The 57,671-nt window shown below is 39.1% G+C and carries 61 protein-coding genes, 1 pseudogene and 2 riboswitches (2 of these 64 cut by a window edge); of the genes and pseudogenes, 13 read left to right on the top strand and 49 right to left on the bottom strand.

What is annotated here, in order from left to right; all coding sequences use genetic code 11:
* A protein-coding gene (locus tag MUB24_RS00620; protein WP_244699837.1) for a YpbB family protein crosses the window boundary here: on the bottom strand, positions 1-788 show its 5' portion. Its footprint begins 268 nt before the window's first position; the window shows 788 of its 1,056 coding nt (coding positions 1-788); the start codon lies at positions 786-788; its stop codon lies off the left edge, out of view.
* 279 nt (positions 789-1,067) lie between these two features.
* Here MUB24_RS00620 and MUB24_RS00615 point away from each other — a divergent pair, with 279 nt between their 5' ends.
* Complete coding sequence (locus MUB24_RS00615) at positions 1,068-1,319, top strand: ferredoxin (RefSeq protein WP_244699834.1); 252 nt, start codon at positions 1,068-1,070, stop codon at positions 1,317-1,319.
* Positions 1,320-1,356: 37 nt separating this feature from the next.
* Here MUB24_RS00615 and MUB24_RS00610 read toward each other — a convergent pair whose 3' ends face one another.
* The 33 genes from MUB24_RS00610 to MUB24_RS00450 form a co-directional block, all read right to left on the bottom strand.
* Complete coding sequence (locus MUB24_RS00610) at positions 1,357-1,938, bottom strand: ECF transporter S component (protein WP_280516813.1); 582 nt, start codon at positions 1,936-1,938, stop codon at positions 1,357-1,359.
* 209 nt (positions 1,939-2,147) lie between these two features.
* A riboswitch (FMN riboswitch) is annotated at positions 2,148-2,282 on the bottom strand.
* A gap of 58 nt (positions 2,283-2,340) precedes the next feature.
* On the bottom strand, positions 2,341-3,528 hold the full coding sequence (locus MUB24_RS00605; protein WP_244699828.1) for a hypothetical protein: 1,188 nt from the start codon (positions 3,526-3,528) through the stop codon (positions 2,341-2,343).
* Positions 3,528-4,076, bottom strand: a complete 549-nt coding sequence (locus MUB24_RS00600) for an RNA polymerase sigma factor SigX (RefSeq protein ID WP_313898415.1) — start codon at positions 4,074-4,076, stop codon at positions 3,528-3,530. The genes MUB24_RS00605 and MUB24_RS00600 overlap by 1 nt, the downstream gene beginning before the upstream one ends.
* A 165-nt stretch (positions 4,077-4,241) precedes the next feature.
* The gene (locus MUB24_RS00595) at positions 4,242-6,014 is read right to left on the bottom strand and encodes an ATP-binding protein (protein ID WP_244699822.1); all 1,773 of its coding nucleotides are present in this window, start codon (positions 6,012-6,014) and stop codon (positions 4,242-4,244) included.
* Complete coding sequence (locus MUB24_RS00590) at positions 6,011-6,724, bottom strand: response regulator transcription factor (protein WP_244699819.1); 714 nt, start codon at positions 6,722-6,724, stop codon at positions 6,011-6,013. The genes MUB24_RS00595 and MUB24_RS00590 overlap by 4 nt, the downstream gene beginning before the upstream one ends.
* 142 nt (positions 6,725-6,866) lie before the next feature.
* Positions 6,867-8,057 carry a c-type cytochrome biogenesis protein CcsB gene (gene ccsB, locus MUB24_RS00585; protein ID WP_244699815.1) on the bottom strand — a complete coding sequence of 397 codons (1,191 nt, stop codon included), beginning with the start codon at positions 8,055-8,057 and terminating at the stop codon, positions 6,867-6,869.
* Positions 8,050-9,705, bottom strand: coding sequence for a cytochrome c biogenesis protein ResB (gene resB / locus MUB24_RS00580; protein WP_244699812.1), 1,656 nt, complete (start codon positions 9,703-9,705; stop codon positions 8,050-8,052). The genes ccsB and resB overlap by 8 nt, the downstream gene beginning before the upstream one ends.
* Before the next feature lie 18 nt (positions 9,706-9,723).
* Positions 9,724-10,254, bottom strand: a complete 531-nt coding sequence (gene resA / locus MUB24_RS00575; RefSeq protein ID WP_244699809.1) for a thiol-disulfide oxidoreductase ResA — start codon at positions 10,252-10,254, stop codon at positions 9,724-9,726.
* Positions 10,255-10,360: 106 nt separating this feature from the next.
* Positions 10,361-11,092, bottom strand: coding sequence for a pseudouridine synthase (locus tag MUB24_RS00570; RefSeq protein WP_244699806.1), 732 nt, complete (start codon positions 11,090-11,092; stop codon positions 10,361-10,363).
* Between the two features lie 106 nt (positions 11,093-11,198).
* The gene (locus MUB24_RS00565) at positions 11,199-11,732 is read right to left on the bottom strand and encodes a spore maturation protein (RefSeq protein ID WP_244699802.1); all 534 of its coding nucleotides are present in this window, start codon (positions 11,730-11,732) and stop codon (positions 11,199-11,201) included.
* A gap of 3 nt (positions 11,733-11,735) precedes the next feature.
* Positions 11,736-12,329, bottom strand: coding sequence for a nucleoside recognition domain-containing protein (locus tag MUB24_RS00560; RefSeq protein ID WP_244699799.1), 594 nt, complete (start codon positions 12,327-12,329; stop codon positions 11,736-11,738).
* A complete protein-coding gene (locus MUB24_RS00555) occupies positions 12,322-13,449 on the bottom strand; it encodes a D-alanyl-D-alanine carboxypeptidase family protein (protein ID WP_280516812.1) in 1,128 nt (375 codons plus the stop codon). The genes MUB24_RS00560 and MUB24_RS00555 overlap by 8 nt, the downstream gene beginning before the upstream one ends.
* Before the next feature lie 183 nt (positions 13,450-13,632).
* Entirely contained in the window at positions 13,633-14,220 is a 588-nt protein-coding gene (scpB, locus tag MUB24_RS00550) for an SMC-Scp complex subunit ScpB (protein ID WP_244699796.1), read from the bottom strand.
* Entirely contained in the window at positions 14,207-14,965 is a 759-nt protein-coding gene (locus MUB24_RS00545; protein ID WP_244699793.1) for a segregation/condensation protein A, read from the bottom strand. The genes scpB and MUB24_RS00545 overlap by 14 nt, the downstream gene beginning before the upstream one ends.
* Before the next feature lie 184 nt (positions 14,966-15,149).
* Positions 15,150-16,499 carry an ABC transporter substrate-binding protein gene (locus MUB24_RS00540; protein ID WP_244699790.1) on the bottom strand — a complete coding sequence of 450 codons (1,350 nt, stop codon included), beginning with the start codon at positions 16,497-16,499 and terminating at the stop codon, positions 15,150-15,152.
* Between the two features lie 130 nt (positions 16,500-16,629).
* Positions 16,630-19,014, bottom strand: coding sequence for a glycosyl hydrolase family 95 catalytic domain-containing protein (locus MUB24_RS00535; RefSeq protein WP_280516811.1), 2,385 nt, complete (start codon positions 19,012-19,014; stop codon positions 16,630-16,632).
* On the bottom strand, positions 19,004-20,137 hold the full coding sequence (locus MUB24_RS00530) for a DUF6807 domain-containing protein (RefSeq protein WP_244699786.1): 1,134 nt from the start codon (positions 20,135-20,137) through the stop codon (positions 19,004-19,006). The genes MUB24_RS00535 and MUB24_RS00530 overlap by 11 nt, the downstream gene beginning before the upstream one ends.
* The gene (locus MUB24_RS00525) at positions 20,121-21,002 is read right to left on the bottom strand and encodes a sugar phosphate isomerase/epimerase family protein (RefSeq protein ID WP_244699784.1); all 882 of its coding nucleotides are present in this window, start codon (positions 21,000-21,002) and stop codon (positions 20,121-20,123) included. Before MUB24_RS00525 ends, MUB24_RS00530 begins: the two co-directional genes overlap by 17 nt.
* Before the next feature lie 135 nt (positions 21,003-21,137).
* A complete protein-coding gene (locus tag MUB24_RS00520) occupies positions 21,138-21,989 on the bottom strand; it encodes a helix-turn-helix domain-containing protein (RefSeq protein ID WP_244699782.1) in 852 nt (283 codons plus the stop codon).
* 104 nt (positions 21,990-22,093) lie between these two features.
* On the bottom strand, positions 22,094-22,462 hold the full coding sequence (locus tag MUB24_RS00515; RefSeq protein WP_244699780.1) for a GNAT family N-acetyltransferase: 369 nt from the start codon (positions 22,460-22,462) through the stop codon (positions 22,094-22,096).
* A 355-nt stretch (positions 22,463-22,817) separates the two neighbouring features.
* The gene (gene lysA / locus MUB24_RS00510; RefSeq protein WP_244699778.1) at positions 22,818-24,137 is read right to left on the bottom strand and encodes a diaminopimelate decarboxylase; all 1,320 of its coding nucleotides are present in this window, start codon (positions 24,135-24,137) and stop codon (positions 22,818-22,820) included.
* A 118-nt stretch (positions 24,138-24,255) separates the two neighbouring features.
* Positions 24,256-25,719 (bottom strand): spore germination protein, encoded by a 1,464-nt coding sequence (locus tag MUB24_RS00505; protein WP_280516824.1) that lies wholly within the window; start codon positions 25,717-25,719, stop codon positions 24,256-24,258.
* A 133-nt stretch (positions 25,720-25,852) separates the two neighbouring features.
* Positions 25,853-26,611 (bottom strand): RNA polymerase sporulation sigma factor SigF, encoded by a 759-nt coding sequence (gene sigF, locus MUB24_RS00500; protein ID WP_244699772.1) that lies wholly within the window; start codon positions 26,609-26,611, stop codon positions 25,853-25,855.
* A 12-nt stretch (positions 26,612-26,623) separates the two neighbouring features.
* Entirely contained in the window at positions 26,624-27,064 is a 441-nt protein-coding gene (gene spoIIAB / locus MUB24_RS00495; protein ID WP_244699768.1) for an anti-sigma F factor, read from the bottom strand.
* Between the two features lie 2 nt (positions 27,065-27,066).
* Entirely contained in the window at positions 27,067-27,417 is a 351-nt protein-coding gene (gene spoIIAA / locus MUB24_RS00490; protein WP_244699765.1) for an anti-sigma F factor antagonist, read from the bottom strand.
* Positions 27,418-27,653: 236 nt separating this feature from the next.
* The gene (locus tag MUB24_RS00485; RefSeq protein WP_244699762.1) at positions 27,654-28,817 is read right to left on the bottom strand and encodes a D-alanyl-D-alanine carboxypeptidase family protein; all 1,164 of its coding nucleotides are present in this window, start codon (positions 28,815-28,817) and stop codon (positions 27,654-27,656) included.
* A gap of 177 nt (positions 28,818-28,994) precedes the next feature.
* Complete coding sequence (gene deoB / locus MUB24_RS00480; RefSeq protein WP_244699759.1) at positions 28,995-30,197, bottom strand: phosphopentomutase; 1,203 nt, start codon at positions 30,195-30,197, stop codon at positions 28,995-28,997.
* Positions 30,198-30,307: 110 nt separating this feature from the next.
* Positions 30,308-31,201, bottom strand: a complete 894-nt coding sequence (gene xerD / locus MUB24_RS00475) for a site-specific tyrosine recombinase XerD (RefSeq protein WP_244700504.1) — start codon at positions 31,199-31,201, stop codon at positions 30,308-30,310.
* A 5-nt stretch (positions 31,202-31,206) separates the two neighbouring features.
* Positions 31,207-31,434, bottom strand: coding sequence for a YqzK family protein (locus MUB24_RS00470; protein WP_244699756.1), 228 nt, complete (start codon positions 31,432-31,434; stop codon positions 31,207-31,209).
* Positions 31,435-31,639: 205 nt separating this feature from the next.
* Entirely contained in the window at positions 31,640-32,104 is a 465-nt protein-coding gene (fur, locus tag MUB24_RS00465; RefSeq protein ID WP_244699754.1) for a ferric iron uptake transcriptional regulator, read from the bottom strand.
* 99 nt (positions 32,105-32,203) lie between these two features.
* Complete coding sequence (gene spoIIM, locus MUB24_RS00460) at positions 32,204-32,851, bottom strand: stage II sporulation protein M (RefSeq protein WP_244699752.1); 648 nt, start codon at positions 32,849-32,851, stop codon at positions 32,204-32,206.
* Between the two features lie 197 nt (positions 32,852-33,048).
* Positions 33,049-34,215, bottom strand: a complete 1,167-nt coding sequence (locus MUB24_RS00455) for an endonuclease Q family protein (protein ID WP_244699750.1) — start codon at positions 34,213-34,215, stop codon at positions 33,049-33,051.
* A complete protein-coding gene (locus MUB24_RS00450) occupies positions 34,212-34,766 on the bottom strand; it encodes an NUDIX domain-containing protein (protein ID WP_244699748.1) in 555 nt (184 codons plus the stop codon). The genes MUB24_RS00455 and MUB24_RS00450 overlap by 4 nt, the downstream gene beginning before the upstream one ends.
* 122 nt (positions 34,767-34,888) lie before the next feature.
* Here MUB24_RS00450 and MUB24_RS00445 point away from each other — a divergent pair, with 122 nt between their 5' ends.
* The gene (locus MUB24_RS00445) at positions 34,889-35,809 is read left to right on the top strand and encodes an aldo/keto reductase (RefSeq protein WP_244699746.1); all 921 of its coding nucleotides are present in this window, start codon (positions 34,889-34,891) and stop codon (positions 35,807-35,809) included.
* Positions 35,810-35,882: 73 nt separating this feature from the next.
* A riboswitch (cyclic di-GMP riboswitch) is annotated at positions 35,883-35,975 on the top strand.
* Positions 35,976-36,234: 259 nt separating this feature from the next.
* Positions 36,235-36,512, top strand: a pseudogene (locus tag MUB24_RS00440) (helix-turn-helix domain-containing protein).
* Positions 36,513-36,586: 74 nt separating this feature from the next.
* Here the strand turns inward: MUB24_RS00440 and MUB24_RS23135 are convergent.
* Entirely contained in the window at positions 36,587-36,712 is a 126-nt protein-coding gene (locus MUB24_RS23135) for a hypothetical protein (RefSeq protein ID WP_280516809.1), read from the bottom strand.
* Between the two features lie 322 nt (positions 36,713-37,034).
* Here MUB24_RS23135 and MUB24_RS00435 point away from each other — a divergent pair, with 322 nt between their 5' ends.
* Entirely contained in the window at positions 37,035-37,691 is a 657-nt protein-coding gene (locus MUB24_RS00435; RefSeq protein ID WP_244699743.1) for a 5-bromo-4-chloroindolyl phosphate hydrolysis family protein, read from the top strand.
* On the top strand, positions 37,688-38,857 hold the full coding sequence (locus tag MUB24_RS00430; RefSeq protein ID WP_244699740.1) for a toxic anion resistance protein: 1,170 nt from the start codon (positions 37,688-37,690) through the stop codon (positions 38,855-38,857). Before MUB24_RS00435 ends, MUB24_RS00430 begins: the two co-directional genes overlap by 4 nt.
* A 54-nt stretch (positions 38,858-38,911) precedes the next feature.
* On the opposite strand, the gene MUB24_RS00425 is transcribed toward MUB24_RS00430, so the two are convergent.
* A complete protein-coding gene (locus MUB24_RS00425) occupies positions 38,912-39,238 on the bottom strand; it encodes an iron-sulfur cluster biosynthesis family protein (protein WP_244699737.1) in 327 nt (108 codons plus the stop codon).
* 191 nt (positions 39,239-39,429) lie between these two features.
* Here MUB24_RS00425 and MUB24_RS00420 point away from each other — a divergent pair, with 191 nt between their 5' ends.
* Positions 39,430-39,645, top strand: a complete 216-nt coding sequence (locus MUB24_RS00420) for a CDGSH iron-sulfur domain-containing protein (protein ID WP_280516808.1) — start codon at positions 39,430-39,432, stop codon at positions 39,643-39,645.
* Between the two features lie 219 nt (positions 39,646-39,864).
* Positions 39,865-41,094 (top strand): DNA polymerase IV, encoded by a 1,230-nt coding sequence (locus MUB24_RS00415; RefSeq protein WP_244699734.1) that lies wholly within the window; start codon positions 39,865-39,867, stop codon positions 41,092-41,094.
* Positions 41,095-41,175: 81 nt separating this feature from the next.
* Here the strand turns inward: MUB24_RS00415 and MUB24_RS00410 are convergent, their stop codons facing one another.
* Complete coding sequence (locus MUB24_RS00410) at positions 41,176-41,550, bottom strand: hypothetical protein (protein WP_244699731.1); 375 nt, start codon at positions 41,548-41,550, stop codon at positions 41,176-41,178.
* Positions 41,551-41,609: 59 nt separating this feature from the next.
* On the opposite strand from MUB24_RS00410, the gene MUB24_RS00405 reads away from it, so the two are divergent.
* Positions 41,610-41,954 (top strand): YolD-like family protein, encoded by a 345-nt coding sequence (locus tag MUB24_RS00405; RefSeq protein WP_244699729.1) that lies wholly within the window; start codon positions 41,610-41,612, stop codon positions 41,952-41,954.
* A 91-nt stretch (positions 41,955-42,045) separates the two neighbouring features.
* Here the strand turns inward: MUB24_RS00405 and MUB24_RS00400 are convergent, their stop codons facing one another.
* On the bottom strand, positions 42,046-42,795 hold the full coding sequence (locus MUB24_RS00400; RefSeq protein ID WP_313898412.1) for an SDR family NAD(P)-dependent oxidoreductase: 750 nt from the start codon (positions 42,793-42,795) through the stop codon (positions 42,046-42,048).
* Between the two features lie 318 nt (positions 42,796-43,113).
* On the opposite strand from MUB24_RS00400, the gene proC reads away from it, so the two are divergent.
* Positions 43,114-43,938, top strand: coding sequence for a pyrroline-5-carboxylate reductase (gene proC, locus MUB24_RS00395; RefSeq protein WP_244699726.1), 825 nt, complete (start codon positions 43,114-43,116; stop codon positions 43,936-43,938).
* A 98-nt stretch (positions 43,939-44,036) separates the two neighbouring features.
* Positions 44,037-45,056, top strand: coding sequence for an NADPH dehydrogenase NamA (gene namA / locus MUB24_RS00390; protein WP_244699723.1), 1,020 nt, complete (start codon positions 44,037-44,039; stop codon positions 45,054-45,056).
* A gap of 37 nt (positions 45,057-45,093) precedes the next feature.
* Here the strand turns inward: namA and rnz are convergent, their stop codons facing one another.
* Positions 45,094-46,023: a ribonuclease Z gene (gene rnz / locus MUB24_RS00385; RefSeq protein ID WP_244699720.1), complete on the bottom strand. Its 930-nt coding sequence runs from the start codon at positions 46,021-46,023 to the stop codon at positions 45,094-45,096.
* Positions 46,024-46,180: 157 nt separating this feature from the next.
* Here rnz and zwf point away from each other — a divergent pair, with 157 nt between their 5' ends.
* Positions 46,181-47,671: a glucose-6-phosphate dehydrogenase gene (gene zwf, locus MUB24_RS00380; protein WP_244699717.1), complete on the top strand. Its 1,491-nt coding sequence runs from the start codon at positions 46,181-46,183 to the stop codon at positions 47,669-47,671.
* Positions 47,672-47,769: 98 nt separating this feature from the next.
* The gene (locus MUB24_RS00375) at positions 47,770-48,216 is read left to right on the top strand and encodes a YueI family protein (protein ID WP_244699715.1); all 447 of its coding nucleotides are present in this window, start codon (positions 47,770-47,772) and stop codon (positions 48,214-48,216) included.
* Between the two features lie 15 nt (positions 48,217-48,231).
* Here MUB24_RS00375 and MUB24_RS00370 read toward each other — a convergent pair whose 3' ends face one another.
* The 3 genes from MUB24_RS00370 to MUB24_RS00360 form a co-directional block, all read right to left on the bottom strand.
* Positions 48,232-49,422 carry a DNA polymerase IV gene (locus tag MUB24_RS00370; protein WP_244699712.1) on the bottom strand — a complete coding sequence of 397 codons (1,191 nt, stop codon included), beginning with the start codon at positions 49,420-49,422 and terminating at the stop codon, positions 48,232-48,234.
* A gap of 33 nt (positions 49,423-49,455) precedes the next feature.
* Positions 49,456-49,926, bottom strand: a complete 471-nt coding sequence (locus tag MUB24_RS00365; protein ID WP_244699709.1) for a chemotaxis protein CheW — start codon at positions 49,924-49,926, stop codon at positions 49,456-49,458.
* Positions 49,927-50,032: 106 nt separating this feature from the next.
* The gene (locus MUB24_RS00360) at positions 50,033-51,154 is read right to left on the bottom strand and encodes a M20/M25/M40 family metallo-hydrolase (RefSeq protein WP_244700497.1); all 1,122 of its coding nucleotides are present in this window, start codon (positions 51,152-51,154) and stop codon (positions 50,033-50,035) included.
* A gap of 175 nt (positions 51,155-51,329) precedes the next feature.
* On the opposite strand from MUB24_RS00360, the gene prli42 reads away from it, so the two are divergent.
* Positions 51,330-51,422: a stressosome-associated protein Prli42 gene (prli42, locus tag MUB24_RS23130; RefSeq protein ID WP_280516807.1), complete on the top strand. Its 93-nt coding sequence runs from the start codon at positions 51,330-51,332 to the stop codon at positions 51,420-51,422.
* A 215-nt stretch (positions 51,423-51,637) separates the two neighbouring features.
* On the opposite strand, the gene MUB24_RS00350 is transcribed toward prli42, so the two are convergent.
* The 7 genes from MUB24_RS00350 to lpdA form a co-directional block, all read right to left on the bottom strand.
* Positions 51,638-52,132 carry a L,D-transpeptidase gene (locus MUB24_RS00350; RefSeq protein ID WP_244700492.1) on the bottom strand — a complete coding sequence of 165 codons (495 nt, stop codon included), beginning with the start codon at positions 52,130-52,132 and terminating at the stop codon, positions 51,638-51,640.
* Positions 52,133-52,265: 133 nt separating this feature from the next.
* Positions 52,266-52,703, bottom strand: a complete 438-nt coding sequence (locus tag MUB24_RS00345; protein WP_244699706.1) for a BrxA/BrxB family bacilliredoxin — start codon at positions 52,701-52,703, stop codon at positions 52,266-52,268.
* A 792-nt stretch (positions 52,704-53,495) separates the two neighbouring features.
* The gene (locus tag MUB24_RS00340) at positions 53,496-53,780 is read right to left on the bottom strand and encodes a hypothetical protein (RefSeq protein ID WP_244699704.1); all 285 of its coding nucleotides are present in this window, start codon (positions 53,778-53,780) and stop codon (positions 53,496-53,498) included.
* A 353-nt stretch (positions 53,781-54,133) separates the two neighbouring features.
* On the bottom strand, positions 54,134-55,396 hold the full coding sequence (locus tag MUB24_RS00335) for a dihydrolipoamide acetyltransferase family protein (protein WP_244699701.1): 1,263 nt from the start codon (positions 55,394-55,396) through the stop codon (positions 54,134-54,136).
* Between the two features lie 21 nt (positions 55,397-55,417).
* A complete protein-coding gene (locus tag MUB24_RS00330) occupies positions 55,418-56,401 on the bottom strand; it encodes an alpha-ketoacid dehydrogenase subunit beta (RefSeq protein ID WP_244699698.1) in 984 nt (327 codons plus the stop codon).
* Between the two features lie 4 nt (positions 56,402-56,405).
* Positions 56,406-57,413 (bottom strand): thiamine pyrophosphate-dependent dehydrogenase E1 component subunit alpha, encoded by a 1,008-nt coding sequence (locus MUB24_RS00325; RefSeq protein WP_244699696.1) that lies wholly within the window; start codon positions 57,411-57,413, stop codon positions 56,406-56,408.
* 27 nt (positions 57,414-57,440) lie between these two features.
* A protein-coding gene (gene lpdA / locus MUB24_RS00320; RefSeq protein ID WP_244699692.1) for a dihydrolipoyl dehydrogenase crosses the window boundary here: on the bottom strand, positions 57,441-57,671 show its final stretch. 1,188 nt of this gene lie beyond the right edge of the window; 231 of the gene's 1,419 nt are visible here — the last part of the coding sequence; its start codon lies beyond the right edge, outside the window — the gene reads right to left on this strand; the stop codon is at positions 57,441-57,443.

The raw sequence follows: 57,671 nt of genomic DNA, 5'->3' as shown, positions 1-57,671 counted from the left end.
TCGGCCGTTCTCTGTGCTGTTTTTGTTAATGGGAATTTTTGGTATAAATCAGCGATAATGGAATGCATTACTCGAAATTTTTGCGGATCTTTCATGATCGTTTGCAACCAATAATGAAGACCATTTAAAAAGCGAAAATGATATTCAGTTTGCTCGACATGTAAATATTCGGCTGTTTGTTTATCTGTCCAACCAATCATTTGATAGCCACTTAACCTCCAAATCACTGTAACAGGATCTTCAGGGAATGGAGGTCTTAATAAAGCTTGAAGCTCCTCATATAAACGGAAGGATAAATCTGTTCTGTTTATTTTATTTTCCAATACATAGTTCTTTACCCAGAGATGGATTTCAGGATCCCTATTGACTGGATGATACCGCTTGTCTGCATGATTTAAATGCGATAAGGCTTGGACGAGTAGGGTTAGTCGATTCCACATTTGGATTGTCGCATCTTGATACTTTAAGCCATGTAAGTATTTTAGGACTGGAATTTTCTCAAAATACTCTGTATAAGTCTTGATTCCTTTTTCAGTTATGTGAGCGGTAAAGGTTCTACTATCGTAATCTAAGTCATTCTGCTCGATTAAATATTGAATATAGCGATTAAATCGGGAACGGTTTATGTCTGGCATTGTTTTAAAAAAAGGTGCCAAATGGAACAGGTGAGCGTCCTGAAGAGTCTGTGATGATTTTTTTCCTGCTAACAAATGGTAAATGGAATAAATGGTTCTCTCTCCATTTATTTTCCGCAAACATTTTAATAGGAGTGCATGTAAAAAAGTCATCTGATAACTCCCCTTCTACCCATTCTTACAATATTTTACCATGAATAAGGAAATTCGACTATATCAATGTCATTCTATAATCATTCGACAAAATGGGAGGTCACTTAAGATATTAGAAGAATGTGAAAGATTCCCACTTATTTATTCTACGCTGGTCTAAAACGAGCTATGTTGCATTCCTGCAATATTCTTCTAATCATTGAAAAGGTGATGAACTAGCTATAAAATAATATGGAAGCAATTTTTCATTTTAAATATGTATGGATGGAGGGAGTATTTGTGCCGAAGTATACGATTGTAGATCAAGATACTTGTATTGCCTGTGGGGCATGTGGCTTATCGGCACCTGATATATATGATTATGATGACGAAGGATTGGCCTATGTTATTCTTGATGACAATACGGGAACGGAAGCCGTTCCTGATATATTGGAAGATGATGTAATCGATGCTTTTGAAGGCTGTCCGACGGAATCAATAAAGATAGCTGAACAACCTTTTGATGGAGATCCTTTCAAATATGGGGAATAATGGAAACGGAGATGCGTCATTCGCATCTCCGTTTCCATTAAGCTTTTTTATACGCAGCCTGTTTGTTCAGCCAGTTGCTTAATCGCTTATACACCAGTAAAAATACAGCTGCTACAATCAGACCTTTTATAATATTAAATGGTAAAACGGATAGGACCACTATTTTTCGTAAAGCGACCGTGCTCATTGGTTCCCAGCCACCGAAAGCAATATAGGCTGGCAGGATGGCAATATAATTTAAAATACTCATGAACACAGCCATAAACAAAGTACCAATCGTAAGAGATACCATTAAGCCCCATTTGGCTTTTAATTGCTTATACACGATATACGTTGGTAAAATAAACAAAACTCCTGCAATGAAATTAGACATGTTCCCAATTGGGATACCAGTAGGACTACCTGAAGTCAAATAATCTAAAATATTTTTAAATAACTCTACCAAAATTCCTGCCGTTGGGCCTAAAATTAAAGCAGCAATCAGTGCGGGGATATCACTGAAATCAACTGTTAAGTATGGTGGAAATGGCGGAATCGGAAATTTGATTAGCATGAAAATAAACGCCAAACTACTGAGCATTCCAATGATAACAAACGATCTGACACTTAAATTTTTCAATATCCTCTCTCCTTGGAGATTCATTCCTCGATGAAGAAAGGTTTGCCTTGAAGCGCTCCAAAATAAAAACCCTCAAAGAAAAAACTTTGAGGGAGAATAATCGGATGCTTAAATAGACGTTTAAACTGGAGCAGTACACAAACCTCATAACAACGAAAAGTCCCCTAGTTATAAGTTCATATACCGCCTTTGTTTAAACACAAGGCAACCTCCATCTTCTCCCATCCAGACTATACTGTCGGCTTTGGAATCTCACCAAATCCTGCTTCAAAGAAGCTCGCGGGCTTAGAAACTTTCGCATCCTTACCGCCGGTCGGGAATTTCACCACGCCCCGAAGATGAATCATATTTTATTTTCAAATTCATTATACAATAACGATCTTGATTTGTGAAGAGAAGAGCTTATCGTAAAACATTGGGCGCAACAGGGATTTGAATGGGTTGATCAAAACGGAAGCCTTGCCAATGCTCCGACTCGATATTATCAAACTGCACGGATTGAAAACCAAAATCCTTAGCCGCTAGTAAAATCCCCTCAATCATCCACATATTTTCTTGCTGATCGCCTTCTACAAGATTAAGTGGCTGCTCAAATTGAACCGTGACCATTTCATTGTCCTCTTGAACAACTTCAGGTTGAATGCCATTTGGAATAAGTGATTGTCGAAAACCATCGGGGGCTTTTTTCATCCTTTGAATGGCTTCATCGAGATTTTCAGAAGAAGTATGATCTGCGACAATAAAAGGCTCCCCATTTGAAGTCTCATAAAGAAACTGTGCTTTATGCTGCTGCTTTTCAATCGTTTGATCTTGTTTTATCCCGGAATTACCAAATTCTACAGGCTGGCCATTTTCATCTGTAAATGAGACATAATCGATATCCGTATATTGGAATAGACTTTGAATAAAATCATCCAATCCATCTTGATAATGAAAATTCTTTCTAAAATCTTTATCCATAATCACTCGTGCCGTTGTTGTATCCTCAATAACGACAGAATCTAACAATGGATCAATATTGATTAAGCCAGTGGATTTTTCCTGCATCTCCTTAGCCGCTTCTTTATATTGCTCCAGCCATGATGATTCATCCTCATGTTTAGGTACAAGTAAACTAACGGATACGGGAATTAATCCTTCATCATTGGTGAGACTCCCATAAGTAAATACTTCATCCTTCTTGAGATCCTCACTATACACTGCCGTTTTTAAAGAACGTGTTTGCTTTCTAACTTCATTTGCTTGCATCGTATCGGCATCCGATTTCTCTTCCGGTTGAGCCGATCTACGAACCTGGGAAGAAGAGCTTTCAGGCTGATGATCAGCTAATTGTGATTCCTCTTGTTTATTAGCACTTCGTTCAAATGGAAATGGACCCAACAAGACAGGTGATACAAGTATAAAGATCAACAGGACAGCGATAGAAGATAATGTAGGGATTAGGACACGCCTTTTTGACTTTTTAGGCTTTTCTTGAATTGCTCTCTTCATATTACGATAGATCTCTTCTTTCGACCGATGATCTGTCACTTCTGGAAGTTGCTTCAGTAATTGTAAAATTTTCTTATCATGATGATTAGCTTGAGGCATTAGGCGAACCTCCTCTTTAAATACGTTTCCATTTTTCCCCTTAATGCTTTAATTGCACGGTGTTGGGTCGTTTTCACTTTACTTTCCGACCAATTCAACGCCTGAGCTGTTTCCATCACAGAAAAATCATTGATATAGCGCATAATGATGACAAGTTTGTGGTTGGTTGAACACATTCCTAAGCAATGAAATAACACTTCTACATTCTCATTTTGAATCGTGATGTCTTCCGGCAATGGGGCCGCATCTTTAATCCCTCCACGATCCCAATCAAATTTATCGTATATCCGCTCTCTCCAATTTTTCTGTTTTCGAAAATGATCAATGGCTACATTTTTCGCAATGGAAAAAAGCCAAGTTTTTTCTGTACTCTCTCCTTTAAAATAACGATAAGATTTCATCACTCGAATATACACTTCTTGGACCAAATCCTCCGCTTCCTCGCGATTTTTCACCATATAGAATAAAAATTGAAAAAGATCCCTGTGGTACTTGCGATACAATTCATCAAACACGGAGTCCATTGATTCCCCTCCCCCGCTATCAATTAGTCGTTTTATCTCAAAAATAGTTACACTTTTTGAGCATTTTAAATTTTCCCATTTTTAGAATAAAATAAATAAACGGACTGAACAACCCTTTTAAGTTATTCAGTCCGTCGTGCGATCGTTTCTCGTGGAACAAGATTTCATGGCAAAATTCAACATTATTCCCTACATATTTGGTAAAAAAATGGTAAAGGTTGTCCCAACATTTATTTTGCTTTGAACGGTTATTTTTCCATTATGGGCATCGATAATATTTTTAGCAATAGCAAGTCCCAATCCGGTTCCTGCTTTCCCCCTTGTACGGGCTTTATCTGCCTTATAAAATCGTTCAAAAACAAAAGGTAGATCCTCTTCTGGAATTCCAGTTCCATTATCAGTCACTGCAATCGTGATACCCTGCTCATTTCTTGTTTGTGTGATCGTGACAACACCCTCCTCGGGGGTATGCCGGATCGCATTATCAATTAAGTTCGTTAATACTTGTTCCATCCGATCTGGATCCATGGCAAATATTGTCTTGTTTGGATCCAATTGACACTCTAAGTGTACCTTATTTTCCTTTGCTATTCCACCAAATTTATGCATGATGCGCTGAATAAATGACCCTATTTCGAGATTTTCATAATGCAAGGAAATATGACCTGCTTCCATTCTGGCGAGATCAAGTAATTCATTGACAAGGCGACCAATTCGTAAAGATTCATCATAAATAATTTTGGCTAATTCTTTCTTTTCCTCTTCTGACTCGACAATATCATCAATAATCGCTTCACTATACCCTTGAAGCATGGAGATCGGTGTTCGTAATTCATGAGAAACATTCGATACGAAATCACTTCTTAATTTATCAAGTCGCCTTTCCTCGGTCATATCGCGGATCACAGCGACAGCGCCACGGACACTTTCCTGATTTTGCGTATAGAGTGGGCTGACGATGACGACATAATAGCGGCTTTGTATCTCTAATTCCTCTGTTTGCTCCGATTCTGTAGAAATCGCTTGAGCCAATAATGCCGCTAATTCAGTTGGGATCGGACCGTTGTTTTTTTCAACTTCATTATGCCATTGTTGTAAAAAGCGTTCTGCAGGTGGATTTGTAATCAAAATGGCTCCACTTTGACTAAATGTCATAACGCCATCTGCCATACTACTTAATATACTTTTAAGCTGCTCTTTTTCTTGACTTAAAACATTCATATTAATTTTCAATCTTTTCGCCATTTGATTAAAAGCAATGGCCAGTTCCCCAATTTCATCATGACTTAAAAAGGGAACTTTTGTATCAAACTCACCTTTGGAAACCTGGAAAGCCGCTTCTTTCATTTTTCTTAATGGAGCCGTTAATCTAGTTGTTAAGAAAAAAGCAAAAAAAGTTGTCAAGATAATGGCAATACCTGCGGCGAGCAAAATCAATCTCGTTGTTTTATGAGTAGTATCCTTTAATACGGATAGAGATTGATAGATAAAAATGGCACCGTTTTGATGATGAATTTGAAGAGGGACGGCCGCTACAATAATATTTTCGTATCTGCTTCCTCTTTCTTCTAAATCCGCTAGCGAAATTTCTTTGACGACTTGATTTTTACCGGAGAATACTTGAACCAATTCAGGATCCTTGAGAAAATTTTCTACTGTTATTCCCTCTTGTTTTGGAGTGTTCGGTGACTGGCGGAAATTCTGCTCATTATACGCAATTACGACCCCTACAGGTTGATCCACTATTTCAAAAACAATTTCTTCCCCAAGTCCATCATCCGCATGAGCTTCCACAATACTGGAAATTTTATTGGCTTGGTTTGCTAATTCCTGTTCTATTTGACTTACGTGATAATTTTCGAAAAACTCTAACAGTAAAATCGTTAAAATAATTAAAACAAAGGAAACCAATAGAAGGATCGTCATCCATAGTTTCCCTACTACACTTCTCCAAAGTCTCATTCATTTCCCTCGAATTTATACCCCACACCCCATACAGTGACAATCATTCCTGCCGCTTTTTCTGAGACACGGTTTAATTTCTCACGCAGTCTTTTAACATGAGTATCGACTGTTCTTAAATCACCAAAGAATTCATACTGCCAAACCTCTTTTAAAAGCTGTTCACGATCAAAGACCTTGTCAGGTGATTTCGCTAAAAAATGAAGTAATTCATATTCTTTCGGTGTGAGATTAACTTCTTGACCATTGGCCGTTACTCGATGGGCATCATGATCAATAGATAAATACGGATAGACTATAATATCTCTTGCTGAAGCAGTAGCACCCCTATAACCAGTTTGCGAGGACCTTCTTAGGATCGCCTTTACTCTCAATACGACTTCACGCGGGCTGAAAGGTTTCACAATATAATCATCTGCCCCTACCTCAAATCCTTGGACCCTATTTGACTCCTCCCCTTTAGCCGTCAACATAATGATCGGAGTGTCCTTATGTTCACGTAATTCATTGCATACTTCAATCCCATCTTTCTCCGGCATCATTAAATCGAGAAGGATACAATCATAATCATTGTTCAAAGCTAATTCCAAAGCAGTCGTCCCATCCCCAGCTTCTTCAATCAAATAATTTTCCCTTTCCAAATACATCCTAAGTAATCTGCGAATCCGATCTTCATCATCTACAACAAGAATTTTGACTTGTTCATTCATTTCTAGCCCTCCCTCGAATGTTACATATTATTTTTCAACTCTATTCCGATTGGATAAGAAAAAGGCTCGCACTTTTGGGTGTGAGCGTATTTTTTCTTTTGTATCCATAACAGTTCACTTTTTTTAGGCTTTCTTCTTTATTCTACGCATAGGAGTGTAATCCGGCAAGAATGAGGTTCACAAAAATAAGATTAAATAAGATGATGGCAAAGCCAATCACTGCAAGCCAAGCTGATTTTTCACCATGCCACCCTACGGACAGTCGTAAATGTAAAAATACAGCGTAAAATAGAAAGGTGATCAGCGCAAATACTTCTTTAGGATCCCAGCCCCAAAAACGCGTCCAAGCAATTTGCGCCCAGATCATCGCAAAAACGAGACCGCCTAGGCTAAATACAGGAAAACCGATCAGAACAGAACGATAGCCAATTTCATCCACTAAATCCAAATTGGCCTTTTTGGTTAATGGTTGTAAGACGGCACTAATTTTCTTGCGAAAGATTAATCGGAATAACAGGTATAAAATTGTTCCAACCAATGTACTCCAAATCACTGTATTTAACTTTTTCGCATTGATAAGTGCTGGCATTTTCGCCAACGGTTCCATGCCATCTCCAGCAATTTTTTCCGCTTTATGTGGGCCTACGATGGCAGGGAGCTGATAACTGGCTTTCAACGTTTCGCCATCTCGATTTACCCAACTAAAGTCGGTTTGGTAATGGGCCACCGAAAAGGCGGTTGTGATCCCGATAAAACCAACTGCGACAACCAATATATACAGAATAATCTCTAGTGAAAAGGATTTAAGACTTTTTTTCGTTGTATCGACTACCTTTAATAGATAAATAAGACCCGCAACAAAGCTGATTGATAAAATCGCTTGTCCAATCGCAGCCGTTGAGACGTGGATGACTAACCATTCGCTTTGTAAAGCTGGAATCAGTGGAGCAATCTCAGATGGAAACATACTCGCATAAGCAATAATCAACATCGCAATGGGTAATGCAAAAAGTCCTAATACATTTAATCTGTAAATGAAATAGATTAAAATAAAAGCCCCTACTAACATCATGCCAAAAAATGTTGTAAATTCAAATAAATTGCTAATTGGGATATGTCCCCCGGCAATCCAACGGGTAATAAAATAACCTAATTGCGCAATAAATCCTATAATCGTTATCGTAATCCCAATCTTGGACCACATATTCGTTCCCTTTTGTTTTGCTCTTCCTCTTTTATCTCGTATCGCTCCTCCGAAGAAAAAGACTGCCACTAAGTACATAATAAAGGCGATATTCAATAAATAAGCGCTCGTCTGTACTAGGTTAGACATTTGTATTCCCACTTTCTTTTGCTTTATTTTTCTCCTCCCGTTGATCAAGAGGTTCCGGAATGGAGGTGTCTTTTAGAATGGTTGCTATTTCTCGTTTTAATCCATACCAATTTTTATTCGTATGCCCAGCTATTAATATTTCACCATTTTTGTTTTGTAACCATATTCGCCGATGATTCCAATAGGAGCCTTGTATGACACCAATCATAAAGATCGCACCACCTATTGCTAATATCCATAAGGTTAAATCTTTCCTTACTGTTAAGATCGTCGCATTACGAGTCTCTACATTTTTAAAAGCCATTTTATAATCTGTTTCCCCTAACAACTCTGTTGTTCGCATAATTTCGACAAAACTGGTCTCCCCTTCAGGGTGCTCCGGTGAAATCATATTAAAGATAAAGGCTGGATTATCTGGAACAGCGGAATCCGTCTGTGGCTCTCCATTCTTGTCGACCCCTGAAAAATCGGGATAATACCCTAGCAACTCAACCTTATAACCATCACCAAGATCATATTCTTTCTCGGGCTCAAATAAATCAATGGTGACTTCTCCCTTACTATCTTCAGTCTTTTTGTCCACAAGATCAAAGACCATTGCTTTCAATTCATTTACTTTATAATCTGTTTGATAAATGGCATAATGATCAAATTTTAAAGGCTGGTTAACACGGATTTCTGCCTTCTTCCGCTCTTTTAATTGATCATCATCCCCAACGGCTTGTTCAGGATCTCTTTCATAAAGAATCACGTCTGATTGGAAGTTCTTCGCCACCCCTCCTACTCGGTCAAGGGCCGCTTCATACACTTCTTTGTCTGTTCCTTTTTGATAGGTTTCAAGTGTGAATTTTTTATTTTCTAAGACATATTGCTTATGTGTACCTGGAATAATCTTTCTTTCTCCTTCTCGAAGCCATAAAGTTTCGTCCACATACATCCCTGGGACGAAACGGAGCATCGCCCCTAGCAAAAAAATAATTAGACCAATATGATTCACATACGGTCCCCAACGGGAAAAACGGCCTTTTTCTGCTAAGATATGACCATTTTCTTCTCGTACCTTATATCGTTTTTCTATCATCCTTTGTTTAATAAATTCAAAGTCGCGCTTTGTCTTTTCCGTTTCACTTATATGATTGTATAATCTTTGCCGTTTTAAAAATCCTTCATGACGATGAATCCGTTGATTTTTCAAAGCACGATATAACGGGACAAAGCGATCAAGACTACAAATAACGAGCGATACCCCGATGGAAGCAATTAATAGCAAATACCACCATGAGCTGTATAAGTCATAAAGCCCTAAAACATAGTACACCGTTCCAAAGAATCCATACTTCTCTGTATAATAAATGGATGGGTCCGCATTCTTTGGTATGTACATAACCTGGGGAAAAATCGTGCCAAAAGATGACATGACCAATGTGATCACGATTAACCAGACACCCACCTTTACAGATGAAAAGAAATTCCATATCTTGTCGATGATACTTTTATTGTATGTCTGGGATCTGCGCGCACTGCCCTCATAGCGCATATCATGCAGTTTCTCTTGCTTTGCTTGATCGGTAAGCGCTCTTCCGCAAGCTTCACACAGTATCGTTCCAACAGGATTAACATGTCCGCATTGACATTTTATTTCTTTCATTGCTTTAAAACTCCCTTATTACGGCTTAATATGCTCCATCATGGCCTTAATTCTCCCCTCAGGTAGCTGACCTTCCACAATGTCAACGATCACACCATCTGAATCAATAATAACGGTTGCCGGTAATTTATAAATATTATAATCTCCTGCGACATCTTTGCTTTTGTCCTTTAAGATTGGAAAATCCAAATCGTGTTTATCCAAAAAGCTATTTATTAATAAATTGGAATCTCCCATATTAATCCCCAGGACGACTACATCCTGACCCTTATAATCATTATATTGGCTATTAATATCAGGCATTTCTACCTTACAAGGTTTACACCATGTGGCCCAAAAGTTTATGAACACACCTTTTCCCCTATATTCTGATAGCTGATGCTTATTGCCTTCCATATCGGTAAGGACAAAATCAGGAGCTTTATCCCCTATGGCAATTTTCGCTTTATCTTTCGTTAAACTTGCATAAAGGGTAAATGCTACAGCAGCAAATAGGACGATTAAAATAACTGTCCGTATCCAGAGACGTCTTTTCTTTTTCCCTGACATCTTCCTCTTCCCTCCTAGCCCATGACACATTTAATCCATTATACACCTTAGTTCCTAGCAACAATATCACAGGTTTTGAAGTTTATGTGAAACTTGCCCTTATTGATTACCGATTTTTGCCTGTTTGAGCCAATGTCCGTAACTGTTTTACTTCGTGAGGGGTTAATTCCCTAGACTCTCCCGCAATTAATCCATGTAAGGTCAGAAAGCCATACTGTTCCCTTTTTAACTTCAGGACTGGGTGACCAATGGCTTCCATCATTCTTCTAACCTGTCTATTTTTCCCCTCATGTAAAATCACTTCCATAATCGCTGTTCCCTTTTTCCTATCAAGTGACGTTAACTTAACTTTTGCTGGAGCCGTCTTTCCATCTTCTAAGTGAATGCCTTTCTCAAGCTGTTTCAAAGCTTCCTTCGTCGGAATTCCTTTTACCTTGGCAATATACACTTTTTTAATCTCATAACGTGGATGGGCGAGTAAGTTGGAAAATTCCCCATCATTGGTTAGGATTAACAATCCCGAGGTATCATAATCAAGTCGACCAACCGGATAAATTCTTTCTTCTACAATGGGAAAGAAATCAGTTACCACTTTTCTTCCTTTATCATCAGAAACAGCCGAAATCACTCCCCGTGGTTTATAAAGAAGAAAATATCTTTTTTCTTCTTGGACAAGTGGGACTTCATCCACTTTAATTTTATCTGTAGCAGACACTTTCGTTCCTAATTCCTTTACAGTTTTCCCATTTACTTTTACTCTTCCATTCAAAATAAGCTCTTCCGCTTTTCTTCTTGAAGCAATGCCGGCGTGTGCGATGACTTTTTGCAAGCGTTCCATTTTCTTCACCTCATGGTTTTTTCCTGTTAGAATTATTACATATATATCCCAAAATTCAAAGGAAGAGAGCTGATCATGCTTTAAAAAAACAACAATCATGTCCAGTTTATGAACTGAACATGATTGTTGTAATCAGAATGGCGGCAGAAATGCCGGCAAGATCAGCTAGTAACCCCACTTTCAAGGCATCGCCCATCTTCTTAATCCCCACAGCGCCAAAATATACAGTTAAAACATAAAAAGTCGTGTCCGTACTCCCCTGTAAAATGGATGCCATTCTTCCCAAAAAAGAATCAGGACCATGAACAGCGATCATATCGCTCATTAAGCCTAATGCAGCATTCCCTGATATCGGCCGAATAAAAGCCAAAGGGACAATTTCGGCAGGAACACCAATGAAATCAAGTACAGGTCGGATCAATTGAATCACGAAATCAAGGGCCCCTGATGCGCGGAAGATCGTAATCGCAACCAACATCCCAATGAGAAACGGAATGATCGAAATCGCAATTTTGATTCCCTCTTTTCCTCCCTCAACGAAATGTTCATAAGCCGGGGTTTTTTTCCAAAGACTATGAATCAAAATCACTGCAATCATAATCGGAATAATCCAGAGTGAAACCGCTGATATGAGTTGCACGGATTATTTCACGCCCTTTCTACTACGGCGCCTATAAAAATAACGATCGACTATTATCGCTACAGCAGTGGCACAAATCGTTGCAAATAAAGTCGGACCCACAATTTCAGTCGGATTAACAGATTTATAATTCATCCGAATGGAAATAACCGTTGTGGGTATAAGTGTCAACCCCGATGTGTTGAGGGCGAGAAAGGTAATCATCGACCGACTCGCTACAGCTTTCCCACCATTTAATTCTTTTAGCTGCTCCATCGCCTTGATCCCAAGGGGTGTAGCCGCATTCCCTAAGCCTAGCATATTCGCAATGATATTCGATAATATATATCCTGCCGCAGGATGATCTGGGGGAATTTCTGGAAAAAGTTTTAATACAAGCGGTTTAAATAAGGCCGAAAGTTTATCCAATAACCCACTTTCTTGGGCAATCCTCATCATGCCTAACCAAAAGACAAGCACACTGATTAAACCGATACAAATGGTGACGGCTTCGTTAGCTGATTGAAAAATTGCCTCATTCACTTCCTTCATTCTCCCATTAATCGCGGCGAACACTAACCCAATTAATGTCATTGCCATCCATATATAATTAATCATGAGCATCTGCCCTACTAACGATTAAATTTTTAAAATAATCCCACCAGCTCACCTCTTTATCAACCTCTTCTTTCACATAAATATTCTCTTTTATAACAGGCTTTTCTTGCAGATACATAATCGCCATACCTACTTTTCCATTCTTGATTGTTTTTAATTTCTTTACTGGCAACAACTTATATTCCATTTTCACTTCATCCACTTCTTTCTCAGCTAATGGATAAACAATTGAATTTTTAATAAAAAACTGTTTCTTTTCCATTCCTTTGATATCTATGGATAAAGAACCTTTTTGCAAAATCGTTTTCTGGGAATACGTCTTAAATCCATATTCATACATGGAAATATGGTCATCCCAATCATCTGGTGCATTTAGTGTGACTGCAATCAAATTCTTGTCCTTTTTCGTTGCCGTTGATATCAGTGTTCTTCCAGCTCTTTTCGTAAAACCTGTTTTCCCCCCAGTGCAATATTCATATTTTTCTGTCAGGAGACGGTTCTTATTTCCCCATTTATGTGCGCCATTCTCTCTTTTTAATGTGTATGTTTTTGTACCCGAAATCTTTCGGTATTTATCATTCATCATCGCATAGCGCGTTAATAATGCCATATCATAGGCTGTTGAATAATGTTCTTCATGGTCATCTAACCCATGTGGATTCGCAAATACCGTATGAGTCATCCCGATTTCTTCTGACTTTTGATTCATAAGAAAAACAAATCCCTCAACACTCCCTCCTATATGTTCTGCAATCGCTGTAGCAGCATCATTTCCCGAGCGAAGCATCAAACCGTAAACAAGATCCTCTAATTTGATCTTTTCCCCCTGTTGTAAATAAATCGAGGAACCCTCCGTATATACAGCTCTTTTACTGACTGTAACGGTTTCTTCAAGTTTCCCCGATTCAATCGCTAAAATGGCTGTCATCACCTTGGTAATAGAAGCTATGCGGTGTTTCTCATTAGCGTTATGCTCATAAAGAACCCTTCCTGTTTCCTGATCCATTAAAATAGCAGCAGAAGCGCTAACTGAAACCGCCCGAGCCTCCTTCGGGAGCATAACCAACTGTAAAAGAATGACCATGATTACGAATATCATCAAATGTTTTCTAGCTTTCATTTACCCGCTCCCCAATATTTTTATATTTCGATTTTACTGTTTGTACAAGTTTATGCCTTTTGTTTTCGGTTATGATAAAAAAACTGCCGGTTCCCTTGTGGGAAGAACGGCTAAATTCGCCACGTCCTGTGGCAACACCGTTCTGCCCCACCTCCTGCGGGACTCCGACAGTTTTACTTCTCTTTAATCTATTTGCTCTTTAAAAGATGAAAAAAACAAATCTGCCTCATCTTCTTCAGAGGTATGTTCATTGGACGTTTCGTCAAGTTCAGGTAAATCTTGAAGATCCTTTAAACCAAAATAATCTAAAAATTCACTTGTTGTTCCGTATATTTTTGCCCTTCCAGTTCCCTCCACTCTGCCTACTTCTTTGATCAATCCTTTAGAAACAAGAGTGTGTAGAGGTCTTTCCGTTTTCACACCTCGAATCGCTTCCACCTCTACCCTTGTAATCGGTTGTTTATAAGCAATGATCGCCAATGTCTCAAGGCTTGCTTGGGAGAGGGACGAGGTACTTGGTGTTTCTACAAGTTTCTTTAGGTAATCCGAAAATTCCTTTTTGGTGGCAAGTTGGTATGTTTCTGCAAGCGCAACGATTGTCACTCCTCTGGCAGGATCTTCATCATACTTTTTCTTGAGGATTTCCAATAATTGTAACGCCTTTTCTTCTGAAATCTCCATTGCCTCACCAATTTGCTCGATTGACAATCCTTCATCTCCGGCTGCAAATAATAGGCTTTCTAGGATTCCTAACTGTTTATCTTCCTCCAATGGCTACAGGCTCCTTCCGCAAGGTTAAGAAAATTTCTCCGAACATCCGATTTTGCTCCACAATAATTTCATTTCGCTTCATTAATTCCAGCATGGCCAGAAAAGTAATGACCATATGTTGTTTATCTTCATATGGGAAAAATTGGTGAAAATTGACACGCTTCGATTGCTCTGATAATTGTTGCAATACTTCCGTCATTCTATCCTCAATCGATATTTCTTGGTGACTAATTTTTGTCTGTAAAGGTTTTTGCAGCTTTTTTCTGCGTAATAATTTATGATAGGCCCCAAGCATATCGGATAAAGTGACTTCACCTAATACGGGCTCTGTCCCTATTTCCTCTGCATAAACGGATAAGTCACAAGGTGGTTTCGTATACATACGACTTCTATCAGCTTCCTTATCCTTTAAAGCCAGAGATGCTTCTTTAAACTTTTTATATTCAATTAATTGTTCAACAAGTTCATCTCGCGGGTCGTCTTCTTCGTATATGTAATCTTCCTCAGGTTGGTCATGATGGGGCAAAAGCATATTACTTTTAATCGAAAGCATTGTCGCAGCCATCACCAGATATTCACTTGCATCATCCAACTGCAACTCTTGCATCGCATGAACATAGGCTAAATACTGCTCTGTAATTTCGGCCATGGGAATATCATAGATGTCTATTTCCAACCGATTAATTAAATGCAGTAGGAGATCAAGTGGTCCTTCAAACGTATCTAATTTAACTTGGTATTCCATTTTATCACCAAATTCACTACATTTTTTAACGATTTACCTTCTTATCATATAACAGTGTTGGAAGAAAAAACAAGATTCTCCCATTGGTTTTTCCAATATGAACACGCACTTAAAGCAAAAATCAACGACAGAGATATTTCCGCTGCCGTTGAGGGTCTTACAAATATTTAGGTCCGATGCCTGATTAATTTTTAGATAATACGCTTTTCGCATTTCCTTCCGCTTTCTCTTGCATTTCACGAATAATCGTGTTAATGTCTTTTCCCTCAAAAATACCTTCTCGATAGTCTACTCCTTCCATAATTTCACTTTCGTACGGTGACAGACGTGGTAATGGAGCAGGGTTCGCGTCTGTAATGGCGGATAAATTTTTATCTTTTAAGATATCTTCATAATGTTCATGACCTTTCATAAACGCTTCACGTACCTCTGGGGTGACAACTGCCGGAAGATCCCCATTTTCAGACTTGATCATTTGATACTCATCACTTAATAAATAGTCAATTACACGAAAAGCTTCTTTGGGGTGTTTGGAAATTGTCGTAGCAACAATTCCATTCCCTGGTTCATTCGGTCCGTAATCGCCGTATTCCCCTCCCCAACGTGGGTACGTAACAAAGTTAAAATTCAAGCCATTTTCAACCGCTGCGCTCGCATAGGTTCCTGCAAAAGCTCGATCTGCTGCCATCGCAAGTTGCCCTTTTCTCATCAGGTCGACTCCTCTTACATCTTTCATATCTTCGGCGGAATCTAAAGCATTCCCTGGGATGCTATAGATCTCCTTTAATCTTTGCAAATATATTTTAAAAGCTTCATTTTCATCAATCTTCGGTTGATTTGTATCTGGATCAATTAGTTTTGGCGTTTCGGTTTGCCGCATCATAAAATCAAAATTTCCTGGATGGAGTCCGCGATAGTGTACACCGCCCATATCCCCTGTTACTTTCCGGGCAAGCTCAATCACTTCATCCCAAGTCATATCATCTGTTGGATAGTCGACCCCAAATAAATCAAATATATCAGGGTTATAGACAAGCGCATAATCTGGACGAATCAGGGGAAGTCCATTCAATTCTCCTTCATTTGATTGTTCTTTTAAATAGTCTAAGATGCTTGGTTCAAGTCGATCTAATTCAAAATTGAATTCTTCAATGTATGGAGTGAGATCCAGTAATAAATCCATTTCTAGGTATTCGGCACTCACACTTGTCATAATTAAATCAGGGGAAAGTTGCTTCGCAAACACATTTTCCTCTATTTCATCCCAACGTGACTGAACATGCTCTAATGTAATATGGTCAAATTTTTCCTCAACAGGTTCTTTGAAATATTTCACGAATTGTTCATCTCCCCAATGTGTCATCATTAATAGGGTGACAGGCTCCACTTCTTCCTCTTGTTCAATATCACTATTTGTTGGTGAATCGGAAGATGTTGATTCCTTACCACTTCCTTCAGACGAACAACCGGCGACTAAGAATAAAGAAAACAATAAAAATAGCATATTAAACCCTTTTTTTCTCCAACTTTTCATTCATTGACCACCCTTTCATTTTTATAAAGCGCTTACAATAATTATAGAAAAAGGAGCTTTAGATTGCTCCACTTTATTTGCACAAAAATAAATAGTTCAATATATTTTGCCCATTTTCTCATTCTTTCTATTAGCTAGATTGTAAAAATAACGTTTCTCCACTCTTTATCCTAATATCAAAGCGATTGGGAGCTAGCGCTGATCTTGCTACCGAATTGTACTTATCGGCTAAAGAATCGTATTCACAAAATTCAGGTAGTATAAGGGTTATCATTGTTTCTCGTTCGGCAACGAGCTTCCCTGCAAATCGTCGAGCTTCTTTGTCCCAAGAGAATGATATTTTACCCGTTGTAAAACACATATCTTTAACCTTTCCTTGTTTCCATTTCGAGGGAAGTGCCGGCAATAATTTTACAACTGTAGGAGAGACATAAATCAGCATTTCTTGAACCGCATGAATCCATCCTAAGTTTGCATCCATTTGGACAGGAGCGGTCGGCGTATTCATGCAAATCCCCATATCACGCCAATCATTATGCAATGTAAAAAAATTATTCAATAGACAGGATCGTGCTAATATATTCAAACATTCAAGGGCTTGATCCCCATCTCCAAGACGGGCATAAATGGAAGCCATATGGACGAGCGACCATCCCGTTTGAGCACCAATTAATCGTTTTCGAACAGCTGTTTCAAATGCCGCAAACAATGGAGGATCTTCTTCTCGCGTAAATTCTTGGCCAGGAAAAATTGGATAAATATGGGACAAGTGCCGGTGATCATAGCGATCATCAAAATCTGGATGCATCCATTCACGAATGGCCCCATCTTCATTCACTTGATAGGTAGGAATTCTTTCCAACATTTTTTCCCATTGCTCTATTTTCGGTGAATTTTCACCAACCACTCGACTGCCTTCAATCAGATGGGTGAATAACTCCTTAATAATCGCGAAATCCATCGTTGCATTTACCGTTGTCGGCATTGGATGTGCTAAGGGCTGTCCAGCTTTGGGCATATGATTTTCTGGCGTATTTTCTGGTGACACGGAAGGATACATTTTATAATATCCGTCATCACCAAGTACGAGAAAATCTTCGTAAAACAAGGCGGCTTCTCGCATAAAAGGCAACACTTTCTCCTTTAAAAACGCTTGATCACCTGTAAAAAGGCAATACTCATAATAATGCCTCGCTAACCAACCGGCTGCTCCTGTCCAATTCATAATAACTGGAACGATTTGGTTCGGAACCCCAATGCCAGGGGTTGTCCCAGCCGGAATAAAAATACCGCGACAGCCGTATAGCTTATTTGCATTATTTCTAAAATCATCCATCATCTGATCGTAATAATGAAACAAAGCAGGTACAAACTCGCTTAAGCCGCCGACATTTGCATGCCAATACATCATTTGAATATTTTCGTTGGCCATATGATGGCCCCACATTAATCGGTAATCCCCATACCATAAACCATATAAACCAAAGGGCTGACCTTCTGATCTTGTTCCAGAAATGAACAAATATCTTCCATAGGACCACATTTTTTCAATTAACGAAAGCGCTGCTTCTCCGCGATACGCTTCGAGAAGAAGCTCTTCATTTGAACGTGGATCATCCATATCGGTTAATTCAATCTCTGAAGAGCGAAAGAGAGGCCCGTGAATTTCGGCATGTCGATGAAGAAGTTGTTCATAATTTAGCTCAATATTAGCTAACTCATTTGTCAACCGCTGCCATTCTTTCTTTCGTTCCCCACCCGCAAATGCTTTTACTAAAATAAGCATTTTTTCCGTATCTGTACATTGAATCCAATTATCCTTGTCTTTCATTTGTCCCTCGGTTGGAATGATGCGTAAAACGGCTCCAAAATCGCGTCCATCTTCATTCTTGGCCGCATAATAGTAATAGGGAGCTTTTGCTTTGACTGCGCTATATTCCACCAGTGATGGGTATTGATCAGAAAGCTTGCCACCATCACTATTATGGAGAGCTAATTGAATACTAGCTTGAATAGGAGCATGGTCAGAAGTAATCTGATACGCAATCAGATCGTCGGCTCTGGAAACAAATAAGCTCCTTTCGTATACGTTCCCGCCATCCTCCCATTTTACCGTCACTTCACCTGTTTCCATATCAAGCATTCTTTTGTAATTCCGAAAGGCATTCTCACACGGCATTCTTAATTTTAACGCCCCAAGTGGTAATCTGGAGGCTAATCGAGTTTTATACCCTTTTTCTTTTAAGGCATTCGTTAAATTCCAACTCGCAGCCAAATATTCACCCCTAGACATCATCTCTCTTGTTTCTGCAAGTGTATGCTTAACATCTGGGACCACATCTTTTTGCCCTAGATGCCATAATTCTTCATGATTTAAGAGAATGGTTTCATCTTTAATCCCACCATACACCGCCGCCCCAATCTTTCCATTTCCGGAGGGCAATGCCTCCCTCCACATATTTTTCCACCATGAGGCTGGATAGTTTAGGGTTAACTTATATCTATTAGGATTCATCTATGATCATTTCCACTTTCGGAGGATGAATAAAGTCTTGATACCGTTCAGCGACAAGGGCTTCTTCCGTGCTCCCTGCATGAAAATAAATCCGATAATGATAGGTAAGTGATTCACCTTTTCTCAAAAGCTGTCCACCACGGAAGTAAAGATTATTCGGGGCAATCAGTCCATAATTGCGAATATGCCAGTACGTTGGAAATTCAGTTGTTTGTGGATCTTCAAATGTTGCAATCCCAAGTGTATCTCCCTCTACTTCCCCATAATAATCACACCATGGTGCACTTTTCCCCCAACATTCTTCTTCCCCTACAGAACCATAGGCATTGACGATTCTGCCACCATTATCAACACTCATTGTTTCAGCGACTCGGATACCAAGCGGTCCAGCTTCTTTTGTTGCCCCAAGCTCAACCCTTCCATAATCAGCATGAAGCGTAAATGATACGTCCATGATACGGGCATGGGCTGGAGTATTGTATACTGTGAATGTTCGTTGATCACGCATTAAGGGACTTCCCTTAAAATTTGTCCACTTTGCTTCGGATGAAATTCTAGCAAAAACAGGACCAGCATGTTTTTCTCCAATATGATCTATTTTTTGCTTCCCAAAGCCAGGTCGTTCGTTCCATGCATCCACCCCGTTTACATCACCAATTCCCAACCATATGGAGCGATGGTGTGGATGTTCGGTCGTCTCAAAATCAAGCCGAGTATAACTTAGGCCATTTGGTCCAATAATAGGTCCAAGATAAGGCTTTGCTAATGTTGGATCCATCACGTAGGAAGTGGCCAATTGATCTTCTATCATAATATCAATCTGATTTTCCTTTTCTCGTAATTCAATATTCTCTACATCTAACTTGCTGTTTCCAGCAAAATCAATCGTATACGTCATCGTTTCATGTGCGGATAATTCCTGGACGATCCAATGAATCACATATGAATCGGCTTCTTTCGTGCATTGTACAGGTACAGATGTACCATTTTCATCATACATTTGCACATCGGCTAACATCGTTTCAGTTAATCGTGGCAACGCTTTCGTTAATTGGAAGAGAATAGGACAGTATTTTCGATCATGACTCCCTGCTGTTACTTTCAATTTAATCTGCCTTGACATTTGCTAAACCTCCTTGGATGGCTGCCCAAGTGTTCCTTACAAACGGAAGGGATAAGGCGCTTGCTTCTGCAAAGGAAGCTGAACTACATTCCGCTGAAATCAAGCCTCTGTATTTGGCTTCCTGAAGAACATGAAAGAGTTTAGAAAAATCAATCGATTCTTTCCCACTCTTTTCCCCAGGAAACCGTCTCTCCCGATCAGAAATATGCACATGGGAGATCCAATCATCTTTTATCGCTTGTTTCAAAATATTGAATGACTCATTCTCCAAATCCATATGATAACTGTCTGCTAACACTTTGATATGCGGTAAATCTACTTCCTCTGCTAGTGCTATTGCCTCTTCTACCGTATTGATAATATTGCTCTCGGCTTTATTTAGTGGCTCAATCGCTACAGTAATCCCGTACTTTGTCCCATAGGTTTCACAGCGATATAAAAACTGTTTTATTTGTTCCTGGGCATGCGCTCTAGAAAACCCATCGGGAATTGTTCGTGCTCCCCCGCTCCCAAATATAATTTGTTTCCCGCCAATTTCGTGAACCCGTTTCATCGCTAAATGCAAATAATTTTCTAACTCCACATCTGAAACATCTGGCCCAACGACTTTTAACTGCGGGGGGATAAAACTATTACAGACAGGAATATTTAGAGCTGATTGCTGAATTACTTTTACCGCCTCGCCAAACTCCGTTTCTGAAAGTTGAGTTAGGAATTGAACGGTTAATTCCGCAAAATCATAGTTATTTTTCTCTAACATGATTAGCCCCTCTTTAAGTTGTTCCACTCGATTCATTTGTTCACTTTCACTATTTTGCGGAACAAACGAACCAATAACTAGACAGCAACCAAAATTAGTTTTCACCCATTCCATCCTCTCTTTTTCTTATGACTTCACCCTTCTCCACTAGCATAAAAGGAATCGACTGCCTTTTGCTAATCATATTTTGTTAATATTGAAGATCTACAACATATTTTGTTCTGCTCCTAATCTCATACATTAAATACGATGAAGCTTGCGATAGGCGGAAGGAGTGTACCGTGTACTATTTTTAAATACTCTACCAAAGTGGGTTAAACTATTGAATCCTACTTTTCCAGCGATATCAATAACTTTCATATTTGATTCCCGTAATAATCTTTGCGCCTCTTGAATACGAACATGATTTAAGTACTCACTATACGTAAAACCAGTTGCTTTTTTGAAAATTCTACTTAAATAATAAGAGCTAATAAAAAATTGACCCGCCACAGAGTCAAGTGTTAGGTTAGAGGAGGAGTAATGTTTATTTATGTAATGGATAATATCTGTCATTTTATGATAAACACTACCTGTAAATTCTTGTACTTCCGCACTATTTCTATTTAAAAAACGAACGGAAGAAATAAGTAACTGTAATAACAACGTTTTCAAATATAACTCAAAACCTTCATCTGCTATTTGCATTTCTCGAATCATTGTGAATAATATATGTTCAAATTCTTGTTGCTCATGGCGGTTAAGTTCAATAATGAGCGTTTGTTTAAAAACAGATTGCAAGAGGGAAGCATATGATTCTTTTTCACCCGCAAAAAATTGATCCGTAAAATTGATTAATAATCTTTCATGTTCATAGTCATCCACATGAAACGTTCTATGGAGCACGCCTTTATGAATAAAAACAAGGTTTCCTGGATTTACATGATAAGTTTTATCCTTAATAAAATATTTTCGTTTCCCATTCATTAAATAGTACACTTCATAATGATCTACATGACTGTGATATTCTGGCATAGCATCTTTTGTATCACGTTTACGATGACTAATATGAAGTGGATCCTCTGGTTTTTTATAAGAAAAGTTGATATCCAATTGAATCCCCCCGCCAACAATCCATTGATTTAGAATACTCTCCTATATTTAAGAAAAGAACAAGCACTGGCCATTTTCTTACCTTACCAGATAAAAAGCTCGGATTATAACGTTTCCGAGCTTTCCTCATTCATATTTTCGCATTTTTCAAAAAAGCTGGCTGTATAATCATTTGGGAGGATTTTCTTATCCTGATACATTTGCTTTAATGATTTCACCATATTTTTCCCAATTCCCTCATCTCGATGGGAAGGATTAACGGAGATATGTTGAATCTCTACCACATCATCCATCTGAATAACGCCTACGAGACCTATAATATCCTCTTCTTTCCATAAAAACAACTGCCAATTGTCTGCTGTTTCATACGTTTTCATTGTGTTTTGTAGTTTTTTAAGATCCTTCTCATTAGGCATAAATGACAGAAGACCCATTGCGATCTTTTCATAGGCTTTCTTGTATCGAATTAACATGACTGATCCCTCATTTTTCTTATTTCCTGCTGGCATACCGCCCAATCATTTGGAAATACGAACATTTGGCGCTATAAATACCCAATATACAATGCCCCATATTATAGCCATAAGTAAGATCAAAATAAACAAAGTGATATTCTTTTTGCGCAAAGAATGCACACCCCTTAATCTTCCAACATTATTCCTTTCATACACATGTTTTATTGTAATGGCTGGGCTTCGTTTTAGCAAATGATTCCTGATTCCCAAGGGGGCAAAAACTTTATAACCTAAAATCATATCTTCTATACATATTAGACGAAAGATTTCAGAAAAAGTTTCTTTTTATACGAAAAACCCGCAAAATGCGGGTTTAAACTCGAGATTTTTCAGCATATGGCAAATCTAATCGTAATAAATCCTCATAGGATTCCCGTTTTACGACTAAGCGGCTCATTCCATTTTCCACAAATACGACGGGGGGTCTTGGTATTCGATTGTAGTTATTGGACATTGAATATCCATAAGCACCTGTACAAAAAACAGCGAGAATATCATGAGGGGAAGCTTCCGGTAAAGGTAAATCCCAAATGAGCATATCACCTGACTCACAACATTTCCCGGCAATCGACACTTTTTCTTTTATTTCATCATTCGCTCGATTAGCCAAAATCGCTTCATATTTAGCATCATAAAGAGCAGGCCTTAAATTATCGGTCATTCCGCCATCTACGGCTAGATATTTACGGATATTCGGCACATCCTTATGTGAACCAACAGAATATAGGGTTGTTCCCGCATCCCCTACCATAGAACGACCTGGTTCTATCCAAATTTCTGGTAAAGTCAGACCGAGCCTATCCGTCTCCGTTCTTACCTCATCAATTATTTCAACTATATAGGATTCAGGGGCCAATGGTGCATCCTCATCTGTATAACGTATGCCAAAACCTCCACCCAAATTTAATACGGTTGATTTAAAATTTAGTGACGATTGCCATCCAGCTAATTTTTCAAGGATTTTTCTTGCGGCCAATCGAAAGCCTGTTGTTTCAAAGATTTGCGAACCAATATGACAATGTACTCCAAGTACATTCATATATTGACTCTCAAGAGCGAAGGTAAGGGCTGTTTCGGCCTGCCCGTTTTGCAAGTCAAACCCAAATTTGGAATCTTCTTGCCCTGTTAAGATATAATCATGCGTATGGGCTTCAATGCCCGGCGTCACTCGTAGCAATATATGAACCTGTTGCTGTCGCTCCTCACAAAGCTGATCAAGCAGGTGCAACTCATGAAAATTATCTACGACAATACAACCAACATGATAATCTAAAGCCATTTTTAATTCCGCGTCACTTTTATTATTTCCGTGAAAATGAATTTTCTCACTGGGAAATTCCGCTTTGATCGCTGTATACAATTCTCCGCCAGAGACAACATCCAAAGACAAGCCCTCTTCTTCAACAAGTTGAATCATCGCTACCGTTGAAAAAGCTTTACTTGCATAGGCTACCTGTGCTTTAACGCCCAAGTTGTCAAATGTCTCTTTAAAAGCTCGTGCTCTTTTTCTTATTAAAGCAACATCATATACATAAAGGGGTGTACCATATTCTTCAGCCAGCGTTACGGTATCTACACCACCAATTTCTAAATGCCCCGATTGGTTAATAACCGCAGTTCCATACAAATGCATTTTTTTCCCACCTTATAAATAACCATAAATATTGTATAAACATTAAACAAAGATCGTTTTTCTTTCTAAATTAGTAGAACTACTTTATCACAATCTAAATATTTATGCAATGTCGATGTTAAGGTGATTTTGGCGGTTGACGGAATCGGTCCTGCGGTCGAACCACACTTGGTCGAAACACGGCTCCGGGAACAGGTCTTCTAAGTAATATATTATAGAAACCTTTAGGATTAAAGGGTAATAAAGGCCATAAATATGGGGCATCTAATGGTTTACTCTGGGCTAAAAAGATTATATAAATCGTACATCCAATAATCAAACCCGGCGCTTTAAAGATAGCGACACATAATAATAAAATCATTCGAATCATTTTATTGGCCACACTAAGCTCATAACTGGGTGTGGAAAAAGTCCCTATCGCAACAAGTGAAACGTAGAGGATTACCTCTCCCTGAAATAAACCGACATCTACGGCAATGTCCCCAATTAATACGGCAGCAATCAATCCCATCGCCGTTGATAACGGTGTCGGAGTGTGAATAGCGGCAATCCTCATAAACTCCACCCCAAGATCGGCAATCAGTAATTGAATAATTAGAGGAACATGAGATTGTTCATTAGGTCCAATAAAGTCTAAATTATCTGGTAAAAGGGTCGGGTCCATCGCGAATAGAAACCATAATGGCAAGAAAAAAATGGATACCACAATCCCAAGGAATCGAGTCCACCGTACGAAGGTTCCGACTGCAGGAGATTGGCGATACTCCTCAGCATGTTGGACATGATGGAAGAATGTCGCCGGAGTAATCATAATGCTGGGGGAAGTATCAATAAAAATTAACACATGCCCTTCTAGCAAATGAATGGACCCAACATCTGCTCTTTCCGTATAGCGAACAAGTGGATATGGGTTATAGCCTTGCTTCATCAAATATTCTTCAATTGTCTTATCAGCCATTGTGATCCCATCAATATCAATGGATTTTAGTTCTTTACGAATGGTATGAACGAGTCTCGGATTCGCAACCCCCTTTATATAACCAATAGCAACATCTGTTTTAGACCTTTCCCCGACCTGCATGATTTCAAATCTTAATCGTTCATCACGAATTCTTCTCCTTGTTAAGGCGGTGTTGATCACAATATTCTCGACATACCCATCCCTTGAACCTCGCACCACTTTTTCTGTGTCCGGCTCCTCTGGTTGTCTTCCGGGATAATCACGTACATCGATGATTAAAGCAGTGTCCGCTCCTTCCACAACAACGGCCATCAAACCCGATAATACTTGGTCTACCATTTCGTCCATCGTTTTTGCGGGCTGGACAGATGAATGACTTAGCCTATTTTCAATTAATTCATATAGTTTTGATGTCGTTTTTTCGGTATCGTTAAGTTTTTGAAGTTCTTTTACAATTTCCGTAATAATTAAGGAATCACAAAGACCATTCACCGTATATAAATGAACTTTTTTCCTTAAAACGACTAATTTTCTTAAATCAAGATCAAAGCTGGTTCCAAGACCTACTCTATCTTTAAAATACTTTTCAACCACTTCTGGATTTTTATCGATCTTCATCATTTTCTCTTGGGAGTGCTTGCTCAATATTGCTCCTCCTTTCAATCCCTAATTGCAATTCCCGCTTCTTGCTAGCCTTTAGTATATGGTAGTTTTATTACTTTAATACATAAAAAAGAACATATGGATGCCTCTTTCAGACATCCATATGCTCTTTCATTTGGTCTAATATTTTCTTTTCCAGCCTAGATACCTGTACTTGAGAAATGCCTAAGCGTGATGCCACTTCCGATTGTGTTTGATCTTTGTAATACCTCAGATACACAATCAACCTTTCACGTTCATCCAGTCCTCTTATCGCCTCTTCTAGAGCAATTTTATCGAACCATTTATGATCATTTTCATCCGATATCTGATCCATTAGGATAATGGGGTCCCCATCATTTTCATAAACGGTTTCATGAATGGAAGCTGGAGATCTTCCAGCATCTTGAGCCATTAATACTTCTTCTTGAGAAACATCTAGATAAGTGGAGATATCGGAAACTGTTGGAACCTTTCCGTCCCTTTTGGCCAACTCATCTCTGGCCTTTCTAATTTTGTTTCCCAATTCTTTAATGGACCGGCTTACTTTAACGGCTCCATCATCCCGAATAAAGCGCTGAATTTCCCCAATGATCATCGGAACCGCATAGGTTGAAAATTTAACATCATAGGAGAGATCAAACTTATCAATCGATTTTAATAAACCGATGCTACCGATTTGAAATAAATCATCTGGATCATAGCCGCGATTCAAGAATCGTTGAACAACAGACCAAACAAGCCTAACATTTTTTTCAACGAGAATATCTCTTGCGTTTTGATCGCCTTCTTGACTTTTTTTAATCAAGTCTTTTACTTCCGAATCGCTCAAAAAGCCCTTTCTTGCCTCTTTTTTTAATTCCACATTCATAGGCACGGCTCCTTAATTGCATAACGCTTTGTTTTTCGTTACATATTTTGTTAGACGGACCGTGGTGCCTGAACCGGGTTGTGATTCTATTTCTACTTTGTCCATAAAATTTTCCATAATTGTAAAGCCCATACCTGATCTTTCCAATTCAGGTTTGGTCGTAAAGAGTGGTTCTCTCGCTTCGTCAATATTATCAATTCCAATACCATTATCGCGGATGACTAGATCAATCATCTCATCTTCGATGGCGGCAGAAATATACACAATACCTGCTGGATTTTGCTCATAACCATGGATAATCGCGTTTGTCACTGCTTCAGAAACAACGGTTTTAATTTCTGTTAATTCATCCATCGTTGGATCAAGTTGGGCAATAAAGGCAGCCACCGTTACCCTAGCGAATGATTCATTTTGGCTTAAGGCGCTAAATTGTAGTTGCATTTCGTTTCTCATGTTTATGCAACCCCCAATCTTTCTAAAGCTACTTGTTCTGAGGTTTCAAGATTCATGATTTTAAATAACCCCGACATTTCAAATAACCTCTTTACCGGTGGGGAAATTGCACAGACGACCATTTCACCATTCTTTAGCTTAATTTGCTTATACCTTCCCAAAATGACTCCCAATCCAGAACTGTCCATAAAAGTGAGATTCGCCAAATTCAACACAATGTGATGAATATCATAGGCCTCAATCGCTTGATTAACCTTTCCTCTTAATTCCTCCGCTGTATGATGATCAAGTTCTCCTGTAAGCCGCACACATAGTACGTCTTGTCTTACATCCAATTCAATAGTCAAACTCAATTGCCTAATCCCCCTTACATATAGAAGTATAATGAGTCATTTCTACTCTTATCCCTCTAATTCCTTCTTGTTGACAAAACTAGAAGAGATTCGGCATTTTTTTTGAGGCCAACAGGATGTTGGTCAGGACGGCGCGAACTTAGCCGTTCATCCCCTGAATGGGCGCTTGCACTTTTCTATTGGAAATCTCCTCACTTCTTTTTCTCTAAGTATCATTCGATTGCACCTTTTACTATTTAGTCTGTTTTTGTAAATAATCCAAACGAGCGTTTATACAATTGCCACCAAGAAGCTTTTTTCACCGTTTCTTTTGCGACCAATGGAATTTCAACTAGCTGTTTATCATCTTTTTTTACTTTTAGAAAGCCAACTTCATCCCCTTTTTTAACAGGAGCTTTTATATGGTCATGTAGTCGGATCTCTTCTGTCAAATCGTCTAGTTTTTCCCCTTTCTTCGTCAGAACAGAAACATGTTCACCTGTAACGGCCTTTATTTCTTTCTTATCACCTTTACTGACTTTCACTTTATCTAATATTTCTCCTTTTTCATAAAGTGGATGGGTCGCATATTGTGAAAAAGAATAATCGAGCATTTTTGTAATTTGTGCATTTCTACTTTTAGAAGTAGGCGCACCAAATACAACTGCAATGACACGCATTCCATCTTTTTTCGCCGTTGCTGTCAAACAGTATTTCGCTTCACTTGTAAATCCTGTTTTTAATCCATCTACACCGGGATAAAATTTAACTAATTTATTCGTATTGACCAGCCAAAATTTATTATCCGTGTCCTCTCGTAAGTAGGCTTCATAATTCTTTGTAAAATCCGTAATTTCTTCATGCTTAAGCAATTCTTTAGACATCATCGCCATATCATAGGCTGTACTATAATGATCCTCTGCCGGTAATCCTGTCGTATTTTGAAAATGGGTATTTTTTAATCCTAATTCTTTTGCACGGTCATTCATCCTATCAACAAATGCTTCTTCGCTTCCGGAAATTTTTTCGGCTAGTGCGACTGCCGCATCATTTGCGGAACCAATAGCCACGGCTAAAAGAAGTTCTTTTACCGTCATTTCTTCACCAGGTTCGAGAAAAATTTGCGATCCACCCATTGAGGCAGCATATTCACTTGTTGTTACTTTCTCATCCATTGTTATTTTTTCGGAGTCGATAGCCTCCATGATTAGTAGCATGGTCATGATTTTTGTCATAGAAGCGGGTGAAAGTTTTTCATCCGTATTTTTCTCGTATAAAACGGTCCCAGTATCTCTTTCAATAAGGATCGCTGATTTCGAATCTTCCGCAAGCTCCGTTTTCTTTTCCTCAGCAAAGGCAGATCCTGAATATAATGAAAGAATGAAGCATAAAGCAATGAACATGGTTGAAACTTTTTTCATATCAATCCCTCCATCCCTGTACCGGAAATGTTTTCCATAAACCCATTCTCTCCCAGGGCGTATCTATTTATACAAAAGCAAAAGAAAAAGCCGGAAAAATTATATCCGGCTTTTTCTTTAAGAAGGAAAGAATTGATAATTGTCGCATTTAACGATTCAGGAATTTGAAGTAGCTTCCTACGAATGGTGATCCAATATTTGCAAATCCTCTAAAAAACTCGTTCCTTTTCCTTTCCAATTCACTTTGAAATTTTTGGCTACTGTTGCTCCAATATCGGCAAAAGTTTTACGAACAGGTAGTCCTTTCCCTTGAGTAAATCGCTTTGAATAGGCAAGCAGTGGAACATACTCCCTTGTATGATCTGTTCCATGATGCGTTGGGTCGTTTCCGTGATCGGCTGTGATAATGAGTAGATCTTCTTCCCCCATGTGATCAACAATTTCGGGAATCCGGGCATCAAACTCTTCCAGCGCTCTCCCGTATCCCACTGGGTCCCTACGATGACCAAACATGGCATCAAAATCAACCAGATTAATAAAGGATAAACCTGTAAAATCTTTTTTCATCATTTCGAGCAGCTTGTCCACACCATCCATATTGGATACTGTTCTTACTGAATCCGTCATTCCTTCTCCGTCATAAATGTCGTGGATTTTTCCGATCGCAAGTACATCGAACCCGGCATCTTTCAATTCATTCATAACCGTGCGATCAAATGGTTTTAAAGCATAGTCATGACGGTTGGAAGTACGCTTAAAGTTCCCCGCTTCTCCTATAAAAGGACGGGCAATCACACGTCCAACTTTAAATTCGTCCTTCAAAGTCAACTCTCTTGCTTTTTCACAAATTCGGTAAAGCTCATCTAAAGGAACAATCTCCTCATGTGCGGCTATTTGTAAAACGGAATCGGCGGATGTGTAAACAATGAGTGCACCGGTTTCCATATGCTCTTTTCCAAGTCGCTCAATAATTTCGGTTCCACTTGCAGGAATATTTCCAATGATGCTTCTACCTGAAGCTTTTTCTAGCTCTGTCATTAAAAGTTCTGGGAATCCGTTGGGAAATACTTTAAAAGGATGGCTTGTGACAAGTCCCATTAATTCCCAATGACCAGTCATCGTATCCTTCCCATTGGAGGCTTCCCGCATTTTTGTATAATAAGCAAGCGGTTTCTCTACAGGATCTACCCCTTTTATTTTTCTTATATTGGATAAACCGAAGTTTTGTAGATTCGGTATACTCAGGCCTCCCATTTTTTCCGCGATATGCCCTAGCGTATCTGCACCTTGATCATTAAATTTCGCCGCATCAGGAGCCTCTCCTATCCCAACAGAGTCCATTACAATTAAATGGATTTTTTTAAAGGTTGTATATTCCATGTCTATTCCTCCCATAGTAGAAAATAGTTCCCTATCCATATCATACCTCTTTAGACAAAGAAAAAAACCAACACGGTTTTTTTCAGATGAACGATTTTGTCCGTTGGCCTTCAAGCACGAGGGTGATATTTCGTATAGACATCTTTCAATCTCGTCTTGGTTACATGTGTGTAAATTTGTGTCGTTGAAATATCGACATGACCCAACATTTCTTGGACCGCCCTTAAGTCAGCACCATTTTCTAGCAAATGAGTAGCAAAGGAATGTCTCAATGTATGAGGAGTCAGATCCTTTTCAATCTGAGCATCAACGGCTAATCTTTTTATAATTTTCCAAAAACCTTGACGTGTGAGTCGATTCCCATGATGATTTAAAAACAGAGCCTCTGTTTTGTACTTTGATTTTCTTAATATTGGCCGAGACTCTTGTAAATAGTGCTCTACGGAATCAGAAGCCATATGACCGAGTGGAATAATCCGCTCCTTGTCCCCTTTCCCAACACAACGAACAAACCCCATTGTTAAATGAACATGATCCAAATTCAGATTGATTAACTCACTAACTCGAATACCTGTAGCATATAACAATTCAATCATTGCTTTATCCCTTATACCGTAGGGAGTCGTTAAGTCAGGGGTGTCCAGTAAGGTTTCAACCTCTTGAAAACTTAATACCTGTGGCAACTTCCTCTCCATCTTTGGCGTTTCCACATGGACAGATGGATCATGATCCACCACCCGATCCCGTAATAAAAATTGATGGAAAGCTCTAATGGATGCAATATGTCGCGCTAATGTTTTCCCGGACTTGCCTTCTTTTTTTAAAAAGGCCAAAAACTGAATAATATGGATTCGAGAAACATCATTCAATGTTTGTAATTGTTCTACCTGCTGTAAATATTGCAGATAGCGTTTCAAATCCCGTTTATACGAGTCGATGGTATTTTGGGACAATCCTTTTTCTACTGTCATAAAGTGGATAAAATCCTGCATTTGATCTTGCACAAACATTACTCTCCATTCTGATAAAAAAGGATTAGGCGTGGAAACCAGGCTTCGCTTTCATGTTTCTCTGGTTGAAATGCCTTTACCGCACTTCCTTCCGGCTCTTCATAACGCCGATAATTTTCATATTCTTGATTTATCCACATAATACCATAATAGAAGAGAATGGTGCATCCAATAAGCAAAATAAGTAAACGCACTGTTCCAAAAAAGGTCTTCAAAATATTTCTCATGTCTTTCATCCTTTTTTTCTATCTTTATGTACCGTTTTTGGGCCAACAGGATGTTGGTCACAAAGGCGTTGCGACAGGACGTCGCGCTTTTAGCCGTTCTTCCTATTTAAAGGCGCTTGCACTTTTCCTATTACCATCATATGCCAAGCTTGTGTTTATTTATTCATATAAAAAAACCTTTTCCAAGCAAAGGGGAAAAGGTTTTTTAATCTGTTTTTTTATCATTTTCCGCTTTTTCTTGGCAACGCCAGCAAATTCCATGGAAAATGAGTCGATGATCTTTTATTTTAAAGCGCCAATCTCTTTCCACAATTCTTTCTACATCTTCAAGTAAGTCGTCTTGAATCTCCTCCACGGCTCCGCATTCAATGCAAATGAGATGATGATGAAAATGGGCTGCCCCTTCTTTCCTAAGATCAAAGCGTGATACTCCATCACCAAAATTAATTTTGTCAACGACTTTTAATTCCGTTAACAACTCTAAAGTTCGATATACCGTTGCAAGCCCGATTTCCGGTGATTTTTCTTTCACAAGAAGATATACATCTTCTGCACTTAAATGATCTTCTTCATGTTCAAGCAATACCCGAACCGTGGCTTCACGCTGGGGAGTGAGCTTGTAGCTTGCGGAATGTAATTGTTTCTTTATCCGTTCTATGCGACTTTCCATACCTCCATATCCTCCCTCACGATTCTCCATTATAATTATATCAGATTGATTGTCATATTCAAACTAAAATAATTATAATGTGCAAAGGATTATTTGACTTCATTGATTGATGGAGAGAATAACGGATTTCATTAAAGCCGGGGAAATATAAGCCTCGATACTGGCGGCGATCGTAATAACAGCAATGGCCCCTACATAGGCCATAACATATTTAGCAAAAACAGGAACAAACTGAAAATGAAAGGTTTGCCTAATAAAAACCTTTTTAATAATTTTCATAGAAAGGGCAATGGAACTCACCGAAATAAAAATAAGCACAGGGATCATAAATAAATTTTGTGGGAGTAACGAAACAAAAGAAAGCAGCAGCCCATTCCACCCCATTTGATTAACCAAAAAACCGATCGAAAAACCGACGACGATTCCTTTCAAAAAAATTAATAAAAAAATTAGTGGAAAACCAATAATAGAAATGCCCAAAACCCAAATTAACCCTGCCATTTTGACATTATGAAAGAAACTTAATTTCAGCAATTCCTCAGGTGGGACCATTTGCCCCTCACCCACCTGACCAAAAAATTGATTTAAGTAGTAAAAAAGGTCTTCCTTTTGATTACCAGATAAACTATTAACCATAATGGCACCAAATATGACCCCCATTAAAAATAATACGGTCATAAAGGTATAAAGAGAAGAATGTTCTTGGAAATGACGAGTTACAATGTTTGATGAAAGTCGGTAGCGCATTGAATATTCCTCCTGTCCTGCGATTGTTACATCATATGTTGGACAGGCTAAGAATATGTCTTCCATTGCATCATTCCCAATCAGCTTTTAATTCTTCTCATTCACCTCAAAATCAAATATTGAGAGTACCGCAAACCTTTCCGTTAGTGGCACTCCCTTTTCAATTTTATGCGTATTTTTTAGTTATTCTAAGTTTTTCAATCTGCTTTTTTCTCAATCCGTCCGTATTTCCCGCCGCCGCCAGCAGCAATTTGTAAATTCCCTTCCCGTGCCTGGATAATCATTTCAGCGAGTTGAACATTTACGACTTTCTTCAGATCATTTCCATCCACCCGATGTAAAATATTCATTTCTGTTCCAAAATGATCAAGCAAATGTTGCATCGTTTTTGGACCAAGTCCTGGAATAAAATCTAATGGTACTTGATGAATATAGGGTGGACGTTGTGGCTTGTCCTTCGCATCAGCAAGTTCCGAAATACGTTCAGAAACCCCTTTTATATATTTTTCTGCACCACAATGGGAGCAGATCGTTGTCTTCATCGGCTGAGAACAAACCGCACATGTTGTTCGATAATATTTGCCCAAACGCGGATTTAAGCCATAATTCGCTCTCACGGTATTTCCGTCTTGATTGACCAAAGCTTTACTAAGTGCATCAAAAGTAGGAGCTTCCAATTCAAATTTTTGATACTCTCTAGCAATTTTTTGAGTAGAATGAGCATCCGAATTCGTTAAAAATGTGTAAGAATGCAATTCACTGATTTGATTAGCCATTTCTGTATCTGAGCTAAGCCCAAGCTCCACCGCGTCAATAAGATGTGGATTTAAAATTTCTGTTAATGATTTTACGACTCCTTTTCCATATAAACTTTTAAAAGGAGTAAAAATATGCGCTGGAATAAATAGACCATCCAGGCTCTTTACCTTTTCTTGTAGGACTTCCGCTTTTTCATATATTCTCTGAGTGCTTAATTGAATATTGGTTACTCTTTTTGAAAGCCAATTGGAAAAATCCTTTAAGGTAGGGAACGTAGGGAAAAAGGCCAAAACATGAATCGGTCCATGGCAGTTTTCATCATATACTTCTATTTCTGTTCCTGGTATAAGGGTCACCTCATCTTCAAAACGAAAACCGCCCTCATCCATTTCTACTAATTTTCCGGCTTCGATTAATTGCTCTATTTCTATAATGACCCCTGGAGAATGACAATCAATGACTCCAACGATATCAAGGCCTTTCGGGTATTTCGCTGCCTTTAAAATATTAGATAATGTAAGGGTTTTGCTGCCCGTAATTTTAACCGCTTTTCCTGTATACGTTCTTCCAATATGAATATGTAAGTCTGCAAAAGCTTCACTCATTTCGTTTCCAACACCTTTTTCAATTGTAAATAAAGGACGGCATAAACTGACTTCGCATCATAAATTCGTTTCTCTTCCATAAATCTAATAGCCGTTTCCAGCTCTATTTCATACAAATCAACAAATTCATCTTCATCTCCAGGCAGTGGATGTTCTACCTTTTCCAAGTCTGTCGCAATAAAGAGATGAATAATTTCATCGGAAAAGCCTGGTGCTGTATAAAAGGATGTGAGCTCATTCATTTGCTTGGCGCGATATCCTGTCTCTTCCTCTAGCTCTCTCTCTGCTGTCGTTTTAGGTTCTTCTCCTGGTTCGAGTTTTCCTGCAGGGATTTCTAGCAAAGATCGTTCCAAAGGCTTACGGTATTGTTCTACCATTAGTATTTTTCCATCTTTCGTTATTGGAACAATGCCTACAGCTCCGGGATGCTTAACAATTTCCCGTTTTGCCAATTTTCCGTTTGGCAGCTCAACATCATCTACTTTTAACTGAATAATTTTACCGTTAAATATTTCTTTACTTTGTATTGTTTTTTCTTCGAATTTTTTCATTAAAATTTGCTCCCCTAACTGTTGACTGTTTCCATCATACCACAGCAAGTACAGAACATTAATTTTGTTTTCCTTACTATCTTTTAGGTAAAATAAAACAAAGGGTTGAAAGGTGGGATAGTATGGAAAAAAGGCGTTTAGGGAATTCGGATTTATGGGTGTCCAGAATGGGACTTGGATGTATGTCTTTAGGAACGAACTTAGAGAAAGCTGAAAATATTGTGAAGGCTGCTTTAGATCAAGGGATAAATTATTTTGATACCGCAGATTTATATGATTATGGGGTGAATGAAGAAATTATTGGTAAAACCTTATCCTCTGTAAGAGATCAGGTAATTATTGCCACAAAAGTTGGCAATCGTTGGAACAATCAAAAAGACGGTTGGAGCTGGGATCCCTCTAAAGCCTATATTAAGAAGGCGGTCAAAGACAGTTTGAAACGATTGCAAACGGATTATATTGATTTATATCAGTTACATGGGGGAACAATTGATGATCCGATGGATGAAACCATTGAAGCTTTTGAAGAGTTACAACAGGAGGGTTTTATACGCTATTATGGATTATCTTCGATTAGACCAAATGTGATCCATGCTTTTGCGAAAAAATCATCCATTGTTAGTAATATGATGCAATATAGTCTATTAGACCGAAGACCTGAAGAATTATTCTCCTTCATGCAAAAAGAAAACATTCGTATTGTGACAAGGGGTTCGGTTGCGAAGGGATTACTTAGTGATAAAGTGTTGGAGAAATTGCATACGGACAATCTAGAGGGATATTTAGATTATACATCTATTGAAGTGAAGGAACTACTAGAAAGTATCCAGGCAAAATTACTGAAAGCGGGGCGGACAATGAATGAAATAGCTCTTCAGTATAATCTAGCCCATGAGGTAGTAGCTGCTGTTGTCACAGGATCAAGCTCCGTTGAGCAAGTGAAAGACAATGCTCGTGCTGTTAATGCCTCTCCTCTTAATACAGAGGAATTAGAATATTTAAAATGGGTCACAAAAGAAACGAGATATAAGAATCATCGTTAAATTATTGGTTTTGTCTAAACATCAAAATGATGGTCGATTCATGATGACTGATTCCATCTATTTTTGCTGATTCATAAGAAAAAGGCAAACCTGATCGAAAGTCAGAGACGCAAAGCCACAGACCTAAGGCTATTGCATAGATAGCTATGGCAGCTGGGTTACCTAATCATACATTAAGTATTTTTGGGGGTATAAACAAATGAATAGATTATCAAAGAAACCTTTAGATCATGAGTGGGGAGATTTGATTTTAAAGGCATTGGAATCAGGAATGACACTCGAAACAATTAGAGATTTTTTTCGTACCTATGTAACAAAAAATGAAGCAAAAAAGGATAAAATAATTTCCAATTATTTATGTTCTAAATACGAAACAAACCTTCGTTATATGATATACTATGATTGTAAGGAAGGTGAAGACATCTATGATTGGAGAACGAATACGCGAATATCGCAAACAAAACAATATGTCTTTATCAGAGTTAGCCAATCGAATCCATCTATACAATTCTTGGAAAAAGTTGCTTCCGTTTTAAATATTTCTGTCCAGTCGCTTTTGCATGGCCATTCGACTAATGGGAACGAAGAACAGTTGGACGAAGACTGGGAAGAACTTGTTCGAGAAGCGATGGCATCAGGTGTATCCAAACAAGAATTTCGCGAATTCCTTGAATTTAACAAGTGGAAAATGGAGAATAAATGAAAAAATAACGTTCAGTGACATGACTGTCGCTGAACGTTTTGCGATTGGACATAGACGAATACACATGATCTGAGTTATGTATGTCTTGTACAGAGAAAAGATTTGATTAGGTCTTTTGATAATCTCATTTTTTTGGCTTCAAGAATGAGTCGCTCCCGTTCCTTATCTGTTTTCCTCATATTTGATTTTGTCTTTTCCATCCGTTCCTCCCAAGGAAAATAATTTCTGCCTCGGCTTTGGAGCCTTGAAATTCATTTCCCAAGTGGCTCGGCATGGTCATTTCGAAAAATAACGTTTCCGATGCCCCTTTGACCAATTCTCTTGGCGCAAATTTGTTAAAATCCTTAAGCTTTCCTTCAAAAAGTGTTGTGCTATCTTTTTTAACGAGTAATTCTAACTCTTCGAATTATTTTCTTGTACTTTCAAAAGTCCTCATTATTCCTTATAATAGATAATGAAACCTTTTAAAGACAAAATCGTATTTTATATAAAGGAAAGTATGCGATAGGAGTCGATGTAGCCTTGAAACCTATTTATTCGTTTTTATTAGGGGTGTTCACAGCCGCTGAAACATTTATGTTATGGATCATCTTGTTTTTAGGTTTTGACTTCTCATATTGGAGTGCTTCTTTATGTTCTTTATTAGTCGGCGGTCTCACTTTTTACGGAGTAAAGTTCTTTTTTGATCATAAATTTTTGAAGAAAAACAAACTGACAAGAAAAGAATATGCCTATATTCAAAGAAACTTACAGGATGCGAAGGCAAAAATGGCCAGACTCCAAAAGGCTTTTTTCTCTGTCCGGTCTATGGGCGCCTTCAAACAACTATATGAACTGAATAAATTAACCAAGCGAATGTATCAAATTGTTCATAATGACCCACGTCGGTTCTATCAATCGGAGCGTTTCTTTTTCTACCACTTAGATTCTGTTGTGGAACTTTCTGAACGATATGCGATGCTCGCCTCACAACCTGTAAAAAATGAACAAATGTATATCTCACTGAAAGAAACGCAAAGTACGCTTGAAGATTTGAGTGAATCTGTCAAAAAGGATATTTACCATGTTCTTTCCCGTGATGTGGAAGACTTGAATTTTGAACTCGATGTAGCCAAACATTCCCTTAAAAAACTTGAATATAATCCGGTCAACGCAGACGAAAGGAGTAAGAAACAATGAGCGAACAAAATAAAGATACAGAACTACAATTTGACAGCTTAGATGATCTTTTAGCGAATCCGTTTGGGGAAGAGGAATTGATGAAACCTGAACAAACTCAACAACCGCAAGACGCAAAGCCTGTCAGACTGGTTGATACCCTTCCAGAGGAAAATAAAAAGCGGGCGTTAGAACTTGCGAAGCAAATTGACCCAACAAATTATCAAGCTGTCATCGCTTACGGTACAAATGCTCAATCCCAATTATTAAATTTCTCTAGCTCCATGCTTGATCATGTGCAAAGTAAAGATATTGGACCCATCGGTGATATTTTAAGTGAATTAATGGTAAAACTGAGAGATGTTAATCCGGAAGAGCTAACACCAGAAAAGAAAAACTTTTTCTCAAAAATGTTTGGGAAAGTCTCCAATTCTATTCAAGAAGTCATGTCTAAATATCAAAAAACAGGTGCACAGATTGACCGCATTACCGTTAAGCTAAATCAATCAAAGGAAATGTTGATTAAAGACGTAAAAACTTTGGAACAGCTATACGAAAAGAATAAGGATTATTTCCGGGCCTTAAATATTTATATTGCTGCTGGGGAACTAAAAGTTGAGGAATTACGGACGAAATCAATCCCTGAATTAAAGAAAAAGGCCGAAGCGACGAATGACCAAATGATCTATCAAGAAGTCAATGATCTCATTCAATTTGCCGACAGGCTTGAAAAACGTTTGTATGATTTAAAACTGAGCAGGCAAATTACGATTCAAAGTGCTCCACAGATTCGAATGATCCAAAATACGAATCAAGCTTTAGCTGAAAAGATTCAAACATCGATTATGACGGCCATTCCACTTTGGAAAAATCAAATCGCGATCGCTTTAACGCTTATTCGTCAGCGCCACGCTGTCGAAGCGCAAAAACAAGTGTCACAAACAACAAATGATTTGCTTTTAAAAAATGCTGAAATGCTAAAAACAAATACGATTGAAACGGCACGTGAAAATGAACGAGGTCTTGTCGATATTGAAACATTGAAAAAAACCCAATCCAACTTAATTTCAACTTTGGAGGAAACGATTAAAATCCAACAAGAAGGCCGCACGAAACGAGCTCAAGCTGAGCAAGAGCTCGTAGCGATGGAAAATGATTTGAAAGAAAAGTTGTTAAAGCTAACTTAAATACGTAAAAAAATCGGACATCTGGCCATGTCCGATTTTTTATTACCATTATTCTTATCTGTTGCAGCTCATCCGCCCATTGAAAATTTGGTTGGGGCTTATTAAGCGTAAGCTTTGCGTTTTAGGCGAAAAGTCAATTTTCAGTTCTTCATCAAAGAAAACCAATTTTGATTTTTCCATATAAATATCCATTGCATTGGTTTCAACCTTTATATCCTCTTCCCTATCCAGTTCCCCTTGATCCACTATTTGCAAAGTTGGTACTCCACTGACAGCACAGCCACATCCATCGGTTTCATATTTTAATCTTAAAATATGATGATCATCGCCGATTTTCTTCCTCATTTGTTCTTCTGCTTCAGGAGTGATAACAATCTTCATTTTAAATTCCTGCTCCTTTCGTCAACCATGCTTTTTCTATTTTAGCATGAATATTGTTGATCCCGTAATGGAATGTATGCTTTTGTTTGCAAGTGTGACCATCCTTGTATTTCCTTTTTGGGAGGACTTGCACTTTTATCCAATTCCTCCTACTATTAGATAGGAACATGATGTAAGGGGGTTTATATATTTTGGAGAAAAAGGTGCAGATTAAAGTTAATGACAATGGTTCTTATCGTGTAATGGGTGATGTAGAATTAATGGATGCAGATGGTAATGTATTTGAAACAAAAAAAGTATTTTCCTTATGCCGTTGTGGCTTATCCAGTCGCAAACCGTTTTGTGATGGCACCCATAAAGGCAACTTTGATTCATGTGTGCGCGCTGAAAAAGTGTTGAAAGAGTAATGTCTATTGCCATGGTTCGTGTGAGATTATTTTTTGTGGAAGGTCAGCTAAGATTTTTCTTGGCTGACCTTTTCTTTTGTTTTAAATCCCTTCGTGCTTCCTCATTCACTTCCACAAATCCAATTCCTATGAATGTATGATTTTACCAGTACTAAAGGAACGTATTTTCGTATATAATATAAGAAAGTATGTTCCTTTTTTGGGAGAGGTGAGAAAATAATGAAGGAGAAGGTTATTTTTCTTGTTGATATGCAATCATTCTATGCATCAGTTGAAAAAGCAACTCATCCCGAATTAGCTGATCAGCCAGTTATCGTCTCCGGAGATCCTGAACGACGGAGCGGGGTTGTGCTTGCCGCTTGCCCATTAGCCAAGAAATGGGGCGTGAAAAATGCCTCTCGGCTATGGGAAGCCCAGCAACTGTGTCCACATGCGGTCATCCTTCGACCTCGCATGCAGCTCTATCTAGATGTTTCGCTTCAAATTACCAATATTTTAAACCGATTCACCAATCTTGTGGAAGCTTATTCGATAGATGAACAGTTTCTAGATGTAACGGCTAGCGGGCGGCTGTTTGGAGACCCTTTTTCGATTGCGCAAAATATTCGCGATACGATCATGAACGAAATGGGCATTCATGCTCGAGTGGGCATTGGTCCAAACAAAGTGCTTGCAAAAATAGCTTGTGACAATTTTGCCAAGAAAAATGAAGAGGGGATATTTCGCTTGGATCTGAGCAACATGGAACAAATGTGGACCCTACCGATTGGAAAAATGTTCGGCGTTGGTAATAGAATGAGTCAGCATTTAGAGCGAATGGGCATCCGGACGATCGGTCATTTAGCGAACTTCCCTTTAGATATCCTAAAGAAAAAATGGGGAATTAACGGGGAAGTCCTTTGGCAGACAGCCAATGGTATCGATTATTCTCCTGTAACCACCCACACACATGATCAGCAAAAAGCCATTGGTCATCATATGACATTGCCAAAAGACTATGAAAACCTGCAAGATATTAAAGTCATCCTTCTTGAACTAAGTGAAGAAGTGGCCCGTCGAGCTCGCTTTAAACATTACATAGGAAACACTGTTTCAGTAGGAGCTCGAGGAGCAAACTTTGATACTCCTACCGGCTTTCATCGTCAGCTAAAATTAATCTCCCCGACCCATTTTGATTTGGATATCTTTCATGCTGCCTGTCAGCTATTCCAAAAACACTGGGACGGTTTACCCGTTCGTAGTATTGGCGTTACCCTTTCCCAATTACAACCGGCCAAGCATTATCAATTAAATTTATTTGATTTTGAACTTAAAAAAGAAAAGATTCATCAAGCATTGGATTGGGTTTATGCCAAATATGGACCAACGGCGATTGTCCGTGCCTCCTCTTTAAGCGAAGCAGGGCAAGCCTTCCATAGAGCCGAAAAAATTGGGGGGCATTATAAATGAGAAACCGACTTCTCATACGCAATGGATCAGATTCGGGCTGGGATTGCCAACGCCAAACAATTTTGTAAACGAAAGTGCAAATTATTGCGAGGGAATGGCGATCTTGATGTTTAATAGTCGAACGACGAGGCGAATCGGTCGAAACTCGAGTGGAATCGGTCGAACGTCAAGGAGAATCAGTCCAAACTCGAGCGAAATCGGTCGGACGTCAAGGAGAATCAGTCCAAACTCGAGTGGAATCGGTCGAACGTCAAGGAGAATCAGTCCAAACTCAAGCGGAATCGGTCGAACGTCAAGGAGAATCAGTCCAAACTCAATTGGAATCAGTCGAACGACAAGCTTAATTGGTCCAATCTCAAGCGTAATCGGTCGAACAACAAGCTTAATTGGTCCAAACTCAAGTGTAATTGGTCCAAACTCGAGATTAATTGGATCGCAGTTAAATGGTCGGACCATTGAAAAGTAACTTTTTCGAAAGCTGTCTGAGCTAAACTATAAGAAAGGATGGAATGGGTATGAGGCCTAATAAATTGACAGTTGGGTATAATCTAAGGTGGGAATCCAGCCGCATGATGTTACCTGAACATCGAGAACAATTATTACAGGAACAGCGTAATCAGAAGGTATTTCAGATGCCTTCCCTTCATGAGGACCAACTTCAAGAAATAAACCGTATCCTTAGAGTGGCAATCGAACAAGATCGTTCCATTACCGTGACCTATGCACAAAAATATGGACCGGTCCCGTTTTGCGGAAGGATTAAAAAAATCGATACTAAGGAAGGATGGTTAAAAATAGGTAATCCAGAGATTACACGAACTATAGCTTTTCACAGCATTCTCCAAGTTGAGATGAGTTAGGAGCTGCCCAACCAAAAAGGGCGGCAGCCTCTATCCAATCCCTACTTTTTAAAAAAGGCCTTTTTCCCAACCTTTTCGACGATCCTCGGCATCAGTGTATGAAGAATCGCCCCCCATTCATCCACCATGGTAGATTGATTTCTCTTTTAGACGTTAACATCGCCCCGATCACTTTCTCCGCAACATATTTAGGATCAAGCACAACCTTCCCTAATCTTTCTAAATAGGCTCCAGTCGGGTCTGTATTCTGAAAGAATGGAGTGCAAATCGGCCCTGGGTTCACGGCTGTTACAAAAATACCATCGGCTGCCAGCTCCATCCGCAAACTATTTGTAAACCCGAGCACTGCATGCTTAGTGGCCGCATAGACACTCGATTTAGGAGTGGCTAATTTTCCCGCTTGCGAGGCGATATTGATAATATGACCAAGTCCCCTCTTCTGCATGAAAGGAATGACTTCTTTCGTACACGCGATTAAACCTAAGACATTCACCGCAAACATTTTTTCTGCGTCCTTCATGTCTATCTCTCCAGCCTCCGCAAACGTTCCATAGCCAGCATTATTAACCAACACATCGATCTTTTCCGCCTGTTGAAAAATTTGTTGAAACACACTCGGGATTTTATCCAAATCTGAAACATCCAATTTCATGACAGAACAATCTATGCTGTATTTTTTTCTAAGTTGATTCGCAACCTGGGTAAGTTGCTTTTCGCGACGTGCAAGTAAAAATAACTGTGCTCCATTTTGGGCACATTGCTCGGCAAGCTGCGCCCCTAATCCTCCTGATGCCCCAGTAATTACAACTGTTTTTCCTTCTAGTCGTTTATTCCTTTTCATAGCCCCATCCCTACCATTAAATGTAGCATTTTGTGAATCCCCCCGTATTTTCCCTGCTTCATAGTATAGACGAAGTCCTTATATTCGAATAGGAATAAGTTGGGTTCTTTCTATTTTTCTTAAGCTTTTCCTTGACAAGCTTTCAGATGATTTGCATAATCATAGGTAACTTTTAGTAGAAAAAGACCCTTTCATCCATGACCGGGTGGAATTTTTTTATTTTGAACCAAATGCGTAAACACCTGTTCAGCGCCGTACAACTTTTTAGGAAAGGCGCTAGGTGTCTAGAGTTAGACGGGGAGAAGGGAAAGAATAAAAATGAAAATAGCTTTTGTTGGAGCTGGTTCAATGGCTGAAGCCATTTTTTCAGGATTATTAAACAAGCAAATTTGTTCCAAACATGATCTATATGTTATGAACCGAACCTCTCAAACGAGATTAGAGAATTTAAAAAACATTTATGGAATTCAAACCACTTATCATTATTCTCAATTCATGCAACAAAGCGATATGGTGATTCTAGCTGTAAAACCCAAGAATGCAGGCGAGGTACTTGAACAATTGCAACCATATATTACAAGGAAAACCTTTATCGTTTCCGTTATGGCTGGTATTTCCATCGAGTATATGGCCCATAAGCTAAAAACCGATTGTGCGATTGCGAGGGTAATGCCGAATACCTCTGCAAGTGTCGGGAAATCAGCTACAGCACTGGCCTTTAACGCTTTTGTTTCCCTTGATCAGCAGCAACTCCTCCAAACGATTTTTACAGCAATTGGGAGCACAGTGGTGGTAAAGGAAAATCAGCTTGACGCCATTACAGGTCTTTCGGGAAGCGGTCCAGCTTATTTTTATTATATAGTGGAGGCAATGGAGAAAACGGCTGAAAAAATGGGAGTGGAAAAAGAAATCGCGCACCAGCTTATTATTCAAACGCTTGCTGGTGCGGCAAAGATGCTGGAAGAAAGTGGTAAGGAAGCTGCTGAGTTGCGCAAACATGTCACAAGTCCTGGAGGAACAACTGAAGCAGGACTCAAGATTTTACAAGAGCGTGAAGTGTCACAAGCAGTAACAGACTGTATTTTAGCAGCAGCCACCCAATCTGAAAAATTAGCTGCTTTATATAGCCAAAGTGATCAATAATCTTTTGGGTGCCGATGAGCTTGACACTATCCCTCCTTCTCATCAATTGCTATAATGATACACAGTCATATTTTAAAGGAGTAAAGGAAGTGGTCTACATGTCAATAAAATTATTCACCCCCTATCAGATTAAAAATGTACGGTTAAAAAATAGAATTGTGATGTCACCTATGTGTATGTATTCCTGCGAGCAACAAGATGGTATGGTCAACGACTGGCATGACATCCATTATACAAGCCGAGCGGTTGGTCAAGTTGGGTTGATTATGGTCGAAGCGACAGCCATCGTTCCTGAGGGAAGAATCAGCGCTCAAGATTTAGGAATATGGAGCGATGAACATATAGCAGGACTAAAAAGTCTAACTTCAAAGATAAAAAAACATGGGGCAGCATGTGGAGTGCAACTTGCTCATGCTGGTAGAAAGGCTGTTCTAGATGGGGACATTTTAGCTCCAAGTGCGATCCCCTTTAATACAGAAATGAAAACACCGAAGGAAATGACAAAGGTTGAAATCAAAACAACAATCAAGGCTTTCGCACAGGCTGCAGCCCGAGCCAAAAAAGCTGGCTTTGATGTGATTGAACTTCATGCTGCTCATGGATATTTAATCAATGAATTTTTATCCCCACTCGCCAATCAACGAAAAGATGAGTATGGAGGGTCAGCGGAAAATCGTTATCGATTTTTACGAGAAACGATCGACTCTGTTCGCCAAGTGTGGAGTGGACCGCTTTTTGTACGGATTTCCGCTAATGAGTATCAGCCTAACGGACTTCATCCAGAAGATTATATCCAAATATGCCAGTGGATGAAGGAACAAGCTGTTGATTTGATTGATGTGAGCTCAGGTGGGGTCATCCCTGCTACTCTCCATCTCTATCCGGGTTATCAGGTTCCCTATTCAGAACAAATTCGGAAAGCCGTTGAAATCCCAACCGGTGCCGTAGGGCTTATCACGACAGGAGTCCAAGCAGAGGAAATTCTGCAAAATGAACGAGCTGATCTAATCTTCCTAGGTCGAGCATTATTGCGCGACACTTACTGGGTACGAACGGCGGCACTTGAACTGAAACATGAGCTAGAAGCACCAACACAATATGAAAGAGGCTGGCGCTAAAAGAAATGTCTATTAAGTAGCGATTGCCCACCCATCCTTATGTTTTATGGGGGGCAATCGTCATTTGAGAAAAATCTCTGGACAGTTGGGTATGAGGGAAAATGGATTTCGCTTCTTCAACAAGCTGATCCCATTCTGCCTTTAAATACCGAGAACTAATATGATTTAGTATTAGTTCTCGAACATCTGCCTGTTTAGCTAAAGTTGCTGCCTGTGTTGTAGTCGAGTGAAAATATTCAGCAGCCATTTTCTCATTGCCAGCGGCGAAAGTGGCTTCATGGATTAATAGGTCTGCTTTTGAAGCCAGTTTAAGGGCATTTTCACATGGCCGTGTATCTCCAAGAATTGTTACTACCCGGCCCTTTATATCAGGGCCTAAATAATCTAAGCCAGACACTATTTTACCAGTATCTAATTCAACGGTTTCACCCATTTTTAATTTTTTATAGATCGGGCCTGGCTGAATGCCATCCGCCTTCAGTTGTTCAGAATCAAGTTTTCCTGGTTTATCCTGTTCTGTTATTCTAAAACCGAAACTCGAAATACCGTGGTCTAAAAGCGCGGTTTCTACAAGAAATTGATCATCTTCAAAAATGATCCCTTCTTCTATTTCGACAATGGTTAAAGGATACCGTAGGCGCGTTTGGCTCACCCTAAGCGCGGTTTCGATAAATTCCTGAATCCCTTTTGGCCCATAAACGGTTAGTTCAGATAAACCCCCTTGAAAAGAACGACTTCCTAATAGGCCGGGCAAACCAAAAATATGATCGCCATGCAAATGAGAAATAAAAATTTTTTCAATTTTTCCTGGCTTTAAAGAAGTTTGCAATATTTGATGTTGGGTTGCTTCCCCACAATCGAAAAGCCAAACAGCATTTCTTTCTTGAAGCAGCATCAATGCAAGTGATGAAACATTGCGATGTTTAGCAGGAACACCGGCTCCTGTTCCTAGAAATAATAGTTCCATTCCGGACCCCCAAATCATTATTTTATTTCGTTTATTATCCATATTATGGACAAGGATTCATGGAATTTGCAAATCCTTGCTTCAACATTCGTGTTTTTCGAACAAAATTGATAAAATAATAATAGGGAACTCCCTATAGAAAAGCGAGGTTAACAAAATGATTCAATCAGAAACTCCTGCATCCTTGATCGTTATTTTTGGAGCAACAGGTGATTTAGCAAAAAGAAAGCTATACCCTTCCCTCTATCATCTTTTTACAAGGGGCAAGCTAGCCGAACATTTTGCTGTTATTGGTGTTGCCAGACGACCTTGGACGAATGAAATATTAAGAGCACATGTAAAGGATTCTGTTCTTTCCTCTATCCCAGAAGCGAAAGATGTGGAAGATTTTATTGCTCATTTTTATTATCAACCACATGATGTATCAGATTCATCCTCTTACATAAAACTAAAAGATCTAGCTAGCGATCTCGATCAGAAATATTCCTTACAGGGCAATCGGATTTTCTATCTTGCGATGGCACCCGAATTTTTCGGAACGATTGCGGAGCATCTAAAAAAAGATGGTTTAACGGATACAGACGGATTCCATAGACTTGTCATTGAAAAACCATTTGGGCATGATTTAGAATCTGCCAAAGAGTTAAACAACCAAATTAGAAGTGTGTTCGATGAAAATGATATTTACCGGATTGATCATTATCTTGGAAAAGAAATGGTCCAAAATATCGAAGTCATTCGGTTTGCGAATGCCATTTTCGAACCTCTCTGGAATAATCGTTTTATTTCTAACATTCAAGTGACCTCAAGTGAAGTGTTAGGGGTTGAAGAACGTGGCGGGTATTATGAAAATAGTGGGGCCTTAAGGGATATGGTGCAAAATCATATGTTGCAAATGGTCGCTCTACTAGCCATGGAACCGCCTATTCGATTGACTCCTCAGGAAATCCGAAGCGAAAAAGTAAAAGTTCTAAGAGCCTTAAAACCAATGAAGGATGAAGAGGTTGAAAACTATTTTGTCCGTGGACAATATGGTCCAAGTGAAAATACCGATCAACCGGCCCTTGGATATCGTGAAGAAATGAATGTTCACCCGGACTCGAATACAGCCACTTTTGTAGCTGGGAAACTAATGATTGATAATTTTCGCTGGGCTGGTGTTCCCTTTTACATTCGCACAGGTAAACGGATGACAACGAAATCGACTAAGATCATTATCCAATTTAAAGATGTACCGATGAATCTATATTATAGTTCAGATGAAAAATTGGCTCCCAACCTACTTGTGATTCATATCCAACCGGAAGAAGGAATCAGCTTGCATTTGAATGCAAAAAACACGGGTCAATCCATGGAGACAACACCAGTGAAATTGGATTTCTCAACGAATGATATCGCCGGTTACAATACTCCAGAAGCTTATGAAAAACTTCTTCATGACTGTTTACGCGGTGACGCAACGAACTTTACACATTGGGACGAGGTCGCATTATCTTGGAACTTTGTCGATAAAATTAGTCGTGTATGGGAAGCTCATAAAGCTAACTTTCCAAATTATGCTTCTGGGACAATGGGGCCAAAAGAGGCTGACCAATTACTAGAAAAAGATGGATTCTCATGGTGGCCTGTCACGACCGATGAAAACTGATTGTTAATGGAAGAGGGAGAGCGCGGAATCCAGTCCCTCTCCTCTCCCCATTAACAGTCAAGCATCTTTACGAATATAGTATCGCGGAGGTGTTTGCCATGGATAGATCAAATATAGACGATTATTTAGAAAAAGGAATGTACGGGGAAAAGCAAACAAAACCCGAAGAGCGTAAAAAGTTTCTTGGTACCTTAAGAGAAAGAATCGTAGTAGCCTTGACAAAGGGTCAGGTAATGGAGAAAGGGACCTATCCTGAAGTTGTACAATTGATGAAGGAACATCCTGAAGCAACCTTACTGTTAAATGGGGACTTAGATTATACGTATTTATCCGACTATATAGCCATGGCCACAAAGAATCATCTTTCCTTTTCCATTGTCACAAACCGTACGCATGTAACCGATATTGGACTGGTCCTTACCTATGACTATGCCATTGATAAAGAAGACATTTATATTTCTCCAAAAAAGGAGCAGCCCATTCAGCCGCCCTTGAAAAAGAAAAAGGGTATTTTATCGGGAATAAAAGGATTTTTTAAAAAATAAAGGAAACCCACTGTTTCACTTTATATCCTTTCCTCTTTTCAGGACGGACTTTCCATATTTATCCCGAAGTTGATTTATTACTTCGTGAAGCGGCTCACTTTTAGCCGCTTTTTCAAATGTAAAAAGGTTTAACTGTTCATAGGCTTGGTCTTCTTCCACTAGATCCATACCCGTAATACCGAGGAGTCGAACAGGATCACCATTCCAGTTGACAATAAATAAGCTTTTTGCCTCCCGGAAAATATCTTCAGCCTTGATCAGTGGATTCCGTAATTTTCTCCCTCTTGTAATGGTCTTTCTATCCTTGTAACGAATGGTAATCGCCACATTCATCGTTAAATAGCCTTTTCTTTTCATTCTTTCTGACACACTTTTAGATAATTTATCAAGCACAGAAAGCAACTCAGCTTGAATCGCAAGGTCTTTTGGCAAGGTCACAGAATTTCCTACACTTTTATTTTCTGCCGCTGCTTCTGGATCCACCGCACGCGTGTCCCTTCCATTCGCACGTTCCTTCAACTGTAATCCGCGAATACCCAGGGAGGCACGGAGCTGTATATCATTTGCTCTAGCTAAGTCGCCAATTGTATGGATGTGAATAGCTTCCAGTTTCATGGCGGTTTTTTCACCAATCCCATGCATTTCAACGACAGGCAATGGCCAAAGTATATGGGGTACATCTCTTTTGCGTAAAATTGTAATCCCAAGTGGCTTTTTCATATCCGAAGCCATTTTGGCTAAAAACTTATTCGGAGCAATGCCGATACTACAGGGTAAATCGAGCTGATTGAGTAAACTCCGTTGAATGCGATCAGCTATTTCCATTGGATTTCCCAGTTCTTGACAAGCTGTGATGTCTATATATCCTTCATCAATCGAAACCGGCTCCACTAGATCAGAAATATTTCGTAATACTTCAAACATCGCTTGGGAGGCCTTTCGGTAACGATCGAAATTCGGTTTTCTCACCGTTAATTCTGGACAAAGCTTTTTCGCCTCCCAGAGGGGCATGGGCGTTTTCACACCAAATTTCCGAGCCTCATAACTGCAGGTGACAACGATTCCCCTCCTTTGTTTTTCATCTCCGGCAATAGCTAAAGGCTTGCCTTTCAATGATGGATCATAGGCCATCTCTACAGAAGCGAAGAAGCTATTCATATCCACATGCAAAATAACTCGTCCTTTTTTAGGATAGAACTGTTGCACATTTATCATCCTCTAAATAAAGAAAGTACGCGATTATGCTTCCTGTCGTAGTTCGACCATATAATCTTTGATTTCCTTCAGACCATCTAATACATGGAGCAATTCCACTGGATCAATCATGGTAATCAATCGATCTTGTAAAATGGCTATAGAAGAGAAATACTTTGTTTTCTGATAGGAAACAAGTTCCACTTGCCGCAGTGTGTCAGAAGGAATTTCTAAAATTTCTTTTGCTTCATGAACAAATAATCCATATGAAAGCTCCTCCGTATCAATAACGAGTAAACGTGCCTCCATATCCATTGGGGTTACGCTTTCATATAAAATGGTTGCGAGGTCTAAGACGGGAATAGACTCTCCCCTTGACTTGACTACCCCCCTCATATACACAGGTAAATGAGGAGTCGGATCGATTTTTTCTATCTTGTCAATAGAAACGACATACTGCACAGGAATGGCATATTCTTCTTTCCCTGCATTAAAAATAACGGCTGTTATGGACACTTTTCTTCACAATCCTTTCATCAACAGAAGGCGTATAGGATGTAGATCACAACGGCCAAGAAATAAAGGACGGTGGATAACTCAGCCGTCCTCCTATTCCCAAAGTCTAACGACTAGCTACTTCCTCAATAATGGCTACTGTGATTTCTGCTAATTTACTTAATTCTTCTATCGGCATTTTTTCATTGGTTGTATGAATCTCTTCATAACCGACAGCTAAATTGACTGTAGGAATATCAAAGCCTGCGAAAACATTCGCATCACTGCCTCCGCCACTTTGTAATAGTTTTGGTTCACGCCCCACTTTTTTGGCTGCCTTTTTCGCTATTTCTACGACAAGATCCCCATCGGAATATTTAAATCCAGGGTACATAATGTCAATAACTGTATCGGCAGATCCACCCATTTCTTTAGCTGTTTCTTCAAAAGCACTTTTCATCGCTTCCACTTGCGCTTCCATTTTCTCAGGTACAAGAGAGCGTGCTTCAGCTAATACAAATACTTCATCTGCGACAATATTTGTTGCCTTTCCCCCTTCAAACCGGCCAATATTTGCTGTCGTTTCCTCGTCAATTCTCCCTAATGGCATTTTTGCAACGGCTTTTGCTGCAATCGTAATCGCTGAAACTCCTTTTTCAGGCGCCACTCCAGCATGAGCCGTTTTTCCATATATATGGGTTGTAATTTTTGCTTGAGTTGGGGCCGCAACAATGATATTTCCTACCTTTTCATCACTATCAAGGGCAAATCCATATTTAGCTTGTAAGAGTTTTGGATCCAATGCTTTTGCCCCTACCAAACCTGATTCTTCTCCTACTGTAATAATGAATTGGATATCACCATGCTCGATATTTTGTTCTTGAAGCACACGAATGGCCTCTAACAAGGCAGAGATCCCGGCTTTATCATCTGCCCCCAAAATAGTTGTTCCATCTGTTACAACATAACCATCCTTAATTGTTGGCTTAATTCCTTTTCCTGGAACAACTGTATCCATATGACAGGTGAAATAGATCGGATCTACTCCTTGTTTATTTCCCTTTAATGTACAGATTAAATTTCCTGCACCATGCCCCGTTTGCTCCATCGTGTCATCTTCCAATACCTCAAGACCAAGATCTGAAAATTTTTCTTTTAATGCTTGAGCCATCTCAGCTTCTTGCGTTGTTTCTGAATCAATTTGTACCAGCTCTAAAAATTCATTTACTATTCGTTCATTGTTTACCATAATCACTAATACCTCCAAAACTGTCCTTATGAAATTTTTGTATATACAACAATTTTAACACTATTTATGTACATAAAGGCAAATGAAACTACTTATTATTTAAAAGAATACGCTTGTATCCTTTTGTATTTCCGGCTAAAATGTAGATAAAGTAATAACGATGAGGTGCTGAGAAATGTCCAATAAAAAACTCCAAAAAATCGTAGTTTATCTCATGCTCTTTTCTATGATTGCTACAACCATTATAGCGGGACTATCATTTTTGTAATAAGAAAAGCGCAAGGCGCCCGCCTATCGGCGACAAGCAAATGTTCTGAGCCAAAGAAAGGCGTTCTTTGCCTTTCATTAGCTCAGGTTATTTGACCTCGAGCCGATGGCGCCTGGAGCTAGACATCAAAAGCCTTAGCTCAAAAAGATATATCTAAAAAACTTATACTTTCTTCCCTTTGAAGAAAGGTGAGGACATTTTGTGTACCTCACCTTTTATAATACTCCTTGCGATTGGGCAAGTTGTTCAAATGATAAGGTTGAATTTGTGACCAATATTTTTGTTCCCAACGAAATTTGATCATATAAAAGTTCAAGGGGATCTCTATCTAATCGAATACATCCCTGAGAGATATATTTTCCGATTGAGTTTGGCTGATTCGTCCCATGCAATCCATAAATACGACCATTCGTTCCTTTAGCATCGAAGCCAATCCATCTGGAACCAAGTGGATTACGCGGATCTCCTCCAGGAATATTCAGTTTTCGATAATAAGGGTTTTTCGCTTTTACCGTAATCGTAAATAAGCCTTCCGGTGTCCAATCCTTGTTTTTCCCAGTCGCAACCTTTGTCATCATTTTCATTTGGCCTTCATCAAACCAAGCGAGCTCATTGGTACGCTTATTGACAATTATGAGCGAATCCCCCGGTAATAGCGTGGCATCCATCGGCCAAAACGGTGAATGGAGCAGAAGGAAAATGATCATCATTATTTTCAACGCTAACACCCTTTTTAGTTCTAGCTTGTGTTAGAGTTACACCATCCATACACTCGGCATTTATATTGAATATATATAAACAAAAAACCCTAATATGCGTTAAACACATGTTAGGGAATAAGGATCAAACTTCTTCACAATATTCATCGAAATATTGTTGTAGTTTGTTTACAACGGACATTGGATCATGGCCTTCAATCTCATGTCTTTCTACCATCGTGCATATTTTTCCGTCTTTTAACAAGGCAAAGGATGGAGAAGATGGTGGATAGTCGGTAAAGTAACTGCGTGCTTTTGCTGTAGCTTCTTTATCTTGTCCGGCAAATACGGTCACAAGTCGATCAGGACGTTTATCATAGTGGATCGCATGGGCGGCTGCTGGACGAGCAATTCCACCGGCACATCCACAAACCGAATTAATCATGACAAGTGTTGTCCCTTTTTGTGTTAACTGCTCTTCTACCTCTTCAGGCGTTGTAAGTTGTGTATAACCTGCTCTTTCCATATCTTCTCGTGCCTGAGTCACAACATCATTCATATAAAGATTAAAGTCCATACTCAATTCATTTCCACTCCTTTACACAAGCATTCTGCTTACATATCATAGCAGTTTTCTCACCTTTTAGGCAAATGATCAGTTTTTTTGAAAAAAGGTTTATTTATCCATACAGTGGGTAATACTAATACTACATCTAGATCCATACCCCTAAACTCCCTAGATGTTTTGGACAGCGATAATGCTGTCCATTTTTTGTGTAAAAGGAATATTGTTATCAAATTTTAAAAAGGGTAAATTCATTAAATTTAATTTTACTAAACCACTCCGCACTAAAGTACGGAGGTTCTTCGTAGGCGGACAAACCGCCAACGAGTAATTTCGGCTAAAGCCGACTGAAAGATATACTACTAAAAGTAGGTGGTTTTAGACCACCGTGGATAGAAAATAAGCATCTATCAGTGTATGTAAGGCTTCATAAACGGTCACCAAGTTTTTCCTTTCTACTTCATCTAGAATAGGATCGCTATTGAGCATAACCAAAAGGTGAAGAACCACCGTGAATCACACTAAATGAAAGCGTTATCTATAATTACTATTAGTAATTAAAACAATGTCAATATTTTTAAACAAATTGTATATTCACTTATCGGTGAAATCCCCAAAATGCTCCGATAAGTAAAAGTCAATATAACCAGTTTTTTCGATGATGTAGATTCAGCCCGAAGATTCGAGGATGTTTTAAATGAAAAATAATGATAAAGAAAAGTTAAATGAGACCTTCGGAATATAAAGGAATGAGGATAACTTTACTCTTTTCATAGTTTAGGGAACAAAAAAGAGACAACCTTCTCCCTTCTAAGAACGATGTTTCATCAAAATTACATCTCGTTCTAATTTTTCAAATTTATCTTTCATAATGATAATATCTTCTGAAACTTCAATTCTTTGGCTGTTCATAATTTCAAAATGGTCGCCAATTCCTTCCATTTGACCCTCAATTTTATCGAGCCTTAAATTAACTTCGTTTAATTGAGAATCTACTTTTTCAAATCCTGATTTAACTTCTTCTTTTAAAGATTTCAATTCATTTGTGAAAGCTTCTGACATAGTCTGAATCGATTTTAAAATTTCATTTTCCATAACGTTTATCCCCCCATATTTCTTATTATACATATGCCAGAATAACCAGCATCTATATTTTTACAATTAATTATTTCTTCCATTACTTTTTAACCATCTTTTAAACCTGCAATTTTTTATAAGTTAAGTTTTGGTTTGGAGAATGAGAGTATGTATAATTTCTCTCTTATTATCATAGCATAAATTGCACGTAGGGACACATTTCATTTAAATACTTATAATATTAAAGAAACTAAAGAGGAAATTCTACTAAAAAAGCTTATGTACTGGTAAATTGTCTTATTACGACATCCTTAAATAATCTTTATTACATAAACAGAGCAGATGGTTTTTCCCCACCTGCTCTGATTCTCCTAATAGACGGATGTATTTTCTTTTGGGATATTTTCCAGAATTTCTTTAATCCGTTGCATAAAATGTCCGCAAATTAAGCCGTCCAATATCCGGTGGTCCAATGAAATGCAAAGATTGACCATATCACGGATGGCAATTCCCTCATTTAGGACAACGGGACGTTTGATGATCGATTCGACTTGTAAAATCGCTGCTTGTGGATAGTTGATAATGCCAATCGATTGAACAGAGCCGAAAGAACCTGTGTTATTGATAGTAAAGGTTCCGCCTTCCATATCCTCATTGGTCAGTTTTCCTGTTCTTGCTTTTTTGGCAAGATCAGCGATATCTCTTGCAATGCCTTTTATCGATTTTTCATCGGCATGTTTAATCACGGGAACAAATAATTCATCTCCCGCTGCAACGGCAATCGAAATATTAATATCCTTCCTTTGGATAATCTTATCTCCTGCCCACATGGAGTTAATCATTGGATATTCCTTAAGGGCTTGAGCGACAGCTTTAATAAAGAAAGCAAAATATGTTAAATTAAAGCCTTCTTTTTGTTTAAACCCTTCTTTTAAGGAATCACGGTATTGGACAAGCTTTGTGACATCAACCTCAATCATCATCCAAGCATGGGGAATTTCCTGCTTACTGCGCACCATTTTAGTCGCAATCGCCCTTCTGACATTCGATACTGGGACTTCAATATCCCCCGTTCCCGCTTGAATATTGGCTGGCCTCTGAGACTGCTCTTTTTCTGGTTGTGGTTTTTCCAATGAGACTGTTTCTACAGACGAACTAGGTACAGCACCCGTTTCAATCCTTTTCAAAATATCTTTTCTTGTAATTCGTCCACCTTGGCCTGTCCCAACGACTTGTGATAAATCAATTTGATGCTCTTGAGACAGCTTCAGCACAGCTGGTGAAAATCTTAGTTTTTGTGATTTTTCAGTTTGTTCACTCATATTTGCCTGATCCTCCCGCTTCGCACCTGCCTCTACGCTTGTCTCTGGTTGATTTTGTGCATCATTTTGGTTTTCGGTCACAATCGTACATATTTTTTCGCCTACCGCTAAGGTGACTCCTTCTTCTGCGATCAATTCAGTAATCACACCCCTGTAAGAGGAAGGAATTTCTGCATTCACTTTATCTGTCATGACTTCCGCAATCGGGTCATATTTATCCACTCGATCGCCAGCTTGTACGAGCCATCGACTAATCGTTCCTTCCGTTACACTTTCTCCGAGTTTGGGCATGGTGATGTTTTCCGTTGCCAAGATGTAACCCTCCTTATTGCGTTAAAATTCAGCTAGCTCCCGCATTGAGTTTTCGACTTTGTCAGGATCGATCAAGAAGTGTTTTTCTAACGTCGGGGCGAAAGACGTTGCAGGAACATCTGGCCCAGCCAATCTCATAATTGGAGCATCTAGTTCAAACAAACAATGTTCAGCAATAATGGCCGCAACCTCACTCATGACACTACCTTCTTTATTGTCCTCTGTTAAAAGTAATACTTTACCTGTCTTAGAGGCTGCCTCTATAATCGCTTGTTGATCAAGCGGATAAACCGTTCTTAAGTCAAGAATATGAGCCTCTATTCCCTCGGCTGCTAAACGTTCGGCCGCTTGTAAGGCAAAATGCACACAAAGCCCGTAAGTAATGACCGTTATATCATTACCTTCTCGTTTCACATCAGCTTTTCCAATCGGTAAAACATAATCCTCTGTCGGAACCTCACCTTTAATCATCCGATAAGCCCTTTTATGTTCAAAAAACAGGACAGGATCCTCATCGCGAATAGCTGCCTTTAATAATCCTTTCACATCATAGGGAGTGGAAGGCATCACGATTTTTAAACCAGGTTGATTGGCAAAAATCGCTTCTACAGATTGAGAGTGATATAAAGCACCCCCAACACCTGCCCCATAAGGTGCACGAATGACGAGTGGACAACTCCAATCATTATTGGAACGATAACGTATTCTCGCTGCCTCGGAAATAATTTGATTGATGGCCGGCATAATGAAATCGGCAAATTGCATCTCCGCAATGGGTTTATATCCGTACATCGCTGCCCCAATTCCAACACCTGCAATGGCTGATTCAGCCAACGGGGTATCAATGACTCTTTTTTCACCAAACTGATCATAAAGACCTTGGGTAGCCTTAAAGACACCCCCCTTTTTCCCAACGTCTTCTCCAAGAATAAAGACCTTTTCGTCTCGTTCCATTTCTTCTCTCATAGCCAAGGTGACAGCTTCAATATAAGATAGGACTGCCATGATTTTATTCCCCCTGTGTTTCCGCTGCATACACGAAATTTAATATCGTATTTGGGTCCGGATATGGCGCATTTTCTGCATATTCCGTTGCTTCATTTACTTGCTTCATGACACGGTCATTTATTTCTTTATCAACGGCTTCATCCAACAAACCATTATCCGTTAAATACTGTTTGAAAAACATAATAGGATCTTCCGTTTGCATTTTTTCCAGTTCATCGGTTGAACGGTAACGGCTCTGGTCATCATCAGAAGAATGGGCTGTAAAGCGATGGGTCATCGTTTCAATTAAGGAAGGACCCTCTCCTCGCCTGGCTCTGTCTGCCGCTTCTTTTACCACTTGATAGACCTCCAATGGATCTAACCCATCAACCGTTACCCCTGGCATTCCATAGGATTGTGCTCGATCTGAAACACGCTCACAAGCAAGCTGCTTATGGGCAGGAACCGAAATCGCATATTGATTATTTTCACACATAAAAATAACCGGCAGTTTATGAACCCCTGCAAAATTAGCCCCTTCATGAAAATCGCCTTGATTAGACGACCCTTCTCCAAAAGTCACAAACGTCACAAGATCCTTATTTTCCATTTGAGTGGCCAAAGCAATTCCCACTGCATGAGGAACTTGCGTCGTAACAGGAGATGACCCTGTGACAATTCTATTTTTCTTTTGACCGAAATGCCCAGGCATTTGCCTTCCGCCTGAATTAGGGTCTTCTGCTTTACCAAAGCTAGAAAGCATGATGTCTGTCGGTGTCATTCCGAATGGAAGAACGACACCGAGATCACGATAATAAGGCAAAATATAATCTCTCCTACGATCAAGGGCAAAGGCTGCGCCAACTTGTGCGGCCTCCTGTCCTTGACAAGAAACAACAAAAGGAATTTTCCCTGCCCGGTTTAAAAGCCACATTCGTTCATCTAATCGCCTTGCCATCAGCATTGTTTCATATATTTCTAAAGCTTGTTCATCACTAATCCCGAGTTCAGCGTGTCGAGTTTTTGCCATTTCAATCCCTCCCTATAATGTTAAACGTTATATATGAATGGCTGAATGATCCACAGCCAGCGCTGCTTCGCCAATTGTTTCACTTAATGATGGATGAGGGTGAATCATTGTTCCAACTTCCCATGGTGTGGCATCTAACACACGTGCTAATCCTGCCTCCGAAATTAAATCAGTGACATTTGGACCGATCATATGAATTCCCAATAGATCATTCGTTTCTTGATCTGCGATGATTTTAACAAAACCAGTTGTATCACC

The organism is Lederbergia sp. NSJ-179 (genome assembly GCF_022867885.1).
GTDB lineage: Bacteria > Bacillota > Bacilli > Bacillales > Bacillaceae_C > Lederbergia.
Note: the sequence above shows the minus strand (reverse complement) of the source record. Positions and strands in the feature narration are given on the sequence as shown.

Coding starts and splice junctions, on each gene's coding strand:
- MUB24_RS00430 (WP_244699740.1), top strand. CDS start 37,688: ATGAGCGAACAAAATAAAGATACAGAACTACAATTTGACAGCTTAGAT.
- MUB24_RS00375 (WP_244699715.1), top strand. CDS start 47,770: ATGGATAGATCAAATATAGACGATTATTTAGAAAAAGGAATGTACGGG.
- MUB24_RS00530 (WP_244699786.1), bottom strand. CDS start 20,137: ATGTCAAGGCAGATTAAATTGAAAGTAACAGCAGGGAGTCATGATCGA.
- MUB24_RS00350 (WP_244700492.1), bottom strand. CDS start 52,132: ATGATGATCATTTTCCTTCTGCTCCATTCACCGTTTTGGCCGATGGAT.
- MUB24_RS00515 (WP_244699780.1), bottom strand. CDS start 22,462: ATGTTAATTCGATACAAGAAAGCCTATGAAAAGATCGCAATGGGTCTT.
- zwf (WP_244699717.1), top strand. CDS start 46,181: ATGATTCAATCAGAAACTCCTGCATCCTTGATCGTTATTTTTGGAGCA.
- MUB24_RS00590 (WP_244699819.1), bottom strand. CDS start 6,724: ATGAATGAACAAGTCAAAATTCTTGTTGTAGATGATGAAGATCGGATT.
- sigF (WP_244699772.1), bottom strand. CDS start 26,611: ATGAATGTGGAATTAAAAAAAGAGGCAAGAAAGGGCTTTTTGAGCGAT.
- spoIIAB (WP_244699768.1), bottom strand. CDS start 27,064: ATGAGAAACGAAATGCAACTACAATTTAGCGCCTTAAGCCAAAATGAA.
- MUB24_RS00330 (WP_244699698.1), bottom strand. CDS start 56,401: ATGGCAGTCCTATCTTATATTGAAGCTGTCACCTTGGCTATGAGAGAA.
- MUB24_RS00570 (WP_244699806.1), bottom strand. CDS start 11,092: ATGGAACGCTTGCAAAAAGTCATCGCACACGCCGGCATTGCTTCAAGA.
- MUB24_RS00405 (WP_244699729.1), top strand. CDS start 41,610: ATGAGGCCTAATAAATTGACAGTTGGGTATAATCTAAGGTGGGAATCC.
- MUB24_RS00560 (WP_244699799.1), bottom strand. CDS start 12,329: ATGATTAATTATATATGGATGGCAATGACATTAATTGGGTTAGTGTTC.
- proC (WP_244699726.1), top strand. CDS start 43,114: ATGAAAATAGCTTTTGTTGGAGCTGGTTCAATGGCTGAAGCCATTTTT.
- resA (WP_244699809.1), bottom strand. CDS start 10,254: ATGTCAGGGAAAAAGAAAAGACGTCTCTGGATACGGACAGTTATTTTA.
- MUB24_RS00535 (WP_280516811.1), bottom strand. CDS start 19,014: ATGAATCCTAATAGATATAAGTTAACCCTAAACTATCCAGCCTCATGG.
- MUB24_RS00470 (WP_244699756.1), bottom strand. CDS start 31,434: ATGAGAAATATTTTGAAGACCTTTTTTGGAACAGTGCGTTTACTTATT.
- namA (WP_244699723.1), top strand. CDS start 44,037: ATGTCAATAAAATTATTCACCCCCTATCAGATTAAAAATGTACGGTTA.
- MUB24_RS00410 (WP_244699731.1), bottom strand. CDS start 41,550: ATGGTCCGACCATTTAACTGCGATCCAATTAATCTCGAGTTTGGACCA.
- MUB24_RS00360 (WP_244700497.1), bottom strand. CDS start 51,154: ATGGTAAACAATGAACGAATAGTAAATGAATTTTTAGAGCTGGTACAA.
- deoB (WP_244699759.1), bottom strand. CDS start 30,197: ATGGAATATACAACCTTTAAAAAAATCCATTTAATTGTAATGGACTCT.
- MUB24_RS00400 (WP_313898412.1), bottom strand. CDS start 42,795: ATGAAAAGGAATAAACGACTAGAAGGAAAAACAGTTGTAATTACTGGG.
- MUB24_RS00425 (WP_244699737.1), bottom strand. CDS start 39,238: ATGAAGATTGTTATCACTCCTGAAGCAGAAGAACAAATGAGGAAGAAA.
- MUB24_RS00445 (WP_244699746.1), top strand. CDS start 34,889: ATGGAAAAAAGGCGTTTAGGGAATTCGGATTTATGGGTGTCCAGAATG.
- MUB24_RS00540 (WP_244699790.1), bottom strand. CDS start 16,499: ATGAAAAGTTGGAGAAAAAAAGGGTTTAATATGCTATTTTTATTGTTT.
- MUB24_RS00485 (WP_244699762.1), bottom strand. CDS start 28,817: ATGAAAAAAGTTTCAACCATGTTCATTGCTTTATGCTTCATTCTTTCA.
- lysA (WP_244699778.1), bottom strand. CDS start 24,137: ATGCATTTGTATGGAACTGCGGTTATTAACCAATCGGGGCATTTAGAA.
- fur (WP_244699754.1), bottom strand. CDS start 32,104: ATGGAAAGTCGCATAGAACGGATAAAGAAACAATTACATTCCGCAAGC.
- MUB24_RS00340 (WP_244699704.1), bottom strand. CDS start 53,780: ATGGAAAATGAAATTTTAAAATCGATTCAGACTATGTCAGAAGCTTTC.
- ccsB (WP_244699815.1), bottom strand. CDS start 8,057: ATGTCTAACCTAGTACAGACGAGCGCTTATTTATTGAATATCGCCTTT.
- rnz (WP_244699720.1), bottom strand. CDS start 46,023: ATGGAACTATTATTTCTAGGAACAGGAGCCGGTGTTCCTGCTAAACAT.
- spoIIM (WP_244699752.1), bottom strand. CDS start 32,851: ATGCGCTACCGACTTTCATCAAACATTGTAACTCGTCATTTCCAAGAA.
- prli42 (WP_280516807.1), top strand. CDS start 51,330: ATGTCCAATAAAAAACTCCAAAAAATCGTAGTTTATCTCATGCTCTTT.
- MUB24_RS00505 (WP_280516824.1), bottom strand. CDS start 25,719: ATGATGAAGATCGATAAAAATCCAGAAGTGGTTGAAAAGTATTTTAAA.
- MUB24_RS00455 (WP_244699750.1), bottom strand. CDS start 34,215: ATGAGTGAAGCTTTTGCAGACTTACATATTCATATTGGAAGAACGTAT.
- MUB24_RS00450 (WP_244699748.1), bottom strand. CDS start 34,766: ATGAAAAAATTCGAAGAAAAAACAATACAAAGTAAAGAAATATTTAAC.
- MUB24_RS00545 (WP_244699793.1), bottom strand. CDS start 14,965: ATGGAATACCAAGTTAAATTAGATACGTTTGAAGGACCACTTGATCTC.
- MUB24_RS00595 (WP_244699822.1), bottom strand. CDS start 6,014: ATGAGACTTTGGAGAAGTGTAGTAGGGAAACTATGGATGACGATCCTT.
- MUB24_RS00325 (WP_244699696.1), bottom strand. CDS start 57,413: ATGGCAAAAACTCGACACGCTGAACTCGGGATTAGTGATGAACAAGCT.
- MUB24_RS23135 (WP_280516809.1), bottom strand. CDS start 36,712: ATGGAAAAGACAAAATCAAATATGAGGAAAACAGATAAGGAACGGGAG.
- MUB24_RS00555 (WP_280516812.1), bottom strand. CDS start 13,449: ATGAAAGCTAGAAAACATTTGATGATATTCGTAATCATGGTCATTCTT.
- resB (WP_244699812.1), bottom strand. CDS start 9,705: ATGAAAGAAATAAAATGTCAATGCGGACATGTTAATCCTGTTGGAACG.
- MUB24_RS00605 (WP_244699828.1), bottom strand. CDS start 3,528: ATGCCTCAAGCTAATCATCATGATAAGAAAATTTTACAATTACTGAAG.
- MUB24_RS00415 (WP_244699734.1), top strand. CDS start 39,865: ATGAAGGAGAAGGTTATTTTTCTTGTTGATATGCAATCATTCTATGCA.